48 protein-coding genes (2 of these 48 cut by a window edge) are annotated in these 57,468 nt (G+C 62.8%); 24 read left to right on the top strand and 24 right to left on the bottom strand.

What is annotated here, in order from left to right; all coding sequences use genetic code 11:
• The 5 genes from GQB03_RS14115 to GQB03_RS23230 all read left to right on the top strand — a co-directional run.
• A protein-coding gene (locus GQB03_RS14115; protein WP_159690571.1) for a GGDEF domain-containing protein crosses the window boundary here: on the top strand, positions 1–260 show its 3' end. Its footprint begins 418 nt before the window's first position; 260 of the gene's 678 nt are visible here — the last part of the coding sequence; its start codon lies off the left edge, out of view; it ends in the stop codon at positions 258–260.
• 700 nt (positions 261–960) lie between these two features.
• The gene (locus GQB03_RS14110) at positions 961–5,742 is read left to right on the top strand and encodes an Eco57I restriction-modification methylase domain-containing protein (protein ID WP_235027067.1); all 4,782 of its coding nucleotides are present in this window, start codon (positions 961–963) and stop codon (positions 5,740–5,742) included.
• Positions 5,743–6,161: 419 nt separating this feature from the next.
• A complete protein-coding gene (locus tag GQB03_RS14105; RefSeq protein ID WP_159690565.1) occupies positions 6,162–7,949 on the top strand; it encodes an ATP-dependent nuclease in 1,788 nt (595 codons plus the stop codon).
• Positions 7,946–9,208: an ATP-binding domain-containing protein gene (locus GQB03_RS14100; protein ID WP_159690561.1), complete on the top strand. Its 1,263-nt coding sequence runs from the start codon at positions 7,946–7,948 to the stop codon at positions 9,206–9,208. The genes GQB03_RS14105 and GQB03_RS14100 overlap by 4 nt, the downstream gene beginning before the upstream one ends.
• Positions 9,209–9,874: 666 nt before the next feature.
• Entirely contained in the window at positions 9,875–10,099 is a 225-nt protein-coding gene (locus GQB03_RS23230) for a hypothetical protein (protein WP_043745835.1), read from the top strand.
• Here the strand turns inward: GQB03_RS23230 and GQB03_RS14090 are convergent.
• On the bottom strand, positions 10,070–10,300 hold the full coding sequence (locus GQB03_RS14090; RefSeq protein WP_159690555.1) for a hypothetical protein: 231 nt from the start codon (positions 10,298–10,300) through the stop codon (positions 10,070–10,072). The genes GQB03_RS23230 and GQB03_RS14090 overlap by 30 nt on opposite strands.
• A gap of 129 nt (positions 10,301–10,429) precedes the next feature.
• Between GQB03_RS14090 and GQB03_RS14085 the strand changes: the two genes are divergently transcribed.
• Positions 10,430–10,942, top strand: a complete 513-nt coding sequence (locus GQB03_RS14085) for a hypothetical protein (RefSeq protein ID WP_159690552.1) — start codon at positions 10,430–10,432, stop codon at positions 10,940–10,942.
• 19 nt (positions 10,943–10,961) lie between these two features.
• On the opposite strand, the gene GQB03_RS14080 is transcribed toward GQB03_RS14085, so the two are convergent.
• Positions 10,962–11,234: a hypothetical protein gene (locus GQB03_RS14080; RefSeq protein WP_159690549.1), complete on the bottom strand. Its 273-nt coding sequence runs from the start codon at positions 11,232–11,234 to the stop codon at positions 10,962–10,964.
• On the opposite strand from GQB03_RS14080, the gene GQB03_RS14075 reads away from it, so the two are divergent.
• Complete coding sequence (locus GQB03_RS14075) at positions 11,224–11,463, top strand: hypothetical protein (RefSeq protein ID WP_159690546.1); 240 nt, start codon at positions 11,224–11,226, stop codon at positions 11,461–11,463. The genes GQB03_RS14080 and GQB03_RS14075 overlap by 11 nt on opposite strands.
• A 111-nt stretch (positions 11,464–11,574) precedes the next feature.
• Positions 11,575–12,147: a hypothetical protein gene (locus GQB03_RS14070; RefSeq protein ID WP_235027066.1), complete on the top strand. Its 573-nt coding sequence runs from the start codon at positions 11,575–11,577 to the stop codon at positions 12,145–12,147.
• A 172-nt stretch (positions 12,148–12,319) separates the two neighbouring features.
• On the opposite strand, the gene GQB03_RS14065 is transcribed toward GQB03_RS14070, so the two are convergent.
• Complete coding sequence (locus GQB03_RS14065) at positions 12,320–12,535, bottom strand: hypothetical protein (RefSeq protein WP_043745847.1); 216 nt, start codon at positions 12,533–12,535, stop codon at positions 12,320–12,322.
• A gap of 464 nt (positions 12,536–12,999) precedes the next feature.
• Here GQB03_RS14065 and radC point away from each other — a divergent pair, with 464 nt between their 5' ends.
• A complete protein-coding gene (gene radC, locus GQB03_RS14060) occupies positions 13,000–13,581 on the top strand; it encodes a RadC family protein (RefSeq protein WP_159690543.1) in 582 nt (193 codons plus the stop codon).
• A gap of 277 nt (positions 13,582–13,858) precedes the next feature.
• Positions 13,859–14,167, top strand: a complete 309-nt coding sequence (locus GQB03_RS14055) for a DUF5983 family protein (protein WP_159690540.1) — start codon at positions 13,859–13,861, stop codon at positions 14,165–14,167.
• 67 nt (positions 14,168–14,234) lie between these two features.
• Here GQB03_RS14055 and GQB03_RS14050 read toward each other — a convergent pair whose 3' ends face one another.
• The 4 genes from GQB03_RS14050 to GQB03_RS14035 all read right to left on the bottom strand — a co-directional run bounded on the left by GQB03_RS14050 (position 14,235) and on the right by GQB03_RS14035 (position 19,775).
• On the bottom strand, positions 14,235–14,471 hold the full coding sequence (locus GQB03_RS14050; protein ID WP_159690537.1) for a hypothetical protein: 237 nt from the start codon (positions 14,469–14,471) through the stop codon (positions 14,235–14,237).
• 98 nt (positions 14,472–14,569) lie between these two features.
• On the bottom strand, positions 14,570–17,050 hold the full coding sequence (locus GQB03_RS14045; protein ID WP_159690534.1) for an AAA family ATPase: 2,481 nt from the start codon (positions 17,048–17,050) through the stop codon (positions 14,570–14,572).
• Between the two features lie 89 nt (positions 17,051–17,139).
• Positions 17,140–18,450: a metallophosphoesterase family protein gene (locus GQB03_RS14040; RefSeq protein WP_159690531.1), complete on the bottom strand. Its 1,311-nt coding sequence runs from the start codon at positions 18,448–18,450 to the stop codon at positions 17,140–17,142.
• Complete coding sequence (locus tag GQB03_RS14035) at positions 18,447–19,775, bottom strand: recombination directionality factor (RefSeq protein WP_159690528.1); 1,329 nt, start codon at positions 19,773–19,775, stop codon at positions 18,447–18,449. The genes GQB03_RS14040 and GQB03_RS14035 overlap by 4 nt, the downstream gene beginning before the upstream one ends.
• A gap of 270 nt (positions 19,776–20,045) precedes the next feature.
• Between GQB03_RS14035 and GQB03_RS14030 the strand changes: the two genes are divergently transcribed.
• Together GQB03_RS14030 and GQB03_RS14025 are read left to right on the top strand one after the other, a co-directional pair.
• Complete coding sequence (locus GQB03_RS14030) at positions 20,046–20,864, top strand: hypothetical protein (RefSeq protein WP_159690525.1); 819 nt, start codon at positions 20,046–20,048, stop codon at positions 20,862–20,864.
• Positions 20,865–20,896: 32 nt separating this feature from the next.
• Complete coding sequence (locus tag GQB03_RS14025) at positions 20,897–21,148, top strand: hypothetical protein (RefSeq protein WP_159690522.1); 252 nt, start codon at positions 20,897–20,899, stop codon at positions 21,146–21,148.
• A 168-nt stretch (positions 21,149–21,316) separates the two neighbouring features.
• Here GQB03_RS14025 and GQB03_RS14020 read toward each other — a convergent pair whose 3' ends face one another.
• Complete coding sequence (locus tag GQB03_RS14020) at positions 21,317–23,275, bottom strand: hypothetical protein (RefSeq protein WP_159690517.1); 1,959 nt, start codon at positions 23,273–23,275, stop codon at positions 21,317–21,319.
• A gap of 423 nt (positions 23,276–23,698) precedes the next feature.
• On the opposite strand from GQB03_RS14020, the gene GQB03_RS14015 reads away from it, so the two are divergent.
• Positions 23,699–24,949 carry an IS4 family transposase gene (locus GQB03_RS14015; RefSeq protein ID WP_159690512.1) on the top strand — a complete coding sequence of 417 codons (1,251 nt, stop codon included), beginning with the start codon at positions 23,699–23,701 and terminating at the stop codon, positions 24,947–24,949.
• Positions 24,950–25,096: 147 nt separating this feature from the next.
• On the opposite strand, the gene GQB03_RS14010 is transcribed toward GQB03_RS14015, so the two are convergent.
• Genes GQB03_RS14010 through GQB03_RS14000 form a run of 3 tightly spaced genes read right to left on the bottom strand, consistent with a single transcriptional unit; the run spans position 25,097 to position 26,690 of the window.
• Entirely contained in the window at positions 25,097–25,606 is a 510-nt protein-coding gene (locus tag GQB03_RS14010) for a hypothetical protein (RefSeq protein ID WP_159690507.1), read from the bottom strand.
• A 41-nt stretch (positions 25,607–25,647) separates the two neighbouring features.
• Positions 25,648–25,917 (bottom strand): hypothetical protein, encoded by a 270-nt coding sequence (locus tag GQB03_RS14005; RefSeq protein WP_159690503.1) that lies wholly within the window; start codon positions 25,915–25,917, stop codon positions 25,648–25,650.
• The gene (locus GQB03_RS14000; protein ID WP_159690498.1) at positions 25,914–26,690 is read right to left on the bottom strand and encodes a hypothetical protein; all 777 of its coding nucleotides are present in this window, start codon (positions 26,688–26,690) and stop codon (positions 25,914–25,916) included. The genes GQB03_RS14005 and GQB03_RS14000 overlap by 4 nt, the downstream gene beginning before the upstream one ends.
• Positions 26,691–27,104: 414 nt before the next feature.
• Between GQB03_RS14000 and istA the strand changes: the two genes are divergently transcribed.
• A complete protein-coding gene (gene istA / locus GQB03_RS13995; protein ID WP_159690495.1) occupies positions 27,105–28,601 on the top strand; it encodes an IS21 family transposase in 1,497 nt (498 codons plus the stop codon).
• On the top strand, positions 28,598–29,419 hold the full coding sequence (gene istB, locus GQB03_RS13990; RefSeq protein WP_159690492.1) for an IS21-like element helper ATPase IstB: 822 nt from the start codon (positions 28,598–28,600) through the stop codon (positions 29,417–29,419). Before istA ends, istB begins: the two co-directional genes overlap by 4 nt.
• Before the next feature lie 583 nt (positions 29,420–30,002).
• Here the strand turns inward: istB and GQB03_RS13985 are convergent.
• Positions 30,003–31,205, bottom strand: a complete 1,203-nt coding sequence (locus GQB03_RS13985) for an IS91 family transposase (RefSeq protein ID WP_159690489.1) — start codon at positions 31,203–31,205, stop codon at positions 30,003–30,005.
• A gap of 9 nt (positions 31,206–31,214) precedes the next feature.
• A complete protein-coding gene (locus GQB03_RS13980) occupies positions 31,215–32,090 on the bottom strand; it encodes a tyrosine-type recombinase/integrase (RefSeq protein WP_159690486.1) in 876 nt (291 codons plus the stop codon).
• A gap of 293 nt (positions 32,091–32,383) precedes the next feature.
• Here GQB03_RS13980 and GQB03_RS13975 point away from each other — a divergent pair, with 293 nt between their 5' ends.
• The 3 genes from GQB03_RS13975 to GQB03_RS13965 are packed head-to-tail and all read left to right on the top strand — an operon-like array spanning position 32,384 to position 35,635.
• Positions 32,384–33,658: a site-specific integrase gene (locus GQB03_RS13975; RefSeq protein WP_159690483.1), complete on the top strand. Its 1,275-nt coding sequence runs from the start codon at positions 32,384–32,386 to the stop codon at positions 33,656–33,658.
• On the top strand, positions 33,655–34,620 hold the full coding sequence (locus tag GQB03_RS13970; protein ID WP_159690480.1) for a tyrosine-type recombinase/integrase: 966 nt from the start codon (positions 33,655–33,657) through the stop codon (positions 34,618–34,620). The genes GQB03_RS13975 and GQB03_RS13970 overlap by 4 nt, the downstream gene beginning before the upstream one ends.
• A complete protein-coding gene (locus GQB03_RS13965; RefSeq protein WP_159690477.1) occupies positions 34,613–35,635 on the top strand; it encodes a tyrosine-type recombinase/integrase in 1,023 nt (340 codons plus the stop codon). Before GQB03_RS13970 ends, GQB03_RS13965 begins: the two co-directional genes overlap by 8 nt.
• A 225-nt stretch (positions 35,636–35,860) precedes the next feature.
• Here GQB03_RS13965 and GQB03_RS13960 read toward each other — a convergent pair whose 3' ends face one another.
• The 5 genes from GQB03_RS13960 to GQB03_RS13940 all read right to left on the bottom strand — a co-directional run bounded on the left by GQB03_RS13960 (position 35,861) and on the right by GQB03_RS13940 (position 40,492).
• Positions 35,861–37,069: a DUF1173 family protein gene (locus GQB03_RS13960; protein WP_159690474.1), complete on the bottom strand. Its 1,209-nt coding sequence runs from the start codon at positions 37,067–37,069 to the stop codon at positions 35,861–35,863.
• A 7-nt stretch (positions 37,070–37,076) separates the two neighbouring features.
• Positions 37,077–38,021 (bottom strand): site-specific integrase, encoded by a 945-nt coding sequence (locus tag GQB03_RS13955; protein ID WP_159690471.1) that lies wholly within the window; start codon positions 38,019–38,021, stop codon positions 37,077–37,079.
• 258 nt (positions 38,022–38,279) lie between these two features.
• Positions 38,280–38,555 (bottom strand): helix-turn-helix transcriptional regulator, encoded by a 276-nt coding sequence (locus GQB03_RS13950; RefSeq protein ID WP_200832225.1) that lies wholly within the window; start codon positions 38,553–38,555, stop codon positions 38,280–38,282.
• Between the two features lie 664 nt (positions 38,556–39,219).
• Positions 39,220–39,579: a helix-turn-helix domain-containing protein gene (locus GQB03_RS13945; protein ID WP_159690468.1), complete on the bottom strand. Its 360-nt coding sequence runs from the start codon at positions 39,577–39,579 to the stop codon at positions 39,220–39,222.
• A gap of 145 nt (positions 39,580–39,724) precedes the next feature.
• Positions 39,725–40,492: an AcaB family transcriptional regulator gene (locus GQB03_RS13940; protein WP_159690465.1), complete on the bottom strand. Its 768-nt coding sequence runs from the start codon at positions 40,490–40,492 to the stop codon at positions 39,725–39,727.
• 547 nt (positions 40,493–41,039) lie between these two features.
• On the opposite strand from GQB03_RS13940, the gene GQB03_RS13935 reads away from it, so the two are divergent.
• The 6 genes from GQB03_RS13935 (at position 41,040) to GQB03_RS13910 (ending at position 46,301) form a co-directional block, all read left to right on the top strand.
• Positions 41,040–41,615, top strand: coding sequence for a hypothetical protein (locus GQB03_RS13935; RefSeq protein WP_159690462.1), 576 nt, complete (start codon positions 41,040–41,042; stop codon positions 41,613–41,615).
• 64 nt (positions 41,616–41,679) lie between these two features.
• On the top strand, positions 41,680–41,934 hold the full coding sequence (locus GQB03_RS13930) for a hypothetical protein (RefSeq protein ID WP_159690459.1): 255 nt from the start codon (positions 41,680–41,682) through the stop codon (positions 41,932–41,934).
• A 10-nt stretch (positions 41,935–41,944) separates the two neighbouring features.
• Positions 41,945–42,262 carry a hypothetical protein gene (locus GQB03_RS13925; RefSeq protein ID WP_159690456.1) on the top strand — a complete coding sequence of 106 codons (318 nt, stop codon included), beginning with the start codon at positions 41,945–41,947 and terminating at the stop codon, positions 42,260–42,262.
• Positions 42,263–42,334: 72 nt separating this feature from the next.
• Positions 42,335–43,957 carry an ATP-binding protein gene (locus GQB03_RS13920; protein ID WP_159690453.1) on the top strand — a complete coding sequence of 541 codons (1,623 nt, stop codon included), beginning with the start codon at positions 42,335–42,337 and terminating at the stop codon, positions 43,955–43,957.
• Entirely contained in the window at positions 43,944–44,954 is a 1,011-nt protein-coding gene (locus GQB03_RS13915; protein ID WP_159690450.1) for a DUF7146 domain-containing protein, read from the top strand. Before GQB03_RS13920 ends, GQB03_RS13915 begins: the two co-directional genes overlap by 14 nt.
• A gap of 282 nt (positions 44,955–45,236) precedes the next feature.
• On the top strand, positions 45,237–46,301 hold the full coding sequence (locus GQB03_RS13910; protein ID WP_159690447.1) for a DUF932 domain-containing protein: 1,065 nt from the start codon (positions 45,237–45,239) through the stop codon (positions 46,299–46,301).
• A 445-nt stretch (positions 46,302–46,746) separates the two neighbouring features.
• Here the strand turns inward: GQB03_RS13910 and GQB03_RS13905 are convergent, their stop codons facing one another.
• The 6 genes in view from GQB03_RS13905 to GQB03_RS13880 are tightly spaced (at most 6 nt apart) and all read right to left on the bottom strand, a layout consistent with a single transcriptional unit that may run on beyond the window.
• Positions 46,747–48,594: a hypothetical protein gene (locus GQB03_RS13905; protein ID WP_159690444.1), complete on the bottom strand. Its 1,848-nt coding sequence runs from the start codon at positions 48,592–48,594 to the stop codon at positions 46,747–46,749.
• The gene (locus GQB03_RS13900) at positions 48,591–50,948 is read right to left on the bottom strand and encodes an AAA family ATPase (RefSeq protein WP_159690441.1); all 2,358 of its coding nucleotides are present in this window, start codon (positions 50,946–50,948) and stop codon (positions 48,591–48,593) included. The genes GQB03_RS13905 and GQB03_RS13900 overlap by 4 nt, the downstream gene beginning before the upstream one ends.
• Positions 50,932–52,401, bottom strand: a complete 1,470-nt coding sequence (locus tag GQB03_RS13895; RefSeq protein ID WP_159690438.1) for a hypothetical protein — start codon at positions 52,399–52,401, stop codon at positions 50,932–50,934. The genes GQB03_RS13900 and GQB03_RS13895 overlap by 17 nt, the downstream gene beginning before the upstream one ends.
• Positions 52,391–55,690: a DEAD/DEAH box helicase gene (locus GQB03_RS13890; protein WP_159690435.1), complete on the bottom strand. Its 3,300-nt coding sequence runs from the start codon at positions 55,688–55,690 to the stop codon at positions 52,391–52,393. Before GQB03_RS13890 ends, GQB03_RS13895 begins: the two co-directional genes overlap by 11 nt.
• 6 nt (positions 55,691–55,696) lie before the next feature.
• A complete protein-coding gene (locus tag GQB03_RS13885) occupies positions 55,697–57,127 on the bottom strand; it encodes a protein kinase domain-containing protein (RefSeq protein WP_159690432.1) in 1,431 nt (476 codons plus the stop codon).
• Positions 57,124–57,468: the final stretch of a PP2C family serine/threonine-protein phosphatase gene (locus GQB03_RS13880; protein WP_159690430.1), read on the bottom strand. It continues 357 nt past the right edge of the window; the window shows 345 of its 702 coding nt (coding positions 358–702); its start codon lies off the right edge, out of view; it ends in the stop codon at positions 57,124–57,126. Before GQB03_RS13880 ends, GQB03_RS13885 begins: the two co-directional genes overlap by 4 nt.

Here is a 57,468-nt window from a genome sequence, read left to right as displayed (position 1 = left end):
CGCCGTTCCCGGCCTCTGGCAGCACCGTCTTCCTGCGGTTCTCCGCAGGCATTGCCGAGCGCCACGCCGACGAATCGCTGCCGCAGGCCTTGGAGCGCGCCGACGCCGCCTTGCTCGATGCGAAGCGGCAGGGCAAGGCGACGGTCAGTCTGAGCGTTCGGCCCGGTCAGTCGGTGGACGGGGCGACTGCGAATGCGTGCGGCCAACAAATCACTTCAGCATGCACTCCAACCAACGCCGATACCCGGGAAGGCGATTGAGATTGGCGTCCTCGGCCGCGCGATCCCCCAGATGTTGATGTAGTCGGCGCCCCCTCATAGCCATGGTCGGGGCCAGCCTCATAGTTGGAGGTGCATCAGGGCTCGCCCTCGGCGTTCGCGCAGCGCTGGCCCATCCATCGCCATCCACAAGCTCCCCGCTCCGCTCGGGTTTCCGCAGGCAAATGGCGGTCCCGTGCGCAAAACGGCGCGCCGCGCGGCACACTGACCGTGCATCTGGCTTCGGCCAACGCGCGCCTTCGAGCGCTCCGATCCATTCGGCGTTGCGGTCGTCACCCGCCTTCAGAGTACCGGCAGCAATGTCTTGCCGCCGCGAGTCCAGCATCAGGCTGAACCGCCTCGCGTCGCCATAGCGGATTCGTCGCGATCCGCTTGTCATTCCCACCTGGGGAGCATGTCTCCCCGGGTGGGGGGTGTGTTCCCGCATTCCATGGAGAACACACCGATGGCATGTCCTACCGCGCCTTCCCTGTGGCTGCCCGGCTTCGACCCGGACGGTCCTGTGCTTCCCGGCCTGCCTCCCGTGGCAAGGCCGATCTTTTCCTTCCCCATAGGCCGGTCGTCTGGCTCGGCCGATGAGGACGTTGCTTTGTCCGATCCAGGGACGAGCGAAGCGCCCCCGGCGCCCATCGCCCCCCGGGCAAGCTGGCGCGTCGTCGCCAGCGTAGCAACGGCATCGCGTGTGGTCTGGCCCAGCCTGGGTCGTGCCGACCTCGATGATCTGGGCGGCGCCGTAGCGAAATTCGAAGCCAATCTGGCGGCAATCGAGCAGTTGCGGCAGATCGAAGCCGAGAACCGCCCAGCCAGCGCAGAGGAGCGCAAAGTTCTGCTGCGCTACACCGGCTGGGGCGGCCTGCCTGCCAGCTTCAACCTCGAAACCGTGGATCGCGTCTGGGCCGGACGCGCCCGTCGCCTGCAGGCGATGCTCGGCGCCGAGGACTACGAATCGGCGCGCGCCTCCGTCAACAACAGCCACTACACCGAGATCCACGTGATCGAGGCCATCTGGCAGGCGGTGGCACGCTTCGGCTTCACCGGCGGGCGCATTCTGGAGCCCGCCGCCGGCATCGGCCATTTCGTCGGCGCCATGCCGCGGAATATGGCCGAGCGCAGCAGCGTCACGGCCGTCGAGATCGACCGGGTTTCCGGCCGCATCCTCAAGGCGCTCTACGCGCCCGGCGGCGTGGACGTGCGGATTGCCCCCTTCGAGAAGACCCCACTGCCCGATCACTGGTTCGACCTGGTGATCGGCAACGTGCCCTTCGGCAAGTACCAAGTTGCCGACGTGAGCAACCGGGCCTATGCCCGTTTCAGCATCCACAACTATTTCTTCGGCCGCGCCCTCGACCTGGTGCGCCCCGGCGGGCTGGTGTGCTTCATCACCAGCAGTCACACGCTGGATGCCCAGTACGACGCGGTGCGCGAGTACATCGCCGCGCAGGCTCACCTGCTGGGCGCCATCCGGCTCCCCAAGGGCACCTTCGCCGGGATCGCCGCCACCGATGTGCAGACCGACATCCTGTTCCTGCGCAAGCGGCAGCGGGCCGAGGCGGTCGATGCGGACTGGCTGAAGCTGGGGGCGGTGCCCGATAGTCTCCGGCATCCTCAGTGCTACGAGCGCTACCTGCCGATCAACGCCTGGTACGCCGAGCGTCCGCAGTTTTGCATCGGCCGCATCCGTCGCGAGAGCAACGGCTATGAGGAAGTGCCGGTCGCCGTGTTCGAGGGGAACCTGGAAGCGGCTCTGCAAGAGCGCATCGCCTTGCTGCCGGCCGGCGTCTACCACCCGATCGTCCATCAGGCTGCGCCCTTGCGGGTGGTGGTCCCGGCCGAAGCCGGCGCCCGGCCCGGCAGCTACCGTCTCCACCAGGGGCGGGTGCATCGGGTCGAAGCCGGCGAGATGGTCGATGTCCATGACCGGCTCAACGCCACGCAGCGCGCCCGCATCACCGGGATGTGCGCCATTCGCGACCACGCCCGGGCGCTGCTCGACGCGCAACTGGCGGACGAGAGCGACGGCCGGCTGGGCCACCTGCGGGCCATGCTCAACGGGACCTACGACCGCTACGTCGCGAAATGCGGTTGCCTGTCCACCCGCGCCAACGCGTTGGCATTCCGGCGCGACCCCGACTATCCGCTGCTCCTGTCGCTGGAGCATTACGACGAGGAGTCCGAGACGGCCCGCAAGGCGGCGCTGTTTTCGCGGCGCACGCTCACCCGGGTGGTGGAGCCGAGTACGGCGGGCGAACCGGCCGAAGCGCTGGCCGCGTCCGTCCAGTGGCGCGGCCGGGTCGATCCGGCCTATATGGCCGGGCTGCTGGCCGCCCCCGAGGCGGCGGTGCTGGCGGCCTTGGCCGAGGCGGGTCACATTTTTCTCGACCCCGCCGACGGGCACTGGAAGAGCGCCGACGACTACCTGTCGGGCAACGTGAAAGCGAAGCTCAAGCAGGCGGTGCTGTCGGGTCCAGCCTACCAGCGCAACATCGAGGCCCTGGAGCAGGTGCAGCCCGCAGACCTGGAACCGGCAGCTATCGAGCCGCGTCTGGGCGCGGTGTGGATTCCGGCCCTCGACGTCGAGGCGTTCATCCAGCAGGTCCTGGAACTGAAGGACTGCCAGGTGGCCTATTCGGCCGAGGCCGGCGCCTGGTCGGTGAAATACGGCGAGTGGGAAGCGCGGCAGAACGTGAAGGTGACGCAGGAATTCGGCACGTCGCGCCTGAACGCCGTCGAACTCGTGCAGTGCGCCTTGAACGTCCAGGTGCCCACCGTCCGGGACCGCGATCCGCTGACCGACAAGTATTTCGTCAATCCCGACGAGACGCTGGCGGCACGGGAGAAGCTGGGCCTCATCAAGGAGCGGTTTGCCGCCTGGGCCTTCGAGGACACCGAGCGCCGTGAGAAGCTGTGCCGCATCTACAACGACCTGTTCAACGCCACGCGGCCGCGGCGCTTCGACGGCGCGCACCTGAAGCTGCCGGGCTTCTCCCGCTGCTTCGAGCTGCATCCGCACCAGCTGGATTCGGTGTGGCGCATCGTGCAGTCCGGGAACACCGGGCTCTTCCACGTTGTCGGCGCCGGCAAGACGGCGGTGTGCGTCATCGCCGGCATGGAGCTGCGCCGGCTGGGCTTCGTCAATAAGCCCTGCCATGTGGTCCCCAACCACATGCTCGCCCAATACACGGCCGAATTCGTCCGGCTCTATCCGAACGCGTCGGTGCTGATGGCGGGCAAGGAGGACCTGGAAGGCGACCGTCGGCGCGAGTTGGTGTCGCGCATCGCCACGGGCGATTGGGACGCGGTGGTCATCACGCACTCGAGCTTCGAGCGCATCCGGATGTCGCCGCGATTCAGCGAGCGTTTCATCAAGGAGATCATTCATGAAATAGAGATGGCAATCCGCGCCGAGAAGAGCAACGACCGGTCCAACCGGATCGTCAAGCAACTCGAGGCGATGAAGAAGAACTGGGCGGCGCGGCTGGAAAAGCTGTCGGCCGACCAGAAGAAGGACGACCTGCTCAGCTGGGAACTGCTGGGTATCGACGCCCTGTTCGTGGACGAGGCCCACCTGCACAAGAACCTCTACCGGTTCACCAAGATGACCCGGGTGGCGGGCCTGCCGCTGACCAGTTCGGAGCGCGCCTTCGATCTGTTCCTGAAGACGCGCTACACGATGCAACTCCATGGGCACGCACAGCGTGGGGTGGTGTTCGCGACGGCGACGCCGGTGGCCAACACCATGGCCGAGATCCACACCATGATGCGCTACCTGCAGCCCAACCGGCTGGAGGAACTCGGGCTGCAGCAGTTCGACGCCTGGGCCGCCACCTTCGGCGAGAGCGTCACGGCGCTGGAAATCGCGCCGGACGGCAGCGGCTACCGCATGCACACGCGCTTTGCGCGCTTCATCAACGTGCCCGAGCTGATGGCGGTGTTCGGCGAAGTGGCCGACATCCGCACGGCGGAAATGCTGGACCTGCCGGTGCCGAAGCTGCGCGGCGGCAAGCCACGCATCGTCGCCTGCCCGGCGAGCCCGTCGCTGAAAGCCTTCGTCCAGACCCTGGTGCTGCGGGCGGAAGCCATCCGCAACGGCAAGGTCGACCCGAAGGACGACAACATGCTGGCGATCACCACCGACGGCCGCAAGGCCGCGCTGGATTTCCGGCTGGTGGCGCCGCTGGCGTGTTTCGACGAGCACGGCAAGGTCGCCGCCTGCGTGCGGGAGGTCCATGCCATCTGGCAACGCACCGCAGCGTTCCGCGGCAGCCAGATGGTGTTCTGCGACCTGTCGTCCCCCAGGGGCGGCAAGGGCTTCAGCGTCTATGACGACCTGCGAGCGCGGCTGATCGCGGCGGGCATCCCCGACAAGGAGATCGCCTTCGTCCATGACACCGAGACGGATGCCCAGAAGGCGGCGCTGTTCAAGGCAGTGCGCGAGGGCCGGGTGCGGGTGCTGCTGGGCTCCACCGCCAAGATGGGCGTCGGCACCAACGTGCAGACGCGCCTGGTGGCCCTGCATCACCTCGATGCGCCGTGGCGTCCGTGCGACGTCGAACAGCGCGAGGGGCGGATCCTGCGCCAGGGCAACGAGTGCGAGGAGGTGGAGATTTTCCGATATGTCACGGAAGGCAGTTTCGACAGTTACATGTGGCAAACGCTGGAGACCAAGGCGCGCTTCATCGCCCAGGTGATGAAGGGCGACAAGGGCATCCGGTCGCTGGAGGATGTGGAACTGGCGGCGCTGTCCTATGCCGAGGTGAAGGCCTTGGCGTCGGGCAATCCGCTGGTGATCGAGAAAGCCGGCGTGGACGCGGAGGTGGCCAAGCTCTCGACGCTGTTCTCGGTGTGGCGCAACCAGCGCTATGCCAACGAAAGCGAAGTGGGCCGGCTGCCGATGTCGATCGAGGCGCTGGAGAAGAAAGTCGCGCTGTACGCGCAGGACGCGGCCCGGATCGAGCCGCAAACCATGCAAGGCATCGCCATGGAGCTGGCGGGGCGCAGGATCGTGGGCCCCGATGCGGTGGGCGAAGCGCTACGCGGGTTGGTGAGGGCCGCCAAGGAGGAAGTGCGCACGGCCAGCCGGATGATCGAACGGATCGTCGGCCGGTTTGGCGGCTTCGACCTCGGCATCCTCGCGGCCCGCGGCGAGGAGACGCCCAACCTCTACCTGGCAGGGCACTGCCTGTACAACGCCGAGCCCTATCAAACGGGCCCGGCGCTGGTGGCCGCCTTGTTGGCCGCATTGGAATCGGTGGGCAAGCATCACGCCGATGCCATAGCGCAGCTGGCGACCCGCCGCAAACGGCTGGAGGACCTGCGGCTGGAACTGGCCCGGCCCTTCGAGCACGAAGGCCGCCTGACGGACCTGCTGGTCCGGCAGCGGGGGCTGCTCAAACTGCTTGACCTAGACAAGGACGAAGTGGGTAGCGCCAGAGTCGATGCCGAAGAGGTGCGGCAAGCTGCGTAAGTGTAGGATTCCCCCCCATGGCCGACCGGCTGTGGGGGTTTTTCTCTTCCACCGAGCATGGGCGCTACCTTCAAGGACAAAACCCTCCGCAGGTTTACTGTGGCGAACCTACGGAGGTCAGTTACATCAAGCATCGAAAGAGGGAGCAGTCGTGGACCGACTGCCGCAGGTCGATGGACTTGAAGGTAAGTGCCCGCGAAGCTCCAAGATCAAGGCATCGGGCAATGCAATTCTGCGACCCTAGATGCCGGCACTCCAGACTTGGCCATGTCTCACCGCCCCAACTGCTCCACGGCTGGTTCCAAGGGCAGAACAGGGCGGACGTAGGCGCATAGTCGCAGCCGCTTGAAGGGCGAAAGACGTATATGGCATAACATGTGAGAGAAAGCCGATGATCACCAATACGGGGGAGGAAAACCATGCGAGTAGCGAGCCTGAAGATTGAGAACTTCAGGGGAATCCAGGACGGAGTAGTTCATTTCAAAAAACATCCAGTCCTCATCGGTGACAACAATGCTGGCAAGACAACTTTGATCGAGGCGCTGGCCTTACTGTTAGGCCGGGATCGCTTAATACGGGAGCTTACTGAGCACGACTTCTATGGATCAAATCCACAGCCGGCTGATCGGATCCGGCTGGTGGCCACTATCACCGACTTTCCTGGCGATGATCCCGACCAAAGTGGTGATTGGTTCCGAGATGGACGAGCGATCCCCAAGTGGCTGGATGAAGCTACTGGCGTTGTTCATCCGCTACGTAGCAATGCAGCATGGAAGCTCTGTTGCCAGATTGCCGCCCAAGCCTATTTCGACCGAGATTCATTAACGGTCGAAATGGTGCGGTATTTTCACGATCACGACAATCCAATCGACCCGTTTGCAGACGATGCTCCGGTTGGCGTCCCGCCAAAGCTGATTCAACAACTAGGCTTTTTTCTTGTGCGGGCCAGTAGGACTTGGGATCGAGTATTTTCCTGGGGAAGCGAGTTGTTCCGAAGAACGGTCTATGCCGCCGCAGCGCAGCCTTCGACGGCGATTCTCGCTGAGCGGGACAGATTGCGTATGCCAGCGCAGCCTATTGAGCAAGACGGACAGATCTCACCGCTGATCCATAACGTCAATATGGAAATTGCGCGCTGCATCTCAAACGCGCCGGCGATACAGCTCCGGGTAACTGGTACCGACTGCCGCTCCGTCATGGAGGCCGTGTCAGCGCATTTTGCGGTACCAGGGGGAGCAAGTGTTCCCGCCGCGCGCCAAGGTAGTGGCCTTGTCTCATTGCAGGGATTAATGCTGCTGCTTGAGCTCGGCAGGACTCGTGCTGCTGCAGGAGAGGGGTTCCTTATGGCGCTGGAAGAGCCTGAGGTACACCTTCCGCCAGCAACCCAGCAGCAACTGGTTCAACGAGTGCAAGCACTGTCGACCCAGACATTTATCACAACCCACTCGCCCGTCATCGCCGCTATGGCTGATCCTGCATCCGTACTGGTCCTGCGAAACGATCACGGCCAGCTGACAGCCAAGCCATTTCTCACCGACGTATTGCTGCCTGATGCACCAAACTGGAAACGCAAGTTTTTCCAACAGAACCGCGTGGATGTCCTAAGCGCATTATTGCATCCGGCGATTCTGGTCCCCGAAGGTCGAGCCGATTTCCAGCTTTTGAAATCGATCCTTCGCCCCCTGATGCTCACGGAAGGTTGGATTTCCAGTTTGCCTCGCGCCTTTGGGCTGGAGGTAGGCGTTGTACCGACCGACGACGCCAAAGTCGTTGAAACCCATGCTCTGCTGGCGGGCGTTCATCAATGTGTCTGTTGTCTGGTGGATGGAGATGCTGCCGGCCAAGGCTATGTAGAGCAATTAAAGGCCACCCAGCCCCCACCAGCTGCGATAGTGCGTTGGCAAGATGGAGCAATGATGGAGGATACGATCGGCTGGATACTTATGGCTGATGAGCCAGCGGTGATTCCAGTGCTTGATCAATTAACTCAACCACCTCCACAGACCACAGCTGATGTAGTCACGTGGCTGAAGGCCCACAAGATGGACATCATTTCGTACGAAGCTGTCGCTGACGCTATCGCCAATAATGTTGCTTGTAGGGCACGTGCTGCCGAGTTATTTAGCGGATTGGCATCTGCATGCGCTGGCATCGTGACTGCTAGATTCCATCTTGACGACGCTGGCGTGTGGGTGTTTCAGCCATGACAGTGCGTGCCTTCTCTGGCGGCGCCGGCTGCGGTAAGACCTATCGGTTAATGCAGGCGCTTTCCGATCATTTGGAGCAGACGCCGCTAAAGGCTGGCCAGAAGGTCCTTGCCTTGACGTTCATGCACGGCTCTCGTCGCCGACTACATGAACGCTTGAGTTCGATACCTGCTCTCGCATACAAGCATGAATGCGCCACTGTGGACAGCTTCGCGTGGCGAATTGTGCGCCGTTGGCAGGCATTGCTCATTCAGCTTGGTCTTGGCATCCCGGCTGTTGGTAACTATGACCAAGTCTGCGATGCAGCCGCAACCGCACTTCAACAGGATATCGTGGTGCGTTGGGTGGCGGCAACTTTTCCTATTGTATTGTTGGACGAAGCTCAGGACCTTACACCGGTACGTCTCCGCATTGTACGTGCGCTGGCAACGCGTCTTGAAGTTGTTGCCGCTGCTGACGAGTTTCAATGCCTGGACGAGCAGTTGCGCCCGAACCCCGCATGTACCTGGCTCGCTGAGGTCGGTAATATCGAAAATCTTGCCGTCCCGAAAAGAACGACCGTACCAGCTCTGCTTCAAGCAGCCAGTGCTATACGGTCCGGGGTCGCGCCCGTTTCCAACGGGCTATTCCGGATTGACTTGACGCCAAAACCACAACTGGCCGGAAGCTGGGTGGCAAACGCTCTTGGCTGGTATGGAGGAAACAAACGTGTCGCAGTCATCACGCCTGCTACAGGTCAATTCTCAGAAAAAGTCATCGAATGGGTCGGTGCAAATACTACGAAACAGGGGCACGGCCCTTTCAACATACGTTGGGAGCGGTCGGAGAGCCAAGCCGCTGCCGATTTTCTGGCGCAATTGCATCTGCCGGATATTGGAACGCTAACCGAGATAGATGCCGCTGTACGTCTCTGCGGTGATTTGCATGTAACCCACCATGTGGCGAAGTGGCTCAACCTTCAGCGTCGAACCCAGGGACGGAGCGATTTTGCTCGGGAGGAAATCGAGGCAATCGTGCAGGAGTCCTTTTCGAATCGCAGACGTCGTCAGCGTGACACGGATGGCAGATTTCGAGCCATGACGGTGCATGGGGCAAAGAATCGTGAGTTCGACAATGTCATCGTTCTTTGGCCGGCCGCTGTTGGCGGAAGCGATGACCAGAAGCGGCGGCTGCTCTACAACGCTGTCACTCGAGCAAGATCACGATGTTTAGTACTAGTTCAAGCCAAGGCTGCTTTGACCCAAGCCCCATTTGTATGAGCTTGAATTGCAGACCTCAAATGCGCTACTACGCTACCAAGAACATCCCGATTCCCGACGCTTGCGGGTGGCAACCCATGCCGCGGCCTTGAACCTCGATTGATCCTGGCACCATACTGCAAGGGCTTTCTGTGGACATCGCGTCTGCACAGCCTTCATCGGTGGCTTCGGCCACCCTGAAGTCCAGCTTTGCTGGCGTCGCAGTCGTTACCTGCCTCGTGGATCCCCGGCCTCGGTCGGGTCCGGCCGTGTCTTTGGCCGAGTGTCCGGTTCAGCCGCCTGGCTGAACGCTGTGTCCCGCCGCGCGACCTTCGGGCCGCCCGGCATCGAGCGAAGGCCCCGTTCGCAAGAACCGTGGGCCTTCATCCTGTGCGTGCCGCCTGGCACGTCGCCGAGCCGCTCTGCCGTCCACGGCCGAGCATCCCGAACGGGGAACTCCGAGTTCCCCGCCAGGGAAGGGTGTTCCCTTTCATTTCCGAAGGAGAACACCATGTTCGCAATCCCCGTCACCAGAGCGTCGCGCCCGGTCGCCGTGTTGCTGGGCGGTTCGGGCCATGCCCGGCCGGCCCCGCGCACACAGGCCGTGCCGGCGTTGTTGAGGCCGCGGCCGATCGCTCCCGAGCGGTCCGGCCGGGCGTCCGAGTTCCGTGCGGCAGGCGGTTGATCATGTCGATCAGCCTCTACCGCCGGCGCATTGCCGCCACCGTGGTCCAACTGGCCAAGGACGACCCGTCCCTGGTCAAGGAGGTGATCGCCCGCTTGCGAGAGTCGGGCGAGATCGAAGCCGACGATCTGGTCTACCTGGACCGGATCGCCGACCGTTGGATGAGGATTGCCGAGGCAAATGGCAACAAGGCCGCGTCAGCGCACCCGCGTCAAACGCGCGGGTAGCTTGATGCCCCTGGCTTTCGCCATTGCCACGGCGATCTTCTCCAATAGATCGGGACGTTCGTCGTTCAGCGTATCGGTCCACCGGGTCAATGCCTGTTCGATGTCATCCCGTGTTCGCGCCCCGTCGAACTCGAGACCGAGTCTCCGGTAGGCATCGATTTCGTCGGGCGTGAACCGTAGCGCGTCGCCTGCACGAAGCATGATGTGTGGGCCCTCATGGGATGTGAGCGTTCAGCTTAGCAGCGCCGCATGTCCGTGCAACCCCGGGGAGTCCACCGCCTCCCCGAACGGGGACAGGTGTTCCCTCTGTTCGTCTTTGGAGAAAACACCATGTCCCTTGAGAAGCCCCGTCCTCGCTCCCGGCGCACCGGCATCGAAACCGAGGAAGAGCGTGCCTGGGTCGGCTTCTATCGGCGCGTCAGCCGTGATCCGGCCATTGCGACCGAAGTCATGGCCCAGCTCGAGTCCGATCCGGAAATGAAGCGTACCCATCTGGCGTTGTACATGTGCTGCAAGGAGTCCCTGCGTCGGCACAAGGCGCGCCAGGCACGCCACCAACGGATCGGCCAGTTCGTCCGTTGGCTGTGCCACGGCGTGTTGGTACAGCCCTGGCGCAGCCTGCAGGCGGGTCTGCGGCACGGCCGCGACGTCGCTGTCGAATGCCTGCCTGAAGTGGCCAAGGAACCGGCCGTGGCCCAGGTGCACCGCCTGGCCGGAGAGGCCGAGTTCGCGACGGCACACGCGGCTTTCGAGCAGCAGGCCACCTCGCCGGCGGCCGATACGGCAGCAGCGTCCGCCGAAACCCAGAGCTCATCCGGCACCAAGGCATCGCGCGCCGCCTGACCCGAGAAGCGCCGGGCCATCACCGGCCCGTCGTGTGATGCGGCAAGCCTGTCGCCGCATCCGGATCGTCGAACGCCCACGCCCGCTGTTCACCCAGCGGTGCGTGCGGTGCTCGCTCCGACCCCACCCCCATTTGCACGCCCGCGATTGCCTGCGATGCGACCGCGCCTGACACCGAGACCCGCCGATGCGCGATCCGCGCCCCGTCGAGTCCCAATCCGCCCGCCGATCTGCCCCTGGCATGCCGGCCCCGTTTTTCCAGCAATGAAAGGAAGCCACTGATGATCACCATCACCGCCATCCTGAACGCCATCGAAGTGCACGCTGAGCGCGCCATCGTCCCGGAGCTTCGCCTCATCAAGAAGGAGGTCGAGAAACTGCGCCCGTCCCTCTACCCGGATGACCAGGAGCACGCGGACGCCCTGCTGCTGAAGCTGGACCGCCTGCTGTCCGATCAGGTCGTCGTCGCCGATGACCTACTCGTAGAGCAAGCCTTCCAGCCGGCAGCGCAAGCGGCCTGAATCAACAGTTTCGGTACGCCAGCCGCTGTCCGGCGCAGCGAACCACCCAACGTCCGTGGGGCTCACATCCTGCGGGTGTCGGGTTCCACGTCATTTCGAAAGGACCCCGACATGAACAAGGTAAGCACCAATACGGAGCAGCAACGCTACGTGGTCGATTGCGGCGTGGGTTACAGTTGCCTCGGCTTCGCCAACGCCCGCGATCACGCCAACCAGATCGCCCACAAGCTGGGCCGGCCCGACCTGGCGTTCGCGGAGGGCGATTACGCCACGATCGCCGGTTACGAAAAGTACTGCAACGCCGTCGAGGCCTGGAGCCGGTCCCCGCTGACGCGCACGACCTACTTCGATCCCGGCACCGATGCGAAGGCCGCCAAGATCCTGGAATCCTGTCGTACCCATGAGCGCAAGGTCCGACTGATCCTCGGCGACACCCGCACTGGTGAACCCTGGCTCGAAGAGCATGATGTTGTCGGCCGAATCAGCCGCTCGACCGGGAGCCTGAAGGTCCCCTTGCTGATCGAGGCCGGAGAATGCGGCGGTGCCGCCATCCTGTGCGCCTGCCTCCTCGCCATCATCGATTGGAGGTCGGGCGATTTCCTCTACCGTCACGCCGCATACCGGGAAGCCGACCTGAGCATCGGGCAATGCCGACAGGCCCTGGGACGTTCTGCGGCGCAGTGAGGTCGTCGCCAGTTTCGGGGACATCGGTCAGGCCGGCGCGTACCTCGCTTTCATGCGCGGCGCGACCATCGAGCCGCGCCTCTTCCAGTGATTCCGATGACGTTGATCGACAAGGCGACGTCTCCCCGACAGCACCGCCGGGGAGACGGTGGCCCGCCGAGGACCTGCCACGCTACGCCGCCAGGCGGCACTGCGCGTATTCGCGGTCGATGAGCCAGTGCAGGAACCGGGTTTCCTGGGAGACGCCCCAGTAGTGCGCCTTGCACCGGGCAATGTAGGCATCCAGGTCGTCGAGCGTGCGGATGTCGACCGGCTCGATGTCGGTGATCTTCCGAAAGCGCTCGATCTCCCGGCGAGTGAGTCGAATTTGCGAGCCGAGGCGGATCATGGTCGTTCTGCAAGAAGGGTTGAGTCCCCATCTTGACCAAATCGTCCAGGCTTGTCGCGGGTTTTGCGGCGGAGATGCAAGAAATTTGTCTGGCGTCGGTGGGCTGACACTCCAGTCGCACTGGAGTGCGATCCGGCACTTTTTCGCGCCCCGTCTCGCCGCACGCTCTCGGAGAGCGGCCGCAGTCCACCACCAAGCGCCATGCACAAGGCCACCGGATTCCAGCCGGTTGAACATGGCATCCCCTCCTCTCTCTTGAGCCCATCCGCCCGATACCGGAAACTGATCGGGCAACCATGCATTCCATCGTCGGATGGAATCCGGCCCTTGGCCGGCGTCGCAGTCGATACCTGCCTCATTCATCGTGCCGGCCAATGTTATCCATTCGTCCGCACATTCATCCCAAGCGGGGACCTCGTCCCCCTCGGGATCGGCGTTTCCGCTTTTCTTTCGTGGAGAACGCCATGGATCTCTCTGCTTTGTCCCGCGCCGATCTGGTCAGCGAATTGCTCTCGCCCCTGGTATGCCCATCGGCCGCCAACCCCTTGCATGTCAGCGATGCCGTGGCAAAAATGGGCATGCTCGGCACTGCCGACACCGTGTTGGCCCATCGCCTGAACGTCGCCCGAGAACTGCTGCTGCGCGAACTGCGAGAGCAGATGCGCAACGGTCCGCTGATGACTTCGCCGCAGATCCTGCGCGACTGGCTGCGCCTGTACTGCGCGAAGCTGGAAAATGAAGTGTTCCTGGTAATCTACCTGGACGCCCAACATCGCCTGATCGAGGCCGAGGAGCTGTTCCGTGGCACCCTGACCCAGACCAGCGTCTATCCCAGGGAAGTGGTCAAGGGAGCGCTCGCTCGCAATGCCTCCGCCCTGGCCGTCGCCCACAACCACCCCTCGGGGGAAGCCGAGCCGTCGCGGGCCGATGAAATGCTGACACAGACGCTGAAGTCGGCACTGAGCCTGGTGGACGTGCGGGTCATCGACCATTTTGTCGTGGCCGGGGACCGCGTGATCTCGTTCGCGGAACGTGGGCTGATATAGCGCCATGCGCCGCCCGCATACCGCTCCGTGTCCGACCCTGAGCAGCACGCTCGCCTCCACCACAGGGGCGAGTTCCTTCCTCTGCCAGGTGAAACGACCATCATGCCGGTGAAAACCCTTTCACATTGCCCCCTCTGCGCAGGTGACGGCGTGCTGTTGGGTACGCTGGGGCGCCTGCGCTGGTTCCGTTGTCGCGACTGCGGCATGAACTTCAGTCGTCAGACTGGCACGCGTCCCAAGACCAAGTCGACGTCTAATCAAGAGGAAGGAGAACCGCATGGAAACGCCCGCCGTGGAAAGCTTGCGAGCGCAGGCTGAATCGCTGGCCTCGTTATCGATCTCGCATCTGAGTCCAAGCACCCGCTTGAAACTGGCCGATGACGAGCTCTCGGTCAACGCCTACCCGACGGACTGCGGTGGCGTCATCTACGTCGGTGCCCCCTGTTACCGGATCCCGGCGGAAGCCGATCTGGCCGCGATCTTCAAGGTCGCCGAGCAAGCCGGTATTGCCTGGCTGAAGTTCGATAGCGAAGCGGCCGTAATCGATGGCCTACCGGTCTTTGACTTGCAGGAGCCCGAGGCGTGAGTCGGCAATTCAGCTCTCGCAATGGGGCCACACGATAGTTGCGGCGGCCGGCATCGTCCGGCCACCGCTATACCAGCAGCGTTTTAAGCCGTCCCAAGCCCGCTTTGATGTCATCGGCAAGGCGTAAGGCATCCGGGCCGCCTTCCGTTGCTTGCTGGGCCGCCCAGCTGCAAAACTCCGCCATCAAAGATGCCTTCTCGGCGGTGATTTTCGACTGGCGAAGGCCATCCTCAATAAGGGGGATCAAGCCGGCCGCCGCGCGCAGCCTGTTCAATGCAGGCGTGGATTCGGGGATTTTCGACATGCAGACATTTTAGCGGCGGGGCGCCCGACAAGCCACGGTAGACGGCGGCCAAACGGCGGATAGCTCCGTTATGCCGACGGCGAGCATCCAGTATTCAACTACGCTCCGGTCGGGACTTGGTGGGGCTCCCTGTGTAGATCCATATCGATCACCGCATCCGCCATGGCGGTCAGCTCCGGCGTCTGGGACACGAAAAACTCCCGCTGATAATCCCCCAGCCGCAGCACCTCCCGCTTCATCGCCATGAACATGCGCTTGCGCTCGGGGTCCAGCGGCCCATCGGCCTCGTCCGAGAACAGCGCACCGTAGCGTCGCCCGGTATGCTGGGCGAGGTACAGCGCCACCGCCCGGATCAGGCATTCGTTGATCCATACCCGTTCGCCGCCGCTCATCAGGCCGACGCTCTTGCTCTCGCCCGACTCGCCGTCATGGACCAGGATGTCGAAGCCCTCCTTCTGCTCGCCTTTTCCCGTCTCCACCAGCGTCTGGATCGACACCGTGAAGCGGGGACCGTAGCAAGCAAGCAGGAGGTCATTGGCGAGTGCCGACAAGGCCGGACCGGCATCATCGATGGCTAGCGCGATCAGCCCATCGTTGCTCATGCACTTGGCGAACAGGTTCCAGTTGCCCAACTCGGTTTCGACCTGAGCGATGCGGCTGGCCACCCGTGCATGGCGGCCGGCCAGGGCCGTTGCCTGCTGCATCAGGACACCCAGGGTTTCGGCATCCCGCACTGCGTTCAGATGGGCCTGCTCGGCGGCAGTGACCGACTGTGCCGCCTGTTCCATCCTCGTCTGCGCATCGATCAGGCGTTGCTCGTCATAAGGTGCAGGCAAGGCTGCAAGCGCCTGCTTGAGCCGGTCCAGCGTAGCGCGATAGTGTTTGGCCTGCTGTTCGTGCTGGTAGGCGATCGCCTGCCGTGCCGCGCCGATCTGCTGGCGCTCGGCCGCCTCCTCCGGCGTCTCCACCGGCTGATCAGCCGCGGCATCGGGGCCCGGCGCCGTCCCCAGTTCCGTCAACTCCTGGTCGATCTCAGCCAGCGTAGCCCGGGCCCGCGCCATTTCCCCGGCCTGGGCGGCCAGCAGCGTAAATCGCGAGGCACGCGCCCGGGCACGCTCGGCCCGGTGCTCGGCTCGAGCCAATGCCTGCGGCGCAGCGGCGAGGGCCTGATGCTGTTCGCGTAAGGCGTCCAGTTCTTTCTGTACCGTCGACTTCTCGCGCCCCAGGCGCTGGATCGTCCCCTCGGCGCTGGGCATCAGGGCCTGGGCTTCCCGCGCATCGCCCAGTAGCTTGCATTGCCCCTGCAGATCGGTACCCGCACACGGCACCTCGCCGGTCAGCCCGAAGCGCCGCGCCAACTCCTCGGCCTTGAGCACCGCCTGCCCGGCCTCGCGCTCGATCCCGGACAATTTCTGCTGGGCCATCCGCTCCGTAGACTGGCACTGGGTCAGGCGTTGAACGTGCTCCCGCCACGTTCCGACCTGCGCCGATCGTAGCGACAAGACGCGCTCTGCCAGAGGCAGACGGCGCTCCCCACGCCGGACGGCTTCCGCACCCGCCAGCAAGGTGAGGCAATGCCGGCGCTGGTTCTGCAAGACCTGCCGGCGGTTGCGCTCCTGACCGACACGCTGGACGATACGCTGCTCCAGCCGTTCCAGCCGCTGTTGCTCGCCACGATCCTGTGCCAGCAAGGCCTCGATGGCTTCTTTGCCGGCCTGGATCACTGCTTGGCATTCGCCCTGAAGTTGTCGCCGGCGCGCTTCCACGCCTTGCGCCTGCTCGCGCTCGGCGACCACCTGGGCATGCCGGATTCGCGCCGACTCCTGCGCGGCCTGGGCAGCCTGGCGGGCAGCCAGGCTCGGCGCGACGCGAGCCTGGGCGCCGTCGAGCGGCCGCCGTTCGCCCTCGATCCGCTGCGCCTCCTCGTCCAGCGAGGCCTGTTCCTGCCGGATCGCCGCAAGGCCCGTCTTGAGGAGACGCGCCGTCTCGGCCGCTTTCTGGCCGAGCGCCCGAATCTCTTCCTGCCCGAGCAGATCGGCCAGCAGGGTCTTGATCTCGGCATTGCGGTAGGCGCTCAGCTGCCGCTTGCCCTGCGCCGAAAACACCGAGGTGAAGAAGGTGTCGGCGCTGCCGCAGATGGCGTCGACGCAGCGGGTATAGGTGTCCACCTTGCCGTCGGACACGGTGCCGTCGTCCAGTTTCACCGGTTTCCAGGCGCCATCGTCGGCGAGCACGAACAGGAAGGCTTCGGTCTTGCGCCGGCCGTTGAGGCGGACCACGACCTGCGAGCGGTAACTACGGCCGTCGTGCGCCCAGATCAGGTCTTTCTCGTTCTCGGGCAGACAGACGTGGTCGTAATAGGAGAACCCGCCCGGACCCGCTGCCCCGGCCCGTGAGGGCATCGTGAGATACGGGTGCATGTTGTCCATCACGGTGGTCTTGCCACGCCCGTTGGCGCCGACGATGGCGACCAGTTCGGCGCCATCGGCCATTCGCTCGAAATCCAAGGTCAGGACATCGCGTCCCAGGCCATCGCGGATGCCGCGAAAGCCTTTGAGGGTGAGTGAAAGCGGTTGCATGGTGGGGTTCTCCTGCGGGATGACCCATTCAGTCTCCCGCATGAAAAAGGGTCTGCAAGCCCGTCCCCAAGGGGACGGATCCGGCAAGGTCAGGACGACAGCGCAGGCGCCAAATCAGGCTGCGGCGAAGACCGGGTGACAGGGGTTTCGACGCCTGCCGCGCACGCCGGACCGGCCTGCCTCCGCAGCACCCCCTCGACAATGGCTTCCGGTGCCTGGCTGGAGAGCGCCTGCAGGCACGCGAGCAACGGATCGGCCCGCGCCTCGGTCACCTGCGCCCAGACCCGAACCTTGTCCGCCAGATTCGCCAGCTGCGAAATCCCGGCCGCCCGCGTGCGCACCACGGGGACGATCCGCCCTTCCAGCTTGGTCTCCGTCGCCCCGGCCAGCAGGCGCTCGATCGCCGCGCGGTCGACTTCGTGGCGATCTTCATCGGCGACGGTCCAGCGCACGCGCACGAACGCGCCGGCAACGTCCTGCTGCGCGACGGTGGCACGCAGGACCTCGAGGTCGGGCTTGCCGTCGAATACGATATCGATGGTTCGGCGCGCGGGCGTGGGCTCCAGCCGGTAGCGTGCCTGATCAGCATCGACCTCCCACAGCAGGAACCCCTTCTCGCCCTCCTCGCCGTAGTGGAAGCGGCTGATGGAACCGGCATAGGCGATACATTGCCCGCCTGCCGCGCCTTCTGCGGCCCAGGACTGATGGCGGTGGATGTGCCCGAGCATGAAGGCCTGCGCCTCGGCGGCGAACAGCGCCCCGGTGGTGAACTCGTGATCGAAGCCGGCCATCGGCACGCCGTGCTCGCTGATGCAGCCGAACACCGTGCCGTGGGAAACACCGATGGCGGGCACACCCTGCCGGCGGGCCGCGCGATGGGTCGGCGCGTAACCGCGCAGCAAGCAGGCGAGGTTTTCGCCGACGGCGTGGGCGGCGTCCGCCGCACCGACCGCCGCCGCGACCGCGGCCTTGTTCACCGTGGGTACGCAGGAAAACAGCGCGCGAGCACCGGCCGGCAGCCGGTCGAAGCACCAGTCCGTCGAAGCCAGCCATTTCCCCTCGGCGATAAGGGCGACCTGCTCGATCCGCTCGGCCACATGCACCGAATGCCGTCCGCCCAGCAGCCGGAAGATTGCCAAGGTACCCGGCGGCTCATGCGAGAAAGTCCCTTGCAGCATCAGCACCGGGCAATGATCGGCCAGCCGCCGGACCTGGGCGAACAGCCGTTCGGCGGCCGGCGCGTGCAAGTCCAGGCCATGGTCAGTGGCATCGCCCGATAGGACTGCCGCCTCCACGCCCAGCGCTATGGCGCGGTCGATGGCGGCGCCGAAGCAGCGATCGGCCTCGAACAGGTTCTTGGTGCCGTAGTGCAGATCGGAGAAATGGGCGATGCGGATCATGATGCCCTCCCGCGTGAGGCCAGGTGCAGTTCGCTCTCGATCTTGTCGAAATAGCCCTGCGGGTCGTTGCGGTAGCGCTCCAGTTCGTCCCAGGCCCGGGCACGGCCGTGCGGGTTGATCTTCCAGCCCCTTCCCCACCGCCGATCGGCATACGTCTGGTAGCGTTCCGGCGCGATCCTGTAGGCCTGCACACGCGCCATCAGTTGCTCAAGGCTGGGATGCCCTTCGCGCAGTGGTGGCGCCTCGCCGGATGCCGCCTCGGTCGCCGTCACCGCCTGGCTCTCGGCCGCCTCCGGCTGTAGCGGCTCGGCGCTCGCCGCAACCGAGCACCCCTGAAGCACCTGCGTCGCCAGTTGGGCCTGGACCAGGGCCGTCTCGGCATCCTCGTTCTCGCGCAGCAAGGCCGTCACATCCACCGGCGCCTCAAGGTCGATAATCCATTGGGGTACGCGCACCGCCCTCCCCTGCTCGTCGATGTGGGCTACCTCCATTAGTTTCTTGGTCAGGTAGAACGGCGTGCGCTGCCGGTCGAGGAAGCCCGAGATGCGCCCGCCGCGCAGGAAGCCCACCGTCTCGAATTTCTGAATCGCCGAGTTCATCGCATAGAAGCTGTTGGTGTGCAGTTCGAAGGCGCTGATCGAACGGATGCCGGGAATGAAGAACAGGAAGCGTCCGGTCAGGTTGCACTGGCGTTGCTGGTACTCGCGGCAGGACTCGGGCTCGCACAGGCCGCCGTTGTCCTCGCGGACCATGGTCTTGCGCCCACCGAAGAGGCGAATCGTGCGCCGACCCGTCTCGTCGACCGGAACCGGGGCATGACACATGCAGTGGCGCACCCGGCCATCGGCCGAGTATTGCGACCAGTAGTACTTCTCGTGCGTGCCCCAGGCCGCCAGTTCGTGCGGCATCACGGTCTGCCAGTAGTCGGAGGGGAATACCACCGGAAAGCGGTACAGGCGCCGGCCTTCGCCCCGGTCCTCGCCATAGGCCTCCAGAATCGCCCGCGCGATCTCGGGATTGGGGAAGTCCTGCGCCCGCACGGTGAACCACGGCACATTGCGCGGCACCAGCGGCGTCTTCAGGTCGGGCAGGGCCTCGGTGATGGCGCGCTCGATCTGCTCGAAGGAGTGGCCCGCCGCCACACCCTGCTCGTAGATCGCCTGGGCCTTGGGCTCTCCGGCGGCCTTCTTCGTGAGCACTTTGATGCCGGCGCGGATCTTGCCGCCGGTGGGAATGCGGGCGGGGCCTTGCCCCAGCAGGGTCGGCACAGCCGTCGTCCCGCCGTCCTGCACGGCGATGACGGGGTGTGCGTTGGGATAGGCCATGACGGCGCTCCTCCATGAATATCGGGACATTCCGATGATTCATGCTCGCGCGACTTCCTCTCGCTTCAACCCCGCGCCGGACAGCAGGCGTTTACTCGCACCATGCCTGATAGATACAATGGAGCCCGGCGCCCGCCTTGCTTGCACACGAGCAAAAGAAGGCCTTCCTTACCGATCCTCATGTTCAGCGACACCTCGACACCGGGTGCGTCGGCATTAAACGTGTGCGCATAGTCCGACCCGCCTCGGTTCACTTGAGGAGCAACTGTCATGAGCATCAAGCAACTGTGCTTCGACGCACACACCCAACTTCGCGACCAGCACGGGATCGCCGTCCGTCGCACCCACCTCTATGAACTGCTCGCCGCGCTGCTGGGCTTCAACTCCCATGCGGCGCTCGCGGCCGAGGCCGTCATCGGTCAGGTACGACAGGCGTGGAGGTTCACCAGCGATGACTTGACCCGGTTATCCAAGCGCTGCCTGGCCTTGGGCTATCCCACCGCGGAGAGGCAACGCATCGTCGAGGCCATCACCGCGCTGGCCGAGACCCACCGGTTGGTCGCTGTCGATGTCAAATATCTGGTGAAGCTGGTCGCAGGCGACGCAGACGGGTGGGATGTCGACGACGAAGAGATGCCCGACGACGTTGGCATCGACCAAGCATCCTCTTGGCAAAACGCACCGGACCTCGATCTCGACTCGACCCTGTTGATCGATGGGCTGGAGCAGTTGGCGGCCAAAGAGCATGTCGATGCGCACTATGCCCTCGCCTTGCTGCTGGAATGCGACCCCCCGAAGAGCGGGACGGCCACTGGTACCGGCAACAACTCGCAGGTCGCCGACTCGACGGCCCCGAGAAGGGATGGGCCGACAACTACGCCGCCGCCCTCGCGCAGTTCGACCAATACCGCCAGCACCTGGCCGGGGCCCGGCTCGGGCGACCGGATGCGGCGCTGGCGTGGGCAGAGCTCACCGGCGAAGAAGCGGACTTCCGACACGCCCAATCCTTGGCGGCACCGGAAGATGCGACCCGCCTGCTCGACCTGGCTGACCGATTGGGAACCAGTGCCACCGTACTTCCCCTGCTGAGACAGGCCGCCCTCGCGGGCGATGTCGAAGCCATGCGCCGCCTGGCCGAGGACTTCGACCCGGACCCTGTCGAGGCATGGACCTGGGTCCACCTGGCAGAACTGTGCGGCACTGACCTGACCCGGATGGAAGCGGTTTACGAAGACGGGTCGCCTGCGGACGACGACATTCCGGGCAACATCTTCGCGGTCGGTGGCATCGACGTTCCGGACATCAGCGCCGAGCAGCACGTCGTCGCGCGACGGGAAGCCGCTCGTCGGGTTGAGGCCATGCGAAATCGCTAGGAAACCGTGAGTGTCGCCCAACTCGGTGCGTTGGATTTGAACCGTGTGAGTAATAGACGCACAGAAGGATCTGGAATTCTTATGGTGCGAACTATCACGCATGACCTCAGAAAATTCAACACAGCGTAATCCAACGACGACCACTCGCTCCGTTGTCGTCAAACATCATCACCACAAAGGAAAATCTTTGGCATTGGCATTTTGATACCGACCAGACTCACAGGACCTTCCATTTACGAAAGCTAGAAACGGAAGCGCCGCCGTCTTATTGGGTTTGATCCGAACACGTCCACAAACCTCAGCAAGTGCAGGTAGCTTTGCAGTTTCGTTGATTTCGAGATACCCCTTGATGCGGGCCAGCATTGGAAGTTGAGCGAAAGCCGATATTTCTACTTCATTCCCTACCTCCATGAGCGTTGGGAGCCAGCTGCTGGCGGAGACATGAAGCTTTTCGCCCACGTACATCAACACAGGAGCTTTCGTTCGCTCCTGAATGAAGAGGCTACCGTCGATAGAAATTAGCCTTGGTACTTCGACATTACCGTATATATAAACGCTTCCCTGTGCTCTTGTCAGCATCGGCAAGTTTACGTCACCATGAATTTTGAGTGTTCCACCCACCGCGTGGAGCGCCGGAAAATCACCATCCCAGACTTCTATGCCTCCGCCAACACGGGAAAGTGAGGGCATAGGACAGTCCCTCTGTGGGTGAAGATCACCCCCTACACTAATAAGTTTAGGAAGATAGGAGGCTACGCCTGTAGGAAGAATCCATTCCCTAGTAAATCCAAGTAGGCATTTGCCCTCAACCCTTAACAATTCAGGGAGGTGAGCGCGGACATTAATTTCAACGAGAAGAGTTCCACCAATTGTCCTTAGCAGCGGCAGATTAGCATCCGCTCCGACCACAAGATCTCCAGCAACCTTCGTCAGCAACGGAAGCACTACACCCGCTCTGATAGCTAGATCTCCAGCAACTTCAGCCAGAGATTTCCACTGTTCCGCGTTTGAAGCATCGATTTCTAGATTCCCAGGATGACGCGTGAAAAGATCGGCAGGATATGGACTTCCAGAGACGCAAGAAAGGTGCGGTGCCAGCAATTCCGCCGATCTCCATATGTGAATGCGCCCACCCACATATTGCAGAGCGGCAAAATCGATGACATAGGATGTTGTAAGATTCTTGCCAACGCTAATCAAATATGGAAGTTCGGCACGGTAAGCAACGTCCAGACTTCCATCCACCTTGCCGAGTTGTGGAAGTTCAACATTGTCGACTTTGATCGTTAGGTCGCCACCTACATTGGTCAGCATCGGCAAATCAACATTGCCATTAATTTCGACAGTACCTTTGACGTCTTCAAGAAGAGATATCTTGACACGAGCCTTGTCGCGAATGGCAAGGCCGCCATTCACTCTTCTTAACGCCGGCAGGTCACCGTCAGCCCTGATATCCACATTGCCGCCTACAAAGATCAACAAAGGAACACTTAATTCTGCCTCATCAACAACAGTGAAAGAATCTTTAACACTGGCAAGGAGAGGCAAACTGGCCTTAGAGCCCGCGCGACGAGAATTGAACCATCGATTCCCCTGCCTGCTGTGCCGACCAATATGAAAGAAACGGCCAACAAGCGTCAGGCAGGGCAATTCGATGTCCGCATAAATTGCAAGCCTGCCATTCACACTGGACAGGGCAGGCAAAAAATGCCGCATATCAGCGTACGGATTCTCATCCACCGATTCTTCGCCCGCTTCATCAGAATCCGGTGACGATACATCATATATCGACAGATCCCCCACGACGCTGGCAAGACGGGGCAAATTCGATATTCCGCCCAGTTCGACATCACCGCCCACCATTACTAGGCGACACGCCATCAGCGTAGCTGCTCCATCGACGAAAAGTCCGTCTCCCACACTCACCAGTTTCGGCGCTTCGAAAGAATGGCGAATAAGCAATGAACCACCGACGCAAGTTAGGGCCGGCAATTCGATCGAGGACGGCCAAGTCTGGTTTTTAGCTTGGTCTCCTACAGCAATCGTCAGGTTGCCAGTTACCTCTTCAAGCAGGAAAAACTGGACGCAGTTCTCGGTTGAAATTTCAAGATCACCGGTATGCTTCATAAATAGTCTTCTAAAACGTCGAAAATCGGAGGAAAGCTTCTTCCGCGGATCTATGACCACCGCCCCGCCCAGAACAACGCTAAGCGCTGCCTCTGCATCGCTGCCCGGTGGTAGAGCCCCAAGGCCCATCTATCGTTATCTGCGACGACCACGCATTCTCAGTTGTTGGGACATGAGCGGTCGCTCGTCTAGTTTGGCCGAAGAACCATTCCTTAGCCCAATCCACCCAAGTTAAGCAATCACCGCATCGAGCACGCCATATGCAGTGATCGCCTGTTGCCGTTCGTCGGTTGGCGCAAGATCTTTGCAGAAATCGCTTGACATCCATAGCGGTTCGCGCGGCCGGCGCGCTGCTTGCGCTGTGCTTTTTAGCGCAAGCAGCGCGCCGGCCAGTGAGGTTCGTTTTCGAACCTCGAGCCGCCGATGGACCTCTCCAACCTCTTCGCCTCCTTTACCCACTACCTGCACTCCGAGTCGTTCCTGGAAGTCGCCCGCCACCGCGCACACCCCAACGCCTTCTCGCGCCAACGCAAGCTGCCGCTGCCCGCTTTGGTCGCAGCCCTGGTCTCCGGCATCGCCAAGAGCGTCCAGACCGAACTCGATACGTTCTTCGCCCATCTCCAGGAACAAGCGTGCCTGGTCAGGCATGTCTCCGAACAAGCCTTCGCGCAAGCCAGGGCCAAGCTCAGCCACACCGCGTTGCCGGCGCTCAACGCACAGTTCCTGCGGATGGTCGATGAGGCCGGAGGCATCCCTCGCTGGTGTGGCCTGCGGCGCATCGCGGTCGATGGCAGCTTCCTGCGCTTCGGCCTGCGCGCCAGCCATGTGCCGCGCGCGGCAAGCCGCGAGGCCTTGGTGCTGGGCTGCTACCTGCCCGATGCGCAGTTGATGCTGGCCGCAACGCTGCACAGTGCCTGCACCGGCGAGCGTCAGGCGCTGTTCGAGCAGCTCGACAGCTTCGCCCCCGGCGATCTGCTGCTGCTCGACCGCGGCTATCCGGCGCGCTGGCTGGTCGGGGTGCTCGCTCAGCGCAGCATCGACTTCTGCATTCGCGTCGACACCTCCGACGGCGGCTTCGCCGCCGTGCAGGCTTTCCGCAAGTCGGGCCTGGACGAACAGCTCGTAACCTTGCCGCCGCCGCAGGCCGCCGATGTGCGCGATTTCGGCTGCCCCGCCGAGCCCCTGACTGTGCGTCTGGTGCGCCAACGCGCCCCCAACGGCGCCATTCGCGTGTTCATGACCAGCCTGCTCGATGCCAACCGCTTCCCGGCGGCGGATTTCGGTGAGATCTACCACACGCGCTGGTCCGTCGAGGAGACGTTCAAGCGACTCAAGCACCGCTTGAACCTGGAGCACGTGTCGGGCCTCAGCCACCTCGCCGTGCAGCAGGACATCGCCGCCAAGGTGCTCTGCGACAACATCGCCGCAGTGCTCGCCGCAGCGGCGCGCCAACAGCACCTCATTGCGCCCCAGCGTCGCATCAACCGCGCCTACGCACGTTCCGCGCTCAAGCCGGTAACGCCGCTGCTGTTGCTGGGAAGACTCTGCGGCAAGGCGCTTTGCGAACTCCTGAGCTTGATCGCCAGAAAGACTTTCCTGCATCGGCCCGGACTGTCAAAGCCACGGCCTTCGCGACCCAAGCCGCACAAGCACATGAGCTTCAAGCCGTGCTGAGGGTTAACTTGGGTGGATTGTTCCTTAGCCGGGAAGCACGATGCCTGCCTCAATCTAAAACCTGCCTGATGTCCTACCCGTCTCTCATCACCTTCCGGGCTAGCGGCGGCAAAGCCGTTACCTCAGGAAGCAATGAACCTCGGGAGGTTAGCGACCCCGGTCGTGCAGGGAGCCGTCTGACGACAGCCAAACACCGTCACTTAAATAGACGTCTTCGCCTTCTTCAATCGCTAAGTCTGCATACAGCGAGCAGAGGCTTCCGCTATTCTCTCTGTTCGAGCGCTTACTTTTCTCGCCGTACTTTTCGCCCCATTCACGTCTGCCGATACCTATTTTCTGGAAGTGGCTTTGATCGATATTTAGGTTGTTGACAAAGTGTGATGCAATCTCGAGCACCCTTTCGTTGACCGGCAAATGGCTGTCCGTGTAGAAAAACTCGGCAAATCGATCACCGGTCCGACGCATGGTCACGCTCAAGAGGCCATCGGGGTTTGTCATCTCTTCCCGTTTCAAGGGGGTTTCCAACACATCGACGCCGCGAGTTCTGACGAGAACGAACAGCGTCTTTTCGCCGTTAATGAAGAATAATGCCTGTTTCCATTTTTGCGATGCGGTCGTCTGGGTCTTAAAGCCCATATCGAACAGCATGGCGACCATTTCGTCTCTTGTTATTGTTGGCATAGGTTTTCTCCGTTGTTTTAGTTGCGATTGATTCGTTTGTAACGGTGGCCCACCGTGACGATCTCCCCGGCGGCCACCACGGCATAACTATCCAAATACTCGTTTAGCTTGCTGATGAGCCCGCCAGCATAGCTTTCGATACGCTTTTTTGAGCGATGATTGAAATAGACAATCTCGGCGCCAGCATGATCATGCTCACGGTGACCAAACTGGAGCAGCAGATCAAGCACAAGGGCGGGGATACCGCGTTGTTGGCAGCGAACGGTTGCGTGAGTCGACGTTCTCATTTGTTCTGCCCCGCTTTAATAGCGGCGTGTAGATTAGCGAGAAATTGCTCTCCCAAGATTTTCGTCGCCGAGACTCCTGATTCCGCGGCTGCTCGTTGGATCTGATCCAGAAATTCTTCTGGAAGGACGGGCAACGTTACATCGATTGACGGCCGTCGGGGACCGGCATATGCCCGTGTCGGTATATAACCCTTCCGGCCGGCTAGCCAACGGCGGGCTTCTTCCGGACTAACCAGTGAGCGCTTGCCGACCTGCTCCGTCTTCAGTGGATCAGGCAGCTTCGGGTTAGCTGCATTCCGCACACTACGCTCATCCATATTCGCAAGCAGGGCAACCTCGGCAAGCGTCAGATGGTTCATGTCGCCCTTTAACGCCCCGTTTTCGCCGGCCCCATAATCGGTGTGGCGCCAACCGCCATCGAGCACCATGCGCGCCACTGCGCTTTGCACTGCGAGCAAGGCGAGACGCGGCGGAGTGTTGTTGCTTTCCTCCAGATAGAGCCTCATTTGCGGCGTATCCATCGCACGAAGAAACCGCTCCATACGGGCATAGACTCCATCAATATGTCCTTCTGGGTGAAGGTTTTCCGATGAGATGCCCATTACACCGTAGTCGTACATCTCGCTCGCCGCCTTCCATATCGGCGACTCTTGAATAGCTTTCCTTTCGGTCCACGCATAGTCGTCGACCCCGTACAGATTGGCGATATCTTTCCCAAACTGGCTCAGGAACTTGAACAATTCTTCCTGCATTTCGGATTTCGAGAAGGGCATACGAGGCTCACATGTGATAGTAGTGATGGCATGTGAAGCATATTGAACGATTCGTTGTGTGTCAAGTATGATGGCACATCTATCACAATCGCCCAGCGTAAAGCTGGTGGTCACCACAAATGGCGTGTGCAGGAGGCTGGGTGCGCCGCTTTGTCCGCAATAGGCGCAAGTGCCATGCAGTCATTGGAGACGATTTCCTGGTCGATGACCGCTGACCTGCACATTCCGATCGTAGGCAGCGCCGGTCTCCAATGTGGGCGGCGACAATCATCTTGGCCGGTATAGCGACGAGGGTTTTGGCCGGTGGGGAGAAGTCGGAGGCGGCGTAGCCGACGGAGAGTTCTCCCCACCGGCGGCACCGAGTTGGCCGGGTTCTACGATGGCTGATCAGATCATGAAGAAGCGATCAGCCGCATGTCCGGAACCCGCATCACCGACCAACAGGTTCGCCTCTACATGTCCAAACGCAAACACCACTCTCAGGAGATCGCCGCCGCCAAGGCCGGCATCAGCGTGCGCAGTGCCCGGCGCATAGATCGAGACGCCACACTGCCGTCCCAGAAGCCACGCCGCTACTGGCGCTCGCGCCCCGATCCGTTCGCCGACGTCTGGGACACCGAAGTCGCTCCGATGCTCATGAGCGCGCCGCAGCTGCAGGCGATTACGATCCTGCGCAAGCTGCAGGACGATCATCCTGGGCAGTATCCCGACAGCACACGCCGCACGCTCGAGCGGCGCGTGAGGTACTGGCGAGCGATGTCCGGCCCGCCCAAGGAAGTCTTCTTCCCTCAACAGCATGAGCCCGGCGCGCGGGGCCTGTCGGACTTTACCGACGTGACTGAACTGCGTGTGACCCTCGCCGGCGTGCCGTTCGCTCATCGGCTGTACCACTTTGTGCTGGCCTTCTCGCGCTGGGAATACGCCAACGTCGTCGAAGGCGGCGAGAGTTTCGAGGCGCTGTCCACGGGCTTGCAGAACGCCCTCTGGCAAGCCGGCGGTTGCCCGCGCGAGCACCGCACCGACAGTTTGTCGGCCGCGTTCAGGAATCTGCAGGACGAAGAGGACTTCACGGTGCGCTACGCCGCGCTGCTCGAGCATTACGGCATGGCTGGCACGCGCAACAATCGCGGTCAGGGTCACGAGAACGGCAGCGTGGAGTCGTCGCATCGCTATTTGAAGGAGGCCCTCGACCAGGCGTTGATGTTGCGCGGCCACCGGGACTTCGCCGATCGCGCGGCCTACGACGAGTTTCTGCGCGAGATCGTCATGCGCCGCAACCGGCGCAACGCGGCGGCGTTTCGCCTCGAGCGCGAGCAGCTCATGGATCTGCCGCTGCGGCGCACGACCGACTTCGTTGAGGAAGAAGCGCGCGTCACACGCTGCAGCACCTTCACCGTGCGCGGCATTCTTTACAGTGCGCCGTCGCGGCTAATTGGCCACCGCCTGAAGGTGCGGGTCTATGGCGATCGGCTCGACTGCTATCTGTCGGGTGCGCTGGTGCACAGTACGGCGCGGGCTTCGCGTGCCGGCGACAACCGCCGCGCGCTCGATTACCGGCACTTCATCGAGGGTCTCAAGCGCAAACCGCAGGCCTTCAAGGGGCTCGCGTTTCGCGACGAGCTGTTTCCGCGTGAGGCCTATCGCCGGACGTGGGAGCAGCTCGAGGCGCGCCTGACGCAGCGCGAGGCCTGCAAGACCATGGTGGGCTTGCTCGAGCTCGCTGCGCTCGACGGCGTCGAAGCCGTGCTGGCCGCACGCCTGAATGCATCGCTGGTGGACGGCAGATTGCCGGATCTGAAGGCGTTGCGCGAGGAATTGGCGCCGCGCCAGGTCGATTGCCCGGTGATCAATGTCGAAATTCCCCCTGTCAGCAGCTATGACGAGCTCCTGGGCAAGGAGGTGGCCGCGTGAATACGCCCGCTTACGAAGCCGGCCGTCTGGCCCTGATGCTCAATGAGCTGCGCTTGCCGACCATTGCTCGCCTGTGGCCCGAGTTTGCCCAGCGCTCCGACAAGGAAGGCTGGCAGGCCACGCGACTGCTCGGCGCACTGCTCGAACACGAACTGGCCGAGCGCGCCAAGCGGCGCATCGAGCGGCACCGCGCCGAGTCGCATCTGGATCCGACCAAGACGCTGGCGACCTTCGACTTCGGCACGGTGCCGATGGTCTCCAAGGCCCATGTCATGGCGCTGGCGAGCGGCGATTCGTGGCTCGAGAAAGGCGCCACCGTGCTTCTGTTCGGCCCGCCGGGTGTCGGGAAAAGCCATTTAGGGTGCGCGCTCGGACACGCGCTCATCGATGCCGGCTACCGGGTGCTGTTCACGCGCACCAGCGAGATCGTGCAGAAGCTTCAGGCGGCGCGTCAGGGCCTGCAACTGCCCTCAGCCCTCGCCAAGCTCGACCGCTTCGACCTGATCATCCTCGACGACCTGTCGTACGCGCGCAAGGACCAGGCCGAAACCAGCGTGCTGTTCGAACTGATCGCCGAACGCTACGAGCGCCGCAGCCTTCTGATCACGGCCAACCAGCCGTTCTCGGGCTGGAATGACGTGTTTCCGGATCCCGGCATGACCGTCGCCGCCATCGACCGGCTCGTCCATCACTCGACGATCTTCGAGATGAACGTCGAAAGCTATCGCCGTCGCACGGCCAGCGAAAAACAGTCCAGCCGGCGCCGACAATCATCCAGCGACAATCACCAGGAAGGAGCGTCAATCATGGCTGAGTAACCACCGACAATCACCCGGTCGACCGGCCAAGATGATTGTCGGTAAACCGGCCATGCTGCTTGACGCTATCTACCAATGACCGTTCCGGCCCAAGGTCTTCCGTAGGTCGTCAGTCAGCTACCGGAGTAACGCGGCCCCTCCGATGTCAGCTTGAATGGCCGCTTCGAAAAAGCTCGACCTGCAAGTTTGGGTCGCTATGCAAATCTATCCATAGTGAAGAGCGTCTTTTGCCTGGCGGCCGCGGCGCACGTCGCCTGGCCGGTGCCATGTACTCATTCCGTGGCCGGTAGGCAAAAGATCCCGTTGGACTGAACCGCCGCTCGGGCGGTGGGGCGCTATGGGGATTGAATCGGCGGAGTTCCGCGAGGTGGCGCCAGGATAGCGATCAGCACTGAGCCGCCTGCCTTACCGAATGGCGCTGCGGCGAGGTTGGCGAAGGCGTCGCGCACCGGACGCGTGCTCCGTTCTGCACCAGCAAGAGCCTCGGCGGGCGCTCTTTGTTGTCGTGTAGGGTGACGCATGAACAGCCCTGGCACGCCGTCAGGAACATCTCGGAGTGCGTGGGTCCGTTGCGGGGGGATGTTCATGTGGTGACCTCCGGTGGCCCACGCGGCAGCGCCCCGCGTTGAAAGGTCTCGACGCAGAGCATCCGCCCGCGCCCGCAGTGGGGGCACTCCCACAGTGACACGCCGGTGAGCTGCTGATAGCGATCCCGATAATCGACGGGTTCATCGGCTGGCACTGGCACCGGTGCGGGCACATCCAGCAGCTGGCGACAGCGCTCCAGCTTGGCCGCGCGGCTGCGGTTGGCCAGCCAACCGTAGTGGCGGATACGCTGGAATCCGGAGGGTAGGACGTGCAGCAGGAAGCGCCGCACAAATTCCGCCGCCTCGAGCCGCATCACCTTCTGGCGGGACGCATGGCGATAGTCTTTCCAGCGGAACGCGACCTGGCCGTCGGCGAACGCGACGAGCCGGCTGTTAGCGATGGCCACCCGATGCGTGTAGCGGCCGAGGTACTCGAGCACGCGCTCGGGCCCGCCGAACGGCGGCTTGGCGTAGACCACCCATTCGGTCCGGGCCATCGGCGCAAGATAGCGGGCGAATGCGCCGGGGGCCGCAAGCTCAGCCAAGGCGTTGTGGAACTTGAGCGAGCCCGCCGCGAAGGCCTGCTGCAACATCTTGAGGAACAGTCGGCGGAACAGCCGCGACAGCACCCGCACCGGCAGGAAGAAACCCGGCCGGCAAGCGATCCAGCGCTGGCCATCCGGGGAGAGGCCCCCGCCGGGCACCACGCAGTGCAGGTGCGGATGGTGGAGCAAGTTCTGACCCCAGGTGTGCAGGATCGCGATGAAGCCAATCTCGGCGCCCAAGTGCCTGATGTCTGTGGCGATCGTTCGCAGCGTCTCGGCGGTGGCGCGGAACAGCAAATCGTAGACAACCGCCTTGTTCTGGTAGGCGATGGCGGCGATCTCCTGCGGCAACGTAAACACGACATGGAAGTACTCGACCGGCAGGAGCTCGGCGCGCCGATCCTCGAGCCACTGCGCCCGCGTCAATGCCTGGCACTTTGGACAATGCCGGTTGCGGCAGCTGTTGAAAGCGATCCGCTGGTAGCCGCAGGCATCACACTGCTCGACGTGCCCGCCGAGCGCCGCCGTGCGGCAACGCTCGATGGCGCCCATGACGCGGCGCTGCCCGCGACTGAGCGCGTCCGAGTGGCTGGCGCGATAGGACGGCCCGAGCTGGCGAAAGATGTCCGCCAACTCGAGCCCGGACGGGCGCACGGGCGCGCCTCAGAAGTGCGCGGGCTCTGTCACCGAGGGCGGCACCACCGGTGCGGGCAACCAGTCGAGCGGGCTGCGGGTCGCACACACCGTGCTGGTGGCGACTTTCAGGTAGCGCGAGGTAGTCGTCAGGCTGCGGTGTCCGAGCAGCAACTGGATGGTGCGCACGTCGGTGCCCGATTCCAGCAGATGCGTGGCGAAGGCGTGGCGCAGCGAATGCGGGGTGACCGGCTTGGTGAGGCCCGAGGCGCGACGGGCCTTCTGGCACGCGGCCTCGACGGCGCCCTTGGTGATCGGCTGCTCCGGCACATCGCCCGGGAACAGCCACAGGCGGGGCCGCTCGCTTCTCCAGTACGTACGCAAGGCGTCGAGCAGGCGCGGCGAGAGCATCACGTATCGATCCTTGCGACCCTTGCCCTGGTCGACGCGCAGCACCATGCGCTGGCTGTCGATGTCGGTGACCCGCAGATGCGTGGCCTCCGATACGCGCAAGCCCGCAGCGTAGGCGGTGGTGAGGATCGTGCGGTGCTTCAGGCTGGCGACGGCCTCGAGCAGGCGCGTCACCTCGTCGCGGCTCAGGATGACCGGCAGCCGGAAGGGCTTCTTGGGCATTGGGATGTCCTCCAGTGCCCAGTCGCGCTTGAGCGTGACCTTGTAGAGGAACCTTAGCGCCGAAGTCGCGATGCCGACGCTCGCGGGAGAGAGCTTGCGCACTTCGACCAGATGGACCTGGTATGTGCGCACGTCCTCGGGCCCGAGCGCATCGGGCGAGCGACCGAAGTGGCGCGCGTAGGCGCTGATCTGTTGGAGGTAAGTAAGCTGGGTGTTGTCGGCGAAATTGCGAATGCCCATGTCTTCGAGCATGCGCTGGCGAAGGGGAGTCATGGCAAAGCTCCTGTCGGAAAGGAATGAAGGGCTGCGAGCAGCCACCCAATCCTTCTCCAACACGGGCTTCATGTGAATGCGCCGGCTACGCCTCCAGGGCCTGGATCACCCCATACCGCGCCAGCGGTTTAGTCCAGCGACCCCTATGCATAGCTCTCAACTATGTAGAGTCGCGGCCGGCGGGATGGCATTTGATCAGCAATTACGCGGGCAAGCTGCGCGTTCGGTCGTGAGCAGCTACACATAGTTTTCCGGCCCATGTTCACTGGCGGCTCCACAACCTGGAGACTGCCATGCGATCCAAGCTTTCGTCTCGATCCGAATCCGCTGTCCGCACGCGCGGCTGTACTCATCTGGAGCGGCATGTTCCGGCATACCGCGAGTACCTGCTCGGTCGCGGCAACGCCGCCGGCTATGTGCGCAGCTGCGAAGCGGCCGTGATGCACCTTTCGATGTGGATGCACCAGACCAACCGGGGTCTGGCCGACGTCGATGAGACGCTCGTGGTCGAGTTCCTCAAGGGCCATCTTCCCCAATGCAAGTGCGAGACGAGCGCGCGTCACCCAGCTTACGTGCGCGCTGCATTGGCACACGTTCTGGTCGTGCTGCGCGAGGCCGGTGCCATCAGGCCCAAGCCACAGGACGAGACGGCAGTCGGGGAGGAACTGCGTCGCTACGACCAGTACATGACACAGGTCCGAGGACTTGCCCCTAAGACCCGCGAGGGCGCGCTTCGCCTGGTCGGAGCCCTTCTTCGCAAGCACTTCGGTGATGGCGACATCCGGTTCGAGGTCCTCACAGCCGAGCACGTACGACACTTCTTCGCCTCGCAGGCCAAGAACTGCAGCACACCGTCGAGCCTGGGCGCCGTGGTCGCGTCCCTGCGCGGCTACTTCCGCTGGCGCGCGTCGCTGGGCGACCGTACCCATGCGCTGGTTGGTGCACTGGCCTATCCGGCGAACTGGCAGTTGGCATCGTTACCCAAGTCGCTGGAGCCGGCAGAGGTCGAACAACTCGAGGCCGCCCTTGGTCAGAGCGGCCCGTCGATGCTGCGCGCCGACGCCATAGTGCGCTGCGCGCTCGATCTGGGCCTGCGAAGCAGCGAGGTCGCACACTTGAACCTGGACGACATCGACTGGGAAGCCGGCACGATCACACTGCGCCGCACCAAGGGCCGGCGTGAAGACGTAATGCCCTTGCCTGAAGCAACAGGGCGAGCCATCGCCCTGTACCTGCGCGACGAGCGGCCCAAGACCCAGCACCGGATGGTCTTCGCCCGGCATATGACGCCGCGCGAGCGACCCATCGGGCCGGACCTCGTGCGCAAGACCATCCGCCAGGCGTATGCGCGCGCCGGTCTTGCGCATACGCGTTCGCACCTGTTGCGTCACACGATGGCCAGCCGTCTGCTGGCCGGCGGTTCCTCGCTCAAGGAGGTGGCCGACGTGCTGCGGCACCGCTCGCTGAACACGACGCTGATCTACGCCAAGCTCGACAGCAGCCGGCTCGTCGAAGTGGCCCTGCCTTGGCCCGGGGCCTCCGCCGCCGCGACAGGGAGGCTGTCATGACGATAGGACTGACTGCGCTCGTGGAGCGCTACCTCACTGAGCGTCGTACCCTGGGCTTCCAGCTGCGTTCAGCCGCCTACAGCCTGCGCAGCTTGGCCGAGTATGTTCGGCGTACACGCCATCGCGGCCCCCTGACCCTGGAGGTCATGGCCCAGTGGGCACGTCTGGATAGCCACGCAAGCGTCGATCCCCGGACCTGGGCGCGGCGGCTCAAGCAGTTGCGCTCCTTCACGCGCTGGATGCAGCAATTCGAGCCGACCACAGAAGTACCCGACGACACGATCTTCGGTCGGCTGCCCGAGCGCCAGGCGCCGCACATCTACAGCCAAGAGGAAGTGCAGCAGTTGCTAGCCGCCGCGCGCCAACTCGGTCCCAATCCCGGCCTGCGCGGCCTGGTCTACGAGACGCTGTTCGGCTTGATTGCCAGCTGCGGACTGCGCCTGTCCGAGGCGTTGTCGCTGAACCTTGACGACGTGGATCTCAGGCGCGGCCTGCTGACGATCCGGCGCACGAAGTTCGCCAAGTCGCGCCAGGTGCCGCTGCATCCGAGCACAGTCAAGGCCTTGGGCCAATACCGCTGGACACGGGACGTGGCGGGCGCCTCACGCGACGACGACGCGCCGTTCTTCATCGGCACACGGGGCCGCCTGTTCGGCAAGCCGATGCACGGGCATCAGGTGGAGCGCGTCTTCGCCACGCTGCGCAGCGAACTGGGGTGGGTCAACCGTGGTACGCACCACGCTCCGCGCATCCATGACCTGAGGCACACCTTCGTGGTCAGGCGCATCCTGCTGTGGCAGCAACAGGGCATCGATGTGGACGCGGCGATGCTGTCGCTGTCGACCTACGTCGGTCACGCGATGGTGACCAACACCTACTGGTACCTGCAGGCGGTGCCGGAATTGATGGCGGTGGCCGCGCAGCGCTTCGAGTCGTGCATGCCGGAGCTCAACCATGGGTGAAGCGCGCCTCAACCGAAAGGGCTCTCCGCCAAGCTTCCCGGCGCTGGTGCAGCAATTCTTCACCGAGTACCTGGTCGCACAGCGCGCACTCAGCCCGCGTACCGTGGCCTGCTACCGCGACGCGATGACCTTGTTCCTCGGGTATGCGGCCAAGCAGCTGGGCAAGCCGCCAATCGCCATGCAACTCGGGGACATCACGCCGGAGTTGATCCTGAAGTTCCTGGCCCACCTGGAACACGAGCGGCACAACTCGGTGCGCAGTCGCAACCTGCGGCTTACCGCCTTGAGGGCGTTCCTGAAGTTCGCCAGCCGACGCGACGTGACGGCGCTGCATGCCGTCGAGCGCGCGATGGCCGTGCCGATGAAACGATTCGAGCGGCCGCTGCTGGGTCACCTGACGCGCCCGGAGATGATCGCCGTGCTGGGACAGCCTGGCACGGAGTGGACTTCGCAGCGCGACCACCTGCTGCTGAGCCTGCTGTACAACACCGGCGCGCGCGTCTCGGAGATCGTCGGAGTGCGCGTCGTCGACGTGGTGCTGGACGGCGCGGCCTGCGTCCACCTGCATGGCAAGGGTCGCAAGGATCGCTCGGTGCCGCTGTGGAAGACCACTGCGGCGGCCATCCGCGCGTGGCTACGCGCCAACCCGCAATTGCGTGATTCGGCGGCATTGCTGCCCAATCGATCCGGGCATCCGATGACCCGCTGCAACGTGGCGCAGCGACTGGCGCTGGCGGTGGACAGGGCCAGCGCAGAACAGCCGAGCCTGAAGACCAAGCGCATCTCCCCGCATACCGTGAGGCACACGACAGCCATGCATCTTCTGCAAAGCGGCGTACCGTTCAACGTGATCGCACTATGGCTCGGTCACGAGAGTACGAACACGACGCACCGCTACGTCGAGGCCAACCTGGAGATGAAGGAGAAGGCTCTTGCCCGGCTCGAAGCACCTGACATCAAGCTCAAGCGCTTCCGTGCCGGCGATGAACTGATGAGGTTCCTGCAGACCCTGTAACTATGCAAAGCGCACCACGCCCCAGTGCGGCCATCGACCGAGCGAACAGCCATGCTGGGGGTGCCGCTATACATAGTTGAGAGCTATGCATAGGGGTCAGTTACTGCCACTCATCTGTCACGGCGTCGACTGAGCGATCGCGACGAGTCGGATTCGCTAATCACGTCGATCTGGCACAGGTAATCATGAGCGGTCGGAATCAGCAAATGGGCGATACTCCGTTAGTTAGCGCTCCGGTGCCCCCGCGGGGAAAGCAGGCATCGGCTGATCGGACCACCATACCCAGGCTTCCGGTTTCCCAGATGCGATCGCCTTCTCCTTTGCCGCCCGCTCCTTGGGGTCCATGAAGGCACTGGCCACATGTATGGGAACGGGTCGCGCTCCAGTATCCAGCAGCAAGGCATTCGGAAAGGCTGCCCCGCTCCGGGCGTCGTAGCGCAACGGCTTTACGAAGCGGCGGTGCTGGGCCACTAGGGCATCGATCAGCGGCAATTCATGCACCCCCTCGATCGGAATCCAGTGCTCGCTCGCCAGCATCAGGCTCGCCGCGTCGATCTCATAGGTGTATTCGCGGCGGGCGCGGATGAGTGCCGCCAGGATGAGGCGGACCGGCCGACCGGTGTCGGCATCACGGGCCTCAAACAGCGGAGCGAAGACCCGCTCGATGCGCTCCCAGCTTCTGCCGGCGATCAGCAGCGGCGCATCCGGCATGTGTCGGATCCAGACCCGGCGCCCCTGGCTCGTCGCCTCGCTCGCCTTGAACTCGCCGATCACGATGGCCAGGGGCGTTTGCCCATCCCTGGGGCGCAGCACGGCCAGTTTCTCGCGTCGGCGCTGGGCGGCCTCGGCCTTGGCGCTCTCGTTGAAGGATTCGGGCACGTACAGGCGTTCGGCCAGCGGCACGCCCTTGACCATGATCTCCTCGGCCGCCTCCAGCAGGTACTTGCGCACCACGCCCTGGTTGCGTTTGCCCGCCATCGCCGGGCTCCAGCGGTTGAAGCCGGCGCGCTCGAAAAGGAAGTGCATCAGCGCCCGCAGCGTCATGCGCCGCCCGGGCACGCCGACCTCCGACACGTCTTGCGGTTCGCCGCGCGGCACTCCGCGCCCGGTCACCCGCGTCCAGGGGAAATCCACGCGCAGCTCGACGCGGCCTGGTTCCGATTCCAGCACCGCCTCCCCGACCAGCTCGCCGAGCCCCGATTGCTGGAGCTCAGGCTCGTAGGAGGGACACTCCGGATGGTGGGTGCTGCCGCTCTCCGGCATGCGCTTGACCACGAACTGGCGGTGCAATGCAACGTACATCTCCACGCCACCGGGCACGCACAGGCAGCGCGGCCGCTCCGGCGTGTCGTAGACCTGGGCGAGCGCGATCTGCAGTTGCGGATCGTCGGCGGCGATGACCCGTCCCTTGATGGTAAAGCGCTGGGTTTCCATCGCCGGTTCAGACCAGTTCGTCGAGCAGTTCCGCCAGCGTCGGCTTGGGCCGCGGCAGCAGCTCCCGCACTGCACTGCGCTCGCCGATCCCCAGGATCGTGCCCACCTGATCCTCGTCGGCCCCGCGCTCATACATCCGGGAAATCACGGTGAGACGCGCCGACTGGGCGCTCAGACCCTTGAGTTCGGCGTAGCGGAACAACTTGCGGTAGATCTCGAGCAGCGCCCGGCAGACATAGCGGTTCTGCCCCGGCGCGCCATTGTTGGGCGCGATCCTGTAGGGCTCGCCGCCCGGGGAAAGGAACAGCCGGCTTTCGGGGTCGAGGCCGCGGTAGCGGTCGGGCTCGCCCAGCCGATGCCCGCCGTCGCGCCGCTCGCGGAAGTAGGCGGCCAACGCATCGTCGAGCCGACTGCTGCTGAAGTAGAGTGGCCTCGCCTTGCCGTTGATGGCGGCTTCGGCGCGCAATTCCGATTCCCGGCACACGCTGCCGTCGGCAAGCAGGTAGTCGCGCACTTCGAGCCGGGCGATCTCGAGGGGGCGCAGGCCGGTGGCGAACAGCATGTAGTACAGGGCCAAGTCGTGCCAGGTACGGCTGGTTCGGCCCTTGATGCGCACGGCCCCCTGGGTCACTTCCGCCGCCGACAATACCCGTGCCGGACGGGCGCCGACCGGCGGCTGGGGCTCGAACCCTTCCAGCGCGACCAGGATGGCCTCCCGGTGCAGGCGCAGTCGCCGCACGAAGGCGGCCCCTTCTTCCTTGAGGCCGTCGACGCCCACGACTTGGGTGAGCTGGACTGCGACAGATTTGATGCGTCGCTCGACCGCCGTGCGTGAGACGCTGAAGCGCGCGGCCACCGCCTCGTAGGTTTCACCGCCGACGACGGCGCGGAGCATCTCGACCGATTGCAGCGCGTTCTCGTGGTGCTTGCTGACCTCCTGATCGTCTTGCATGACTTGCCTCTCCCATCATTGCTCGATCGTCATAGCCCGAATGTTCGGGCGCAGACACCGCCTTTCGCCAGGCGAAATCGCCGGGAAGGGCGCGGGATTTCGTCATCAGGCCAACGGCAGCGCCTTCGCTGAAGCACGGACCGTCCGGACCTGGAAAAAGCACGCGCCGTGCGTGCGGCGGGCCGGCGCCCGCCTGGTCAATCCGCGAGCAGTACCGCCGGACCACGCCGAGTGGATCCCCGCAGCTGGCCTTGTCCGTCAGCCGGGCTGGCCTTGCTGCGCGATCCAGCAGCGGATGTCTTCGGCGCGCCAGACGGTCACCCGTTCCGAGAGCTTGACGGGTGCGGGGAAGGTGCGCGCCTGGATGCGCCGCCAGAGGGTCGATTTGGAGATGGGAACGAAGGCCAGCACCTGCGGCTGCCGCAGGAAGCCGGTCTCGGGCAGCGTCAGGGTCGGAACCGGAGCGGCTGGCGTGGCCGGAGGAGCAATGGGAGTCGCTGCCATCGCGGCGACGCGGGAACGGATGGTGGGCATGATCGGACCTCGTCACGGCGGGTGCCGGTAAGGGGTATGACCTGCTCGGTTGCGGCCCCGCTAGGTCAGAATGGCGCGGGCCTATAGGGAACGCAGAACTCGACAGCATGCCACGGGCGCCCCGGTCGCGCGGCATGGAAGAATGACCCGGAAAGGGAATCCCGCCGCCGGACGGCGAAGGGCGTTCGGGTCGGGAAAGATCAGGCGAGCCGCGTTTGTGCCGCACAGCACGCACGACAGCGGATCGACGGGCAACAGGCAGGTAACGACTGCGACGCCGCCACGAGAGCGGTGCGAGCTCCCACGGCGTCGGGTCAGCCCGGGGTGGAGCCTGTTGGTACGATATTGGGGTCCGTGGGCCGACACAAGGCTTGCCGGGATGTGCCAGCCGAAAGGGACCGCACACGCCGGGGATTGGAGCTGGCACCGATGCCGAAGCCATTCCGGCACGCCGGAATCAAGGTTGCGGCCCAGACATCGGATCGCGGGCGAAGCCGATCCGACTCAAGCCCGCCGTGGCGGATAGGGTCATGATTCCCTCCTGCTCTCGTAGGGCGTCTTGAAGTCCGATTGGAAGTCGCACCGCGGGGAGAGCGCCGGGAGGGTTTCGCGCACGAAACTTGGCCTGGCGGCCCGTCCCCCCCTCCGTGGGAGGGACAATCTCCTATTTCGAGCGGCTACCCAGGTATTCACAGCAGTTCCGCACGACCGACATGACGAATGCCCGATCGTCAGCCGCGAGTTCGGAAATCCATGCGCCAAAGGTCGCCGCTTCGCTGACCTCTTCGGGTCCTTCCGTCGATAACAGGTCGCCAGCCGAACATTGGAGCGCCCCCGCAAGCCGGTCCAGCGTCGGCAGGGACGGCAGATGGGCGCCGCGCTCGATGCGCGAGATGGTTTCGGCGTCGACGCCGACCCGCTCCGCAACCATCTCCTGTGTCCATCCCAGCTGTTTGCGCCGCTCGGAGAGGTTGCCCCCAAGTCGCTTCGCCAGACGGGCGGACTCTTTCTTCTTCACCGCCATCATGTTGTCCTTTCACTCAACAAGAATGACGGTCACTGGACTATCGAAACAGGGGTTCTTATGTGGTTTTGCTTATCGTCATCTTTGTTGATCCGCGAAGTGGGAAGTGACAAATCGGCCCGGACTGGGCTGCGGTAAGCGAAGCTCAGTCGCCCACCGAAGGCGAGATGCTCTCCGGGGCTTCCGGCTGTGCATCGGCGCTCACATCGATCGGATCGAGCGTCGCCTCGCGCTCCGCGCCCGGTTCGCCCGTGCCATCCGCGACGTCGACGGTCACAGTCTCTGGTCGGCTTCCCTCGCTACGCCCCTCGCTGCTGCGCGCGTCCAGGGCGTTCATCCGTCGCCGCAGCCCCATCGCGAAGTTGCGCGCGCCATTGGCCACGTCGCGCACCTGGCGCTTGAGACTGGCGCGCTGGATATCCACCGCCTGGGTGGTGATCACCTCGTGGATCTCCAGCGTCTGCAGCAAGGGCATCAGCTGGTCGAGCTTGCCCAGCACCTCCAGGAAGCGTCGGCCGATCGACGACAGCACATGGACGTCGACATCCAGCGGCACGGTGTCGTAGGTCGCGGAACTGGTGATGCCGTGCGCCTTGAATAGCGCCTCGGCGCCGTCGATGGCCTCGTTGAGGTTGGCGGTCACCGCATCCATTTGCGCGCGGATGGTGTCCTCGACCTTGGCGATGTCCGCGTGGTCGAGGCGCGTGCGGGCAATCACCGAGATGAAGTGGGTGTTGAGCTGCAGCGTGTTGAAGAGGCGCGCGAAGAAGCGCTTGCCCTCGGCACTGGTGAAGCGGGTCGGGATCTTCAGGCTGGCGGCCTCGACGCGCCGGAAGTCGGCCTTGGCCTCTTTCGCGAGGATGCGGGCATTGACGCCACCCTGGTCCACCTTGACGATCTGGATCTCCGACATGCCGTGCTCCTCCAAGTACAGCGTTCGGGCAATCATCCACGCCGCTATCTGCATTCGCCACCGGGAATGGCCGTCGCCTGAGGGGGCTTTCGGCATCGGCCACCTTTCGGGCGGCATTCCGATATTGACCCGGCCCTCCGGCGGCACTACCTTTACGTCATGCAGCAGCTGGCCCTGCATTCACACAAGGCAAGCCCTGGAGTTTCCCGTCTTTCGCGTAGGCCACCGGTCTTGTCCGGTGCCGCGTGCGCCGATCTTGTCGGCACCGCTTGCGGTGCCAGTCGCGTCCATGCCATCGAGGCGAGCTTTCGAGGCAGGGGCGAGGCGTCGTTCCCTGCGTTTCCCGGACGCCCTTCCCCCGAAAGCCTTCCTCGATCGGTAGCTGGCACACCGATCCCGGCGGCTCACGCCGTCCGTTCCCGCCAGCCCTGGAGTCTTTCCCCGTAGCACCGACCCGGCCCCTTCTGGCCGGCCGTTCATCACCCCTTGGGGGCTTACGCCTCCAGCCGTGGTGCGCGTTGCCTCCTGCTCTTCCTTGGAGACAACGATGCTGAACCCGAACCGATCCGCGTTCTCTTCCCGAGCCGCCCGCCCCGCACCCGCGGGACCTGCGTTACCACCCTGGTCGGCGCCGTCGAGCCACCGTCCGGCGGCGATCCCCGATCGCGCAGCCCTGGACAGCCTGCTCGAGGACGAGGATGCACCCGTCGAGTGGAGCGAAGAGGACATCGTCTTCCTCCACTGGCGCCTCCTGCAGGAGGTCAGCCAACTGGCCGATCCCGCAACGCCGCTGGAAGAGAAGTTCGACACCCTGCGCTGGGTCTTCGCCGAGCGCGAGAAGGACGGCCTGCCGTTCTCGTTCGTGAGTTGCCTGCGCGTCGTCGGCTGCAGCCCGCTGTCGCCGATCGCCTATTGCGGTCGGATCGACGTGGAGGAAGTACGCGACCGCATCCGTCATGGGCTGAAGGCTTGGCTCGAAGCCACCCTGGCGCGCTATCCCGTTTGGGTGCGCGATGCCGTCGTACGTAATCCCGAATGGGTCGAGGCGCGGCTTGCCAGGAATCCCCAGTGGATCAACGAGCAGGTCAAGCGGATGTCCGTGCAGGGCGACCTGTTCGCCTGACCCGTTTTCCCCTTACGGGCCTTCTTCGCCAACGCGAAAGGCCCGCCCCATTCAAGGAGTCGTCATGACCGCTTTCAAGGATGTCCTTGGCCTGCTGGCGATCTTCATCGCCTACGGCATCGTGGGACGCCTGGACTATGAGGATGCGGTATTGCTGGAACAGATTACGCAGGAACGACAGCATGCCGAATGCCTAACAGCGATGCCGCTGGTCCGCGAACCTGAGAAACCGATCAGCAATCCGTCCCCCGATCCACCAAACCCAGGCGCGGAGCGCAGCCGGCCGGATGACAGCCGCTGCTGGCTGCACGCGATGTGAGGAGGCCGCCATGCGAGACCCAGCACGCATCACCCGCGACAACCCGAGCTTGCTGACCGTTCAGGCGGCGGAAGACATCGAGTTCCTGGTCAAGGAAAGCGAAGTCCTCACCGGCCAGGCCGGCCGCACCTTCGTCATCGCCGGCGCCGACTGGCTGGCCTACCGGGTGCACTGGCATCCGATCGGCCTGAAGGTCGAGCGGCTCGATGTCGAGGGCCGGGTTCTCAGCACCCAGCACCTGCTGCCCCGGGAGTTCTTCGGGCACAGCCTGATCGAGGCCCTGGCCGCCGGCCAGTTATTCACCCCACCGGTTGGCCGCATCGGCTGACCGGTGGTTCCTTCCCCCTTGGCGGGCCCGTCCCGCCGGGGCCGGGTGCCGTCTGCACTCATGGAGTAGATCATGCAGATACAGGTTCGAATCAACGAAGAAGGCGCGCTGCGCAACCAGCGCTACGCTTTCACCGATCGCTTCACGCTCGTCTCCGAGCTGTTGCAGAACGCCCGCCGCGCCGGCGCGACGCGGATCGAGATCGATTACGACGCCGCCGCCCAGGTACTGCGGGTGCAGGACGATGGCTGCGGCCTGGACGACTTCCAGAAGCTCCTGAGCTTCCACGAGTCGGGCTGGTATGCGGCCACCGCCGCCGAGGAGCGCCCGTTCGGGGTGGGATTCTCGAAGTGCCTCTATGCCGCCACGCGCTGCATCGTCGCCTCGAACCACCGCCGGGTCGATATCGATACTGCTGCGGCACTGGCCAAGGCGTCGATCGACGTGGAAGCCATCGCTGAGACCGTTGCCGGCACGCGGATCGAGCTGCACGGCGTCGACCTGCCCGACCTGGGCAACCGCATCGAAACCTTGTGCCTGGGTTTTCCGGTGCCCGTGCTGTTCAACGGCAAGCCGCTCGTGCGGCGTTTTGCGCTGGCGAACCTCGCGACGATGCCGAGCTCGATGGGCGCGGTCCACCTCGCCGGCACGCGCGACGGCAAGAACAGCTACGAGACGATGGTGTTCCTGCAGGGCTTCTGCGTCATGAAGCCGACCTACTGCCTGCTCGACAAGGTGAATGTCGTGCACCTGGACTCGCGCCAGTTCACCGCGCGCCTGCCGGATAGGGACAAGCTGATCGACGAGGACGTACAGCGCAAACGCATCGATGCCGAATTGAAAGCCTGCTGGCGCCAGACCCTGGAGGTGGCCAAGATGCAGTTGCCGCCCGACCGCTTCGTCGAGATCTACTACGCAGCGATGCGGGGCTCGGGGCAAGTGGATCTGTTGAACGACCTCGACGTGCTGCCGGCCGAGTTGTTTGACGACATCGTCGGCTACCCGATCCAGGACGACAACCGCGACTATGTCCGGCAAGTGGCCGTGGCCCCCACCCGCCAAGCCATCGAAAGCGGCGCGGTGCAACTGGTTTCGCTCAACTGGATGGGCGACGACAACGCCGCACGCTGGATGCTGGCCCGGGCCAAGGGCTATCTGGTCTTCGACTGGATCGGCCTGCATCTCGACCATTGGGCCCAGCGCCATGTGCGCTTCCTGGAGGAAGAAGCGGTACGGGTCGAGCCGGTCGCCGAACAGCTGCGCGTGCAGTTGGAAGGGCGCTGGGTGTGGCCCACCGTGATCCTGTGCGAGGCCGTGCGCGTCCGCGTCGGCCACGACGTCGTCGAGATTGCCGACCACGGCGTCTGCCACGAGGATGTCTTGTACATCCCGGCCGGCGAGACGTCTGGAGAGCCGGTGCGTCAGGTTTCGTCCTTCATGGACGAAAACGACCAGTTTCAGGGGTCGGACCTGGACGCCGACCGCGACGCGTTGGCGGACCTCATCCGTCGTCTGCGTTCGGTCGATCCGGTGCAGACGCTCGACTCGCTGTTGCAGGAACTACGGCTGGGGAAGTATCCCCTGCTCCACGGCAAGGCCTTCCAGGTCTCCGTGGGGGTGGGCTCGGCGCCCGGCCATTCGGTGGCCTTGCTCGCCGAAGCGCCCGGGATGGGAGACCGCCATGCAGGATCGTGACTACGCGGCCCGCATCGAAGCGGTCAAGCAGCGTGCCCATGGTCGCTGGACCGAGATCCTGGCCAGTCTGGGCGTGGACGAGCGCATCCTCAAGCGCCGCAACCTGCCCTGCCCGCTGTGCGGCGGCACCGACCGGTTCCAGTACACCGACAAGTTCGGCGAGGGCAACTACCACTGCCGCCAGTGCGGTCCGGGCGGCGGTTTCAAGCTGTTGCAGGCCGTGCAGGGGATCGATTTCAACACGGCCCTGCGCGACGTCGAGCGCTGTCTGGGGATGCTGCCGGCGACGACAACGTCTCGGGCGGGCGAACCTTCGGCCGAGCGCATGAAGAAGTTGGCCCAGCGCATCTGGAACGAAGCCCGGCCGGTAACAGTGGGCGACGAGGTGGATCGCTACCTGAGCAGCCGGGGCCTGGCGCTGCCGGTGTACCCGAAGGTGCTGCGTTTTCATCCGGCTCTCGGCTACTACCAGAAGGATGCCGCCGGCAAGTCGCGCAAGATCGCCGAGTACCCGGCGATGCTGGCCTGCATCCAGGGAGCGGATGGCCATGCCGTGACGCTGCATCGGACCTATCTGCAGAACGGCGGCAAGCTCGCGGCCCTGGATGCGAAGAAGGTGCTCTCGGCCGGGATCAACGGCGCCGCGGTGCGTCTCTTCGAGGTGACCGAGGAACTGGCGATCAGCGAAGGCATCGAGACCGGCCTCGCCCTGCATCTGGCGACCGGCAAGCCAGTCTGGGCCGGGCTCAACGCCGGTAACCTGGAGAAGCTGTGGCTGCCCGACATGGTGCGCAAAGTCTGCATCTACGCGGACAACGACGCCGACGGCGACTTCGCCGGCCAGGCCTGCGCCTTCGCGCTGGCGCGTCGGTTGAAGCGCGAGGAGAAAACCACCGGTCGGCGGGACGTGCGAGTGTTCCTGCCCAGGCATGGCGGTACCGACTGGGCCGACGTCTGGCGCCAGCGCATGGAAGCCCAGGCGCCCCGCGCGGCATGAGCGTTTGATGAGGGTGCGGTCCATCTTGTGATGGCGCCGCACCCGCCTTTTCAGCGGGACTGCATCCGGCGGTTCCGGTGAAAAGGCGGCTTGCCCCACTGGTAGTTGTCACACCAGGCGGCGCCCCACGGCGCCGCGAAGACAGCCCTGGAGTTCTCGCGCGATTCACGTCGCGCCTTTTTCGGATCGGCCAATCGCCGTTCCGCCATCGACCCTTGCGGGGATGTGCATCCCCGCAAGGGTGTGCCATCCCCGCTTTTCTATTCCGACAAGGAGATTGCCATGAAAAGCGGACGTTCTCTCATGAGCCTCGCCCAGGAACTGGAGCGCCAGTTGCATTCGAAGAAGGATTTAATCGTGCCCTCGACGCTGGTGCGCCATGCCACCGACGACCGGGGCGAGACCCGTCTCGTGATCGAGGAAGGCGGCGGCCCGGTGCGCTACAGCGTCACCCCGCTGGCGCGCCGCCAACTGGCGGACAAGCTGAAGATTCCGTATGCCTACTTCGAACGCATGCGTGAAGACCAGCCGGCCCTGCTCGACCGCAACGTGAACACCTGGCTGCAAAGCGAGGAAGAGCGGCGCATGCTGCGCACCCTCGACGGTCAGGTGCGTGCCGTGCTGTCGGATCGCTACCGGCGCCTGGACAACTTCGACCTGGCCGAGAGTGTGCTGCCCATCCTGCAGCAGTTGCCGGAGGTACGCTTTGAATCGGTCGAGTTGACCGAAACACGCATGTACCTGAAGTGCATCACGCCGCGCCTGAAGTACGAGATGGCGCCCGGCGACGTGGTGCAGGCCGGGGTGGTGATCTCGAACTCGGAGGTCGGCCATGGCACGTTGTCGGTGCAGCCCCTACTGTTCCGGCTGGTGTGCAGCAACGGCCTCATCGCTGCCGACCGCTCGCTGCGCAAGACCCACGTGGGCCGCGCGCTCAGCGCCGAGGATGAGGGCATCACGGTGTATCAGGACGACACCTTGCGCGCCGACGACAAGGCCTTCTTCCTGAAGGTGCGCGACGTGGTGCAGGCGGCAGTGTCGGAAGCGACCTTCCGCCAGACGGCGCAGAAACTGCAGAAGACGCTGGCCATCCCGCTGGTGGGCGATCCAGTGAAGACGGTCGAGGTGCTGGCGCAGCGCTACACCTTGAACGACAGCGAGCGCGCCGGTGTGCTGCGGCACCTGATCGCCGAGGGTCAGCTCTCGGGCTATGGCCTGGTCAATGCGGTCACGCATTACAGCCAGGAGGTCGAGGACTACGATCGAGCGACTGAGTTCGAAGCGCTGGGCGGCCGCCTGATCGACTTGCCGGCCCATGAGTGGAAAGGGCTGGCGGAAGTTGCCTAATCCTGAAGATCGCTGAAGGCCGGGCCGGGGCAATTGCCCCGGCCGATTTCAGCCCTTCCACGATGTTGTAATGCTTCGCGTTTGGGTAAAGTTGATCATATAATCCAAAGACATGCCCACACGAATTGATGCTCGGGAACACGTCGACAGCTCGCCAGTTCCTCCCGGTCACTTCTTCGCCAGAGCTGCCGTTTGGACGGTCGCTTGACTCGGAAACCGGCCAGATCGCCTACGCGTACAACTCGGCCATTGCTGACGGCCACTCTTCCTGCACCGTCTTGCCGAGTGCATTCCACCGCGGATGTTTCGATGCATTCGTGCCCGTCACCGTCGCGTGGATAAACTCCTCCGGCGCCTGTTCTACGGCGTCTCCGCATGACCGAGTCGGAGGTACCGGCAGCCCGAATGAACTCCCAAAGTCGCCTGCCCTCTCAGCGCTATCTCTTCAGAATGCAAACTCTATGGACCACGACCCAAAACGGCTGAAATCCCGGCTCGAGTCATCGCTTGTCGTCATCCGCGCCACCCGTCCAGACGGTGTCGAGTAGATTCCCCATTCGGTGTTGCATTGTGGGCATTGGGCCTTGAACGCTCCATCCCGCGGCGCAAAAGTCGCCGATGTTCCACAGTGCCGGCAACACCCGAGTGCAGCCAATCGCTGCACCGTCGCTGAAATTTTCCCTCGCGTATCGGCATTCAAGCCCGACCCTGGCAGCCACCCATCAAGTAGTGCTCGCTCGCCCTCGGTCAGCGGACTGAGGAGGCACCAACTACCTCTCTCAACTCGTCCAATGCGGTGCTGCGCCAGCCAGCCGAGCGGCTCGGAAGGCACTCGGTCGACATGGACGCCATACGAGGTAAACGCCGGCGACCAGAGGAAGCGCTCAACCAGCAACCGGATCTTCTCTTCACCGTAGAAATCCATCGGGTTGATTGAGAAGACGCGCCCTTCAGCGAGGCTTTCAAAGCCAGTGAAGTCGCCGCTGTCGACGGTGGAAATCCTGGACACGATGAGCCGCCCCGAACCATCCGCTTTCAAGGGAGCCACCTGCGGCACAGAACCCAGCACAGGAATGAACACAAACTCGCGGTCTCCTACTCGAAGAGCGATCTCACCGTTGCCTGTAACCAGAGAACCAGCGGAGCCAGCAAACCTAAAGTCAGTGCTCGTACCTGTAGGAACGACTTGCGCAATATCTCGTAGCACGCGACGGATCATCATCTTCAAATACCTACAGAACTGATCCAGTTCGCGCTGGTTCGCCCTGAACACCTCTTCCGGTGTTGGTGTTGTCGGCCCGATACACTTCTGATGGAGGTGCCAGAGTGTCTTCAGATGACGATAGTGCTGGTCATGATTGAGAATGTTGGTGTGTCGCAACTCGGCCGGAACACGGGCAGAGCGGGGCACCTTGCTGTAGAGGTCGGAATGGCGCAAAAGACCGATCTTCCGCTTTGCGGAACGCAAGGCCTCAATTGCGTATTTCGACTCGTCGATTACATTCTTCGTCACGTTTCCAGACGACTCTGCGGCCTCGCCCCAAAGCTGGCACAGCCTTTCTCTCAAACGAAAGTCGAGCCCTGCTGCCGCATCGAGTTCGAGCGCATCTTCAAATACACGGCTCAACTCTTCCGTCTCCGCCAAGCGAAGGCGCAAATACTGCTCCAGTCGATCCAGCAGGCGCGCAAAGACCTTGTTCTCGTAGATACCCCAGTCATCGTCACTAAGAAACGCCAGCAACCGCTTCGGGAGCACCCCCGTGATGGTCCTGCGGTGCCAATCCTCAGACCGAGCGGCAAGGCGCTCCAGAGCACCCGGTGCAGTCCGCCTCACCCGCGAGACATCAACGACCTCCGACTCGTACTTCATCGAGTAGCGCGGACGACGGACAATCTCGTCGAGATGACCACGCTCGATGATTTCGCGAAGCGCCTCATCAAGCTTGTTCAACTCCAGAACTGCAACCATTTCCGCAGGAAGCAACGGAGACGGAAGTGCTTCGTTGCTTCCTGCGGCACGGGCGGCCAACAGTTCCAGCGCCCGGCAAACGATGGATCGTTGAGCTTCTAGCGAGTCATCGACCGAGCGCGAAGCTGGATATCGATGATCAACAAAAGTATGGAGCGTGGCACCAATGGCGCAGCGCTCTCCCCCATCGCTCAATAAAACCTCGCCCTGACCCAGTTGAAGCCGTTCGTTGAGGACTGCCGGTTTCATCAATCTGAAACGCCCAGCCTCAACACGCTCGGGCATCGCTACTTCCCGTCCCAGGTAGAGATCAAAGACCTTCACGCACCGCGCTCCAGCCGTTTACGGTCGCGCTCCAAGGCGCTAACGCACCGTATGGGCAAGCTATCCTTTTCAATTCCCTGAAACACTTGGAGCAGCGCGTCCTCTACGTTTTTAAGCTGGTCTTTCGAGATGTCGTACCGCCCGACAACCTTGCCAGCCCGGAACATTCGAGTTGAAAGCAGATGGTCGAGGGCTCCAGCGAACGTTCCACCACAGGCCTTCACGACCGGCAAGAAGGTAAGTGCCTGCCGCTCGAAACGATTGCCCCAGCCAATACCGAACTCCTTGTCGAGTACGTTCGACAACTCGCTCTTGCTGACGAAACCAAGCAAGTCCGCAACCTCCTTGCGAAGTGCAGCCTGCGCTTCGGAGAATGCTTCCTGAAGCGACTTGAACGAGTAAGTGCGAGCGGGCAGGTTGCGGTTGATCCTGAATCGCTTCTCATGCCGCGGGAGTTCCAACACAAACGACCGATCGTGTGTCTTGTCAGCCAACTCGTTCGTGGTTTCGTCCTGGTTCGCCGTCCCGATAAACCAAAGGTTCTCGGGAATCTGAATTTCCCTACCATCGCGCAACAAGCGCGGGGGACTGGGAGGCGCGCTCTCCATCAACCGTATCCAGCGGTCGCCCACCGACTTTTCAAGCGCAGACAAGAAATCGGCGAAATACTGCTCAGGGCGAGACAGGTTCATCTCGTCCAACAGGACGATGTTCAGCCGATCGTCGGCCGAGCGTGTGCGCGCACGATAGATCGCCTGCAAGCACTCCTTTTCGGAGAAGCGCTTCTCAAATGCGTTGTAGTGTCCCAAGAGATCGCTGCGGTCTCGCCAACCAGCCTGCACTGCGATGTCCTGGCACTCACCGCCGACTGCTTTGGCGAACGCCTTGGCTAGGCTGGTCTTGCCCGTGCCGCTGATGCCCTGGAAGACATGCAGTTGGCTCATCGCGAGGCCGCCGACGAAAAGCTGAAGATCTTCGAGGCGGAAGAAGAGCTCCTTGCCGGAATCCGCAACAGCGATTCGATGCTGCAGTTCTTCGGTGAAAGTCGTGAGACTCTCAACACCGTCAACCGGCCGCGCTATCTGATATGAACCCCCATCCATCTTCACCAGCTCAGGGAAGGCAACATCTGCCTGCTGGGAATCCACGAGGTTGGAAATGCGGGACTCAAGATCACGAATATGCCCGTCCAGGAGCTGCTTGGTTCGCTCAAGCACTCGCTTTTCCTGCGTCCACTGCTCCCGCTCAAGCACGGCCAACTGTTGCTGGTGCGCAGAAACTTTGCGCTCCTCGAGCTCTTGCCTCAGGTCCCTGTTCTGATCGCGGGCAGCGTCCAACTCTTCCTTCACACGCTCGAGCTCGCCGATAGATTCAGCCGCCTCAAGCGCCCCGAGTCTAGACTTGAGCGCTCTGTTTGCCTGCCGCAGATCCTCAAGCTCCTCACGCAAAATAGCGGGTTCTCGCCCATCAAGAACTTCAATCAGTTCTTCGTACCCATCGAGACGCTCACGCTCCTCACTCAAGCTTCGCCGCATACGCTCAACCTGGCCTTGATAGCGAACGATCTCCGCATCTCGCCGGGTGATCTGGTCAGCGAATTCAGCCTCCACCTCCTTGCGCAATGCCCTAAGAGCGTCTTCTCGACTTCGCTGTGCTACTGCGACCTTGCGCTCCTTTGACTCCAACTCGGTGGCTCGGCGATCGAGTTCAAGCTGCCGGCCATCGAGTTCCTCCTCTCTGGACTTGATGGCCGCGAGTCCAAGCTCTAGCTCCTGCTGGATCCGGCTCCGCGCCTCATAGCGCTCACGCTCAAGTTCGCCGCCAATTGCCAGCTTTCGTAGCTCAAGCGCATCAATCTCTGATCTCAGCGCCTTCAAGTCCTCCTCTCGCTGCTTGGAGAATCCGCTGCGCGCATTGAGTTCGCGTACCTCGAGTTCATGCTCCTTACACAGCAGAGTGGCTTCTCTCGCGGCCAGACCTTCAACGCGACGCTTGGCCTCTTCGTTCTCGGTCTCGAACGCATCTACTCTGTACTTCAGCGCCTCCATTTCCGCATCGACAGAGGCACGTAATGATTCGAGCTCTTCCCGATCGCTCTGCAGCTTGGCGACCTCGGCCTTAAGCTGCTCGCGCAGTTCCAGCTCGACCTTTGCACGCTGCTCTGGCGTCCCCTCAGCATCGAGCTTTGCCATCAAGATTTCAGCCGACGCCAGGGGCACGGCCGCCTGAACGACGCCAGCGTTAGAGAACATCCCACCAAGTAGCGGAGACGCCTTTGCTCCGTTGTGGTTGCCTGTATTCAGAAGCGCTCCGTTACCTTTTTTCTTTTTCGACATATCAATACCAGCTTTCAAAAAGTCGCATCCACTCGATCGCGAATTCCGAATACTCCAGGGTAGTGCCCTTATCCGGGCGCTCTCCCGACGCATGGCCACCGACCTTGTTTCGGTAATCCGCAAGCCTAGGCAGTTGAGGAAGCTGCAGTTGATCGGTGCTCAATCGATGAACCGGGTGATCATCCCGCGCGTTTGCAGCGAATAACACGCCGGCAAGCAGCGCTTTCATAGGCCGATCGCGGTGGGTCATGGCCTTCGCAACGAAACCTCGTGGCTGCCCAGCCAGAGCTTGGGCGAGCTCGTCATCGATTGCCTGTATCGAGAGAGCACGGAGTTCATTCAAGGCTTCTGCGGGAGTCCAGTTACCCTTCTTTGGCCAACAAGGCTCGACCGGCCACTCCTCCAACAACCATTTGAGGACAGCTTCGATCAGACTGGCCGACTCAGTCATCAAGGCGCCCAGATCCTCTGGATGGATACGTCCTTGCGCTTCCTCTATCTTCGCCCTCTGGCGTAGAACCCTCAGCAAATGCTCGCGAACAAGGGGTGCCCGGCTCTTCAGGAAGGGATATTTGGATTCGACTTCGAAGTCCGCATGCTCGGCGAGCCGCTCAAACCACTCATCCACTGAAAGGCCATCTGCAGACATATCGGGCAGCAAACGCTGCATGCGGCGCGTCAATTCAGCACTGCCCTTCGCCAAGTCAAGGAAGGGCTCACGCAGCCACGAAACAGCGGGCCGAAGCCGGAAGGGGTCGCTGATCAACCAGCGCTGCGGACCGTTCTCGTCGCGATACAGTTCGCACCAGAAATAGAGCTTCAGCGGCTGATCATCGACATAGTCGAGTGTTCGGATAGTCACATCGAATCCGACCGTTTCAGAGCCACGGCGAGCATGCGCAAGCTCGTGGCGATATTGCCTGTAAGCCGCCATCAAACCTTGAACGTCAGCTTTCGCGGGTGCTTTGGCCTGAAGAAGAAACGGTTTCTCCGATCGGCCCGTGTTTCGATCGAGAACGAACACGGGACGGTTGTTCTGGTCAGTCCCGCCAGGCTGAATTTCGTGAAGTTCGGTGGAGAACCGAGGCAACAACTTGCCACCGATTGCATCCTGGAATGCGTAGCCCACCCTTAGGTTGAGTCTGCGGTCCTCTGCCTGGTCCAACAGCCTCTCACCATCTGGCATCACCTTGTTACGGTGGTCGAGCCAACCATTGGGCTGAAGCTGTGACGCAATGATGAAGCGAACCAGCTCAAGATCAATTGCCATCAGTTCTGCGAGCTTCGCAGCGTCGGTCACCCCTGCCCGCATCAAGCCCAGCAAAGTCTCCTGAAACAGGTTGCAACCCGGTTGCTGCCGATCATCGGGATAAAGGACCCTCCATGCATAAACGGGCCAGAAGAGGTTCTCGCGCTTTCCAGAGATCGGGCTCAGTTCCCGCGGCACGTAACAGTAGCGGTCAGAGAACATGCCCGTGCCTCCCCTTGCAGAGATCTAGGAAGGCATGCATCGCCGGAACGGCCTTATCCGCACCGGGGAACTCGGCCATCGCCTTGTCCCCAATTGCGATTAGCAGTGATCGCTGGCGACTCATCGCAACGTTCATCCGGTTGCTTAGCCGCAAGTGGCCGTACTTGCGGTTGGAAAGCGTCTCGAAGGCGTCGGCGTCGTTCTCCGCTGCCAATGGCTGACGATTGGAACGCACGACCGACAGTAGAACAATGTCGAACTCCTTACCCTGAAAGGCATCGACCGTACCAACCCTGAACCGCTCCTCATGACTTCGGGTCTTGCGGTACTGCTCATTGATCTGCCAATCACCCGTCTCGGAGTTGCGGCTCGTCACATCCAAGGCCTCGAGTGCCTTAAAAATCGCATCACGTTGGGCGCTATAGAACGTGATCACGCCGATGCTTACCGCATCGCCACAACCATCCAGCAGCCGCTTCGCTTCTTCTGCGACGCGACGCGCTTCGAGCGCTCTCATCCAACTCGGATTCTTGTGCGGCTTTCGCTCTTGTCCGTCCCCTTCGGAGTGAGGCACATCGATCCAGCAGCAGACTTTGCCTTGGTGCCCGGGGATATCTGTCATAAAGCTATCCGCACTACGGCCAGGTTTAATGGGATCCAACCCCTCGCGCTCGTAGAACTCCCGACTGACGAACTCACCCAGGACCGGGTGCATCCGAAACTGGGTATCCAGCATCACAACGCGCCCACTCCCCTTTAGCTGTTTCCAAAGCCTTTGGAACAGAGACTCCTTGTAGGCTTCGCGTTGTTCGTCACTCAACGCATGACTGGACGCGACTGCCTCTTCAACCTCTGGCTCGAGCAAGTGCGGCAACTGCCTGTGGTCGCCCACCAGCACAATGCGTCGCGCAGCCATCGACATCGGGATGAACAGATCCAGCGGATTGGCCCGCGCGGCCTCATCAATGATCACCGTGTTGAAGTTGATCCCTGCATCGCCGACTTCCGTGAGTGTCTTCAGGTTTGCCATATGAACGCTGGCAGCCTGCTGGCAGGTTGCACCAACCACCATGGCGTATTCGCGAACAGTCTCGCGGACTCGGATCGGGTCACTCTGGAAGGCGTCCCTGTAGCGTGCCAGCACGCCCGCCACACCAAGGCGGGACGTCTTGAGTCGGTCCTCGATGCCGGCCTCTATTGCAATCAGCAAACTGCGCCCCCGATCGTCGATACGATTCTTGACCACGGGCGGCCGGTAATCGAGCAGGCTATCGAGCAACTCGTCTCGCAACGCAAGCAAGCGTTCAGCACCCTCCGGGCCCAAACTCTGTACATCCTCGAAGTCGCGTAAGCGCGCAAGAAGCGGCTCGGGGATGCCGCCAAGATAACCGGCAGTGGAGATCAGATCGATCAGCCGCTCGGGGCCGTCATCAGCAAAGCTGTCTTGCGATACTCGCAGCGCCCTGATCTTCCTCAACAACAGCGATGCTTGCTCACGGCTTGTCGAACGCGCCGTCGTGGCACGTAACTCACCGACGTACTCGCGCCACTGGTCCATCAGCAGTGGGTCGAGTCGAACTCCGAAGTTCTGATCAAGCTCGTCGAGGCCTGTGGTTAGCCCCAGCATTTCCTCCCGGCGTTGTTCGACTGAGAACTGGCCATGCTTGAGCTTGGCGATACCCGCATGGACACGCCGCAGCAGATCGAGGTGGTTTTGCTCGGCTTCGTATCCCGCCAACTCCGCCTCAACTTTCTCTGCAGTTTCGTCGCACCAGCGCTCGATGCGATCCACTCCGTCTGCATCTTTCCGTTGTCCGACCTTTATTCCAGGCAAGCCATAAACGCGGGTGCGATCGAGCGCATTTTCAACCGCATCGTGTTGGAAGCTCGAGATCAGGACTTGATGCTGCGGACTTGCGCTCTCACCCAACTCGGACAGGCGACGCTCGAGCGCTGCAATGACCTGCGTCTTGCCCGTACCGGGCGGACCGATGATGAGTGCTATGTCAGGGGTCTCGAGAGCAGCCTTGATCGCTCTCTCCTGACTTTGAGTTGGCGCTCCATGCTTGAAGCACGCCAATGCATGGGTGGTCAGCGCTTTCTCAGTGCGGCCGCGCACCGAGGGGAGCGGCATGTTCTGAAAGAGGTAACGCAGCTGCGGGAGTCGGCGGCCACTCTCGATTGCCTGCCGCGCCTTCAGGCGTCGCTCCTGAACAGTACGGTCACCCGCCAGCGAAAGGGACAGATAGCCACTCTCCGGCGGGCGCCTGAAGTCCGTCGAGATCAGAATCTCGTCGTGCTTTCGATTAGGGAAGTCTGGACGCCCCCTGAAACGCTGGGAGGCGGACATAGCACTCACCTCGTCCTGAATCTGCCGCCACTCAGGGTGTTCTGCGGTCGCCTCGAGTTCCAGCCCAGTGTCCGACTCGATGGAGTTCCAGACCTTCTTGAAGATCTCTCGGTCAGCAGGCGAAACCTTGAACCGCCAGACGCCGCCCTCGTCGCTGGCCTCCTCCGCACGTGAATAGGCCAGCACGTTCAGCTGAGCTGCCTGCTGCAGGCTCCTCTGCCATTCCTCCTCGCTGTACTTCTTCCACAGATCGATGTAGCTGCCATAGCTCTGTACCGATTGTTGAAGCTGGTTTTGGGCTGTCGGGGACAGTAGTTGACTCGCTACCGTGTGCTCGACGAACCGAATTTCGCCAACAACCATGGTCCAATCGACGCGTTGTGCCTGGGTCCTGCTCAGCCGGCGGACGAAAACTTGCCCTCGATTGTCCTGCTCCAGGTCCAGCCTCCACGTGCGCCCGCGTATGGACCAATCCCCTTTGCGCACACCCTGGATGCGCAGAACGGCGAACCACGGCTTATCGCCGTCAACAACGAACTCGTCCCTCAACCAGTTAAGATAGTGGGCCTGCTCTGCCCCAGTGAGGTCCGGAACCGTCCGAGCCATGAGATCAAAGGCTTGCTCGTCGAACGCCACCTCGACTGGCTCATCGAGCGGAGTCCATTCCGATGGCCAAGCGGTCTGCAGATGGAATTCGGCGGCGGATTGCTTAAGCAATATCCAAACAAGATTCTTCTGAGCGATCGCCGTCAGGAAGCGCTTGCCCCCGGCATTGCGATCCAGTTCGACAAGTTCCTTGCCCTGCGCCAGCCAGGCATATCCGGCATCATCCTGCCATACCCGAACCTCAACCAACGGATTTAACAGTTTGGGCGCAGACACATCGGCTCGGACGACGTAGACATCCGGATAGAACAGGGGGAAGTCAGCGAGTCTCATCGTCCCTCACCATTTGAAACGCCAGGCGTCATGCATCCCCTCGGAGTCGGAGAGGTGCAGCATGTAGTAGTCCCCTCTGCGGATCTCAGCGTTCAACCTTTTCTTTCGATCCAGGATACGAGTCTCCCTTGTCCTCTGACTCTGAAGTGCAACTCGCTTGCCGAGTGCTGGCTCGATATGCAACCCCGCGTCATCGAGGGTGAGCGAGCAAACTGGCGCACTCTCGGCATACAGGACCGAACCAACCGGTGCGCCTCTGAGCTCCACGGTCTCCCTTCCGCATACCATCCGCTCGTCGGTCGCAATCCACGGACTCTGGTCACCGAATTCCGCCTTCTCCAGTTCGGAGAGGGGCGCATAGACGTAGTGACTCATGAGGAGGTGAGCGCTCTCATCCTGAATGCGGTCGCAGAACGGGCACTTGCGAGCCCTGTTGTAGTAGAAACTGCTTCCGCAACCGTCTCCATCGCCACAGATCATCAACATGGCCGCGGCTGCCTCGAAGCCTGCACGCCACTCCGCCAACGTAGGTCGAGCCCCGGCATCGACCCGCCCAGCCCCGAAACACCGCTGAAAGAGCCCTTGCAGCTCCTTGGTCAGCACCAGATCCCTGGGCAAGCCTGTGGAAGAACGATTCGAGTCGTCGTCCAAGTCGTCCACCCAAGGGACCCCTCCCATGAGTGCAGACGTTTCATCGTCCGACGCCCCGTCATTCACGAAATCGCCCTTGAGTGGGTGCAAGAGCGCAAGGAACTCGAATGCGATCACGCCGACGCTCCAAGAGTCAGTGAGACTGTTGATCCCGCTTTCACCCCGCAAGATCTCCGGCGCACCATAACCCGGGGTGTAGATCTTCTGGCCACCTTCCCGAGAGAGGAGACTGATGTTGTCGCAGTCGATCAACCAGACTTCCGCATGCTCCTTCGAGCGTGAGACGAAGATGTTGCCCGGAGACAGATCACCGTAAGCGAGACCACGACCATGCAGCGTCGCGAGCGTGCTGCACAACCCTTCCAGTAGTCGCAAGCGCTTAGCCAAACCACCGGAGTCGATGAAGCCCTGCAAGCCCCTCCCGTCGTGCATCGCAGCGATAGACTCTTCAAGCAGGCGTGTCAGCGGAACCAGGCCATCCATCAGTTCCATGACATAGCCCAGCCGTGGCCTGACGATCAGGGTCTGCGGACGTGCAATTCTCAATTCCTCGAGGGGCAGACGGCTCACCCACTGCATGTGATCAAACCATGCTTTGGTGTGCGGATCATTTGCAGGATGCCTGCCAATCTTCACCAGCACATTATTGAACTGGGTTTGGCACACGATGCCCTGGCCGCCTTCGGAGAGCTTTCCAGTGAGTTCGTAGGCTGTGCCCTGCCGGTCATGCACGACACGGTTTCCGTGTCTACCGGCCTTGTTGTTCTTGTCCTTGTTCGTCGTCATCTGTCGGCTCGAAAGATCAATCCAACCGTTTTATCATCAGCGTGCATCGGCGTGGGCCAAGCTCGCAGCTGACGCGCCAGCCATCGCTTACCGTTTCGCCGGCTTCGTTTTGCAGCGACTCCGATCAACCTGTCGAAGAATCCGTCCAATCGCTCAGGCACCAGATCGTCAGCCAGACCGTCGGTCATCAACATCACCCCGTCTCGAGGTTGCGAAAGCACGAATGACGTGTGCTGCCACGCCCCGAACGACCGTGTCACACCGAGAGCCGCCGTCTCATTCGCAAATCCAGCCCTATCACCCGTCAGCACCCCGAAATCGCCCCCTGACCGATACAGCAC

The sequence above is a fragment of the Cognatazoarcus halotolerans genome (genome assembly GCF_009800965.1).
GTDB lineage: Bacteria > Pseudomonadota > Gammaproteobacteria > Burkholderiales > Rhodocyclaceae > Cognatazoarcus > Cognatazoarcus halotolerans.
The sequence above is the reverse complement of the archived record's forward strand: the minus strand, read 5'-3'. Positions and strand labels throughout refer to the sequence as shown.

Bases quoted from the DNA above. Each gene is read 5' to 3' on its own strand.
- GQB03_RS14090 (WP_159690555.1), bottom strand. From the start codon at position 10,300: ATGCTTCGTGCAGGCGACGCGCTACGGTTCACGCCCGACGAAATCGAT.
- GQB03_RS13890 (WP_159690435.1), bottom strand. From the start codon at position 55,690: ATGAGACTCGCTGACTTCCCCCTGTTCTATCCGGATGTCTACGTCGTC.
- GQB03_RS13885 (WP_159690432.1), bottom strand. From the start codon at position 57,127: ATGACGACGAACAAGGACAAGAACAACAAGGCCGGTAGACACGGAAAC.
- GQB03_RS13950 (WP_200832225.1), bottom strand. From the start codon at position 38,555: ATGCCCACCATCCGTTCCCGCGTCGCCGCGATGGCAGCGACTCCCATT.
- GQB03_RS23230 (WP_043745835.1), top strand. From the start codon at position 9,875: ATGTCGATCAGCCTCTACCGCCGGCGCATTGCCGCCACCGTGGTCCAA.
- GQB03_RS14100 (WP_159690561.1), top strand. From the start codon at position 7,946: ATGACAGTGCGTGCCTTCTCTGGCGGCGCCGGCTGCGGTAAGACCTAT.
- GQB03_RS14070 (WP_235027066.1), top strand. From the start codon at position 11,575: ATGAACAAGGTAAGCACCAATACGGAGCAGCAACGCTACGTGGTCGAT.
- GQB03_RS14085 (WP_159690552.1), top strand. From the start codon at position 10,430: ATGTCCCTTGAGAAGCCCCGTCCTCGCTCCCGGCGCACCGGCATCGAA.
- GQB03_RS14020 (WP_159690517.1), bottom strand. From the start codon at position 23,275: ATGAAGCATACCGGTGATCTTGAAATTTCAACCGAGAACTGCGTCCAG.
- GQB03_RS13910 (WP_159690447.1), top strand. From the start codon at position 45,237: ATGAAAAGCGGACGTTCTCTCATGAGCCTCGCCCAGGAACTGGAGCGC.
- GQB03_RS14055 (WP_159690540.1), top strand. From the start codon at position 13,859: ATGGAAACGCCCGCCGTGGAAAGCTTGCGAGCGCAGGCTGAATCGCTG.
- GQB03_RS14000 (WP_159690498.1), bottom strand. From the start codon at position 26,690: ATGCCCTTCTCGAAATCCGAAATGCAGGAAGAATTGTTCAAGTTCCTG.
- GQB03_RS13960 (WP_159690474.1), bottom strand. From the start codon at position 37,069: ATGGAAACCCAGCGCTTTACCATCAAGGGACGGGTCATCGCCGCCGAC.
- GQB03_RS13965 (WP_159690477.1), top strand. From the start codon at position 34,613: ATGGGTGAAGCGCGCCTCAACCGAAAGGGCTCTCCGCCAAGCTTCCCG.
- GQB03_RS13940 (WP_159690465.1), bottom strand. From the start codon at position 40,492: ATGTCGGAGATCCAGATCGTCAAGGTGGACCAGGGTGGCGTCAATGCC.
- GQB03_RS13935 (WP_159690462.1), top strand. From the start codon at position 41,040: ATGCTGAACCCGAACCGATCCGCGTTCTCTTCCCGAGCCGCCCGCCCC.
- GQB03_RS13945 (WP_159690468.1), bottom strand. From the start codon at position 39,579: ATGGCGGTGAAGAAGAAAGAGTCCGCCCGTCTGGCGAAGCGACTTGGG.
- GQB03_RS14035 (WP_159690528.1), bottom strand. From the start codon at position 19,775: ATGGCCTATCCCAACGCACACCCCGTCATCGCCGTGCAGGACGGCGGG.
- GQB03_RS13930 (WP_159690459.1), top strand. From the start codon at position 41,680: ATGACCGCTTTCAAGGATGTCCTTGGCCTGCTGGCGATCTTCATCGCC.
- GQB03_RS13925 (WP_159690456.1), top strand. From the start codon at position 41,945: ATGCGAGACCCAGCACGCATCACCCGCGACAACCCGAGCTTGCTGACC.
- GQB03_RS14010 (WP_159690507.1), bottom strand. From the start codon at position 25,606: ATGGTCGCCATGCTGTTCGATATGGGCTTTAAGACCCAGACGACCGCA.
- GQB03_RS14080 (WP_159690549.1), bottom strand. From the start codon at position 11,234: ATGGTGATCATCAGTGGCTTCCTTTCATTGCTGGAAAAACGGGGCCGG.
- GQB03_RS13970 (WP_159690480.1), top strand. From the start codon at position 33,655: ATGACGATAGGACTGACTGCGCTCGTGGAGCGCTACCTCACTGAGCGT.
- istA (WP_159690495.1), top strand. From the start codon at position 27,105: ATGTCCGGAACCCGCATCACCGACCAACAGGTTCGCCTCTACATGTCC.
- GQB03_RS14005 (WP_159690503.1), bottom strand. From the start codon at position 25,917: ATGAGAACGTCGACTCACGCAACCGTTCGCTGCCAACAACGCGGTATC.
- GQB03_RS14045 (WP_159690534.1), bottom strand. From the start codon at position 17,050: ATGCAACCGCTTTCACTCACCCTCAAAGGCTTTCGCGGCATCCGCGAT.
- GQB03_RS13975 (WP_159690483.1), top strand. From the start codon at position 32,384: ATGCGATCCAAGCTTTCGTCTCGATCCGAATCCGCTGTCCGCACGCGC.
- GQB03_RS13980 (WP_159690486.1), bottom strand. From the start codon at position 32,090: ATGACTCCCCTTCGCCAGCGCATGCTCGAAGACATGGGCATTCGCAAT.
- GQB03_RS14040 (WP_159690531.1), bottom strand. From the start codon at position 18,450: ATGATCCGCATCGCCCATTTCTCCGATCTGCACTACGGCACCAAGAAC.
- GQB03_RS14105 (WP_159690565.1), top strand. From the start codon at position 6,162: ATGCGAGTAGCGAGCCTGAAGATTGAGAACTTCAGGGGAATCCAGGAC.
- GQB03_RS13920 (WP_159690453.1), top strand. From the start codon at position 42,335: ATGCAGATACAGGTTCGAATCAACGAAGAAGGCGCGCTGCGCAACCAG.
- radC (WP_159690543.1), top strand. From the start codon at position 13,000: ATGGATCTCTCTGCTTTGTCCCGCGCCGATCTGGTCAGCGAATTGCTC.
- GQB03_RS13895 (WP_159690438.1), bottom strand. From the start codon at position 52,401: ATGTTCTCTGACCGCTACTGTTACGTGCCGCGGGAACTGAGCCCGATC.
- GQB03_RS14015 (WP_159690512.1), top strand. From the start codon at position 23,699: ATGGACCTCTCCAACCTCTTCGCCTCCTTTACCCACTACCTGCACTCC.
- GQB03_RS13915 (WP_159690450.1), top strand. From the start codon at position 43,944: ATGCAGGATCGTGACTACGCGGCCCGCATCGAAGCGGTCAAGCAGCGT.
- GQB03_RS13955 (WP_159690471.1), bottom strand. From the start codon at position 38,021: ATGCAAGACGATCAGGAGGTCAGCAAGCACCACGAGAACGCGCTGCAA.
- GQB03_RS14030 (WP_159690525.1), top strand. From the start codon at position 20,046: ATGAGCATCAAGCAACTGTGCTTCGACGCACACACCCAACTTCGCGAC.
- GQB03_RS14050 (WP_159690537.1), bottom strand. From the start codon at position 14,471: ATGTCGAAAATCCCCGAATCCACGCCTGCATTGAACAGGCTGCGCGCG.
- GQB03_RS14025 (WP_159690522.1), top strand. From the start codon at position 20,897: ATGCGCCGCCTGGCCGAGGACTTCGACCCGGACCCTGTCGAGGCATGG.
- GQB03_RS14075 (WP_159690546.1), top strand. From the start codon at position 11,224: ATGATCACCATCACCGCCATCCTGAACGCCATCGAAGTGCACGCTGAG.
- GQB03_RS14065 (WP_043745847.1), bottom strand. From the start codon at position 12,535: ATGATCCGCCTCGGCTCGCAAATTCGACTCACTCGCCGGGAGATCGAG.